Source organism: Pseudomonas sp. fls2-241-R2A-110, from assembly GCF_030209165.1.
In the GTDB taxonomy this organism is placed as follows: Bacteria; Pseudomonadota; Gammaproteobacteria; order Pseudomonadales; family Pseudomonadaceae; genus Aquipseudomonas.
On sequence record NZ_JARVSN010000032.1, the window covers coordinates 1 to 57,671 of the forward strand.

General features: G+C 58.6%; 51 protein-coding genes and 1 pseudogene (1 of these 52 running past the window's edge). 12 read left to right on the forward strand and 40 right to left on the reverse strand.

The window, feature by feature from the left end; all coding sequences use genetic code 11:
- Positions 1-235: 235 nt before the first annotated feature.
- The 17 genes and pseudogenes from QRN31_RS25535 to QRN31_RS25615 all read right to left on the reverse strand — a co-directional run.
- Positions 236-928 carry a GNAT family N-acetyltransferase gene (locus tag QRN31_RS25535; RefSeq protein ID WP_285435355.1) on the reverse strand — a complete coding sequence of 231 codons (693 nt, stop codon included), beginning with the start codon at positions 926-928 and terminating at the stop codon, positions 236-238.
- 115 nt (positions 929-1,043) lie between these two features.
- Complete coding sequence (locus QRN31_RS25540) at positions 1,044-1,835, reverse strand: ChbG/HpnK family deacetylase (RefSeq protein WP_285435356.1); 792 nt, start codon at positions 1,833-1,835, stop codon at positions 1,044-1,046.
- Complete coding sequence (locus QRN31_RS25545; protein WP_285435357.1) at positions 1,807-3,027, reverse strand: GNAT family N-acetyltransferase; 1,221 nt, start codon at positions 3,025-3,027, stop codon at positions 1,807-1,809. The genes QRN31_RS25540 and QRN31_RS25545 overlap by 29 nt, the downstream gene beginning before the upstream one ends.
- Before the next feature lie 4 nt (positions 3,028-3,031).
- On the reverse strand, positions 3,032-3,721 hold the full coding sequence (locus QRN31_RS25550) for a GNAT family N-acetyltransferase (RefSeq protein ID WP_285435359.1): 690 nt from the start codon (positions 3,719-3,721) through the stop codon (positions 3,032-3,034).
- 86 nt (positions 3,722-3,807) lie between these two features.
- On the reverse strand, positions 3,808-5,727 hold the full coding sequence (locus QRN31_RS25555) for a hypothetical protein (protein WP_285435361.1): 1,920 nt from the start codon (positions 5,725-5,727) through the stop codon (positions 3,808-3,810).
- Positions 5,724-7,028, reverse strand: coding sequence for a lipopolysaccharide biosynthesis protein (locus tag QRN31_RS25560; protein WP_285435362.1), 1,305 nt, complete (start codon positions 7,026-7,028; stop codon positions 5,724-5,726). Before QRN31_RS25560 ends, QRN31_RS25555 begins: the two co-directional genes overlap by 4 nt.
- A complete protein-coding gene (locus tag QRN31_RS25565) occupies positions 7,025-8,026 on the reverse strand; it encodes a polysaccharide deacetylase family protein (protein WP_285435364.1) in 1,002 nt (333 codons plus the stop codon). The genes QRN31_RS25560 and QRN31_RS25565 overlap by 4 nt, the downstream gene beginning before the upstream one ends.
- A 12-nt stretch (positions 8,027-8,038) precedes the next feature.
- Positions 8,039-9,175: a glycosyltransferase gene (locus QRN31_RS25570; protein ID WP_285435366.1), complete on the reverse strand. Its 1,137-nt coding sequence runs from the start codon at positions 9,173-9,175 to the stop codon at positions 8,039-8,041.
- Entirely contained in the window at positions 9,168-10,136 is a 969-nt protein-coding gene (locus QRN31_RS25575) for a glycosyltransferase (protein ID WP_285435368.1), read from the reverse strand. Before QRN31_RS25575 ends, QRN31_RS25570 begins: the two co-directional genes overlap by 8 nt.
- On the reverse strand, positions 10,133-11,500 hold the full coding sequence (locus QRN31_RS25580) for an O-antigen ligase family protein (RefSeq protein WP_285435369.1): 1,368 nt from the start codon (positions 11,498-11,500) through the stop codon (positions 10,133-10,135). Before QRN31_RS25580 ends, QRN31_RS25575 begins: the two co-directional genes overlap by 4 nt.
- Entirely contained in the window at positions 11,497-12,585 is a 1,089-nt protein-coding gene (locus QRN31_RS25585; RefSeq protein ID WP_285435371.1) for a glycosyltransferase family 4 protein, read from the reverse strand. Before QRN31_RS25585 ends, QRN31_RS25580 begins: the two co-directional genes overlap by 4 nt.
- A complete protein-coding gene (locus QRN31_RS25590; protein WP_285435373.1) occupies positions 12,582-14,174 on the reverse strand; it encodes a GumC family protein in 1,593 nt (530 codons plus the stop codon). Before QRN31_RS25590 ends, QRN31_RS25585 begins: the two co-directional genes overlap by 4 nt.
- Before the next feature lie 17 nt (positions 14,175-14,191).
- Positions 14,192-15,226 (reverse strand): polysaccharide biosynthesis/export family protein, encoded by a 1,035-nt coding sequence (locus tag QRN31_RS25595; protein WP_285435374.1) that lies wholly within the window; start codon positions 15,224-15,226, stop codon positions 14,192-14,194.
- A gap of 22 nt (positions 15,227-15,248) precedes the next feature.
- Complete coding sequence (locus QRN31_RS25600) at positions 15,249-15,896, reverse strand: CpsD/CapB family tyrosine-protein kinase (protein WP_090182736.1); 648 nt, start codon at positions 15,894-15,896, stop codon at positions 15,249-15,251.
- A complete protein-coding gene (locus QRN31_RS25605; RefSeq protein WP_285435376.1) occupies positions 15,897-16,643 on the reverse strand; it encodes a sugar transferase in 747 nt (248 codons plus the stop codon).
- Positions 16,640-17,698 (reverse strand): NAD-dependent epimerase, encoded by a 1,059-nt coding sequence (locus tag QRN31_RS25610; RefSeq protein ID WP_285435377.1) that lies wholly within the window; start codon positions 17,696-17,698, stop codon positions 16,640-16,642. Before QRN31_RS25610 ends, QRN31_RS25605 begins: the two co-directional genes overlap by 4 nt.
- Positions 17,699-17,793: 95 nt before the next feature.
- A pseudogene (locus QRN31_RS25615) lies at positions 17,794-17,976 on the reverse strand (UDP-glucose 6-dehydrogenase); the annotation flags it as partial.
- Positions 17,977-18,364: 388 nt separating this feature from the next.
- Here QRN31_RS25615 and QRN31_RS25620 point away from each other — a divergent pair.
- The 7 genes from QRN31_RS25620 (at position 18,365) to QRN31_RS25650 (ending at position 25,569) form a co-directional block, all read left to right on the forward strand.
- Entirely contained in the window at positions 18,365-20,062 is a 1,698-nt protein-coding gene (locus QRN31_RS25620; protein WP_285435378.1) for a sulfatase-like hydrolase/transferase, read from the forward strand.
- A 147-nt stretch (positions 20,063-20,209) separates the two neighbouring features.
- Positions 20,210-20,878 (forward strand): ABC transporter ATP-binding protein, encoded by a 669-nt coding sequence (locus QRN31_RS25625; RefSeq protein WP_285435379.1) that lies wholly within the window; start codon positions 20,210-20,212, stop codon positions 20,876-20,878.
- Position 20,879: 1 nt separating this feature from the next.
- Positions 20,880-23,351, forward strand: coding sequence for an FtsX-like permease family protein (locus QRN31_RS25630; RefSeq protein WP_285435451.1), 2,472 nt, complete (start codon positions 20,880-20,882; stop codon positions 23,349-23,351).
- On the forward strand, positions 23,341-24,420 hold the full coding sequence (locus QRN31_RS25635) for a lipocalin-like domain-containing protein (RefSeq protein ID WP_285435380.1): 1,080 nt from the start codon (positions 23,341-23,343) through the stop codon (positions 24,418-24,420). Before QRN31_RS25630 ends, QRN31_RS25635 begins: the two co-directional genes overlap by 11 nt.
- Before the next feature lie 62 nt (positions 24,421-24,482).
- Complete coding sequence (locus QRN31_RS25640) at positions 24,483-24,725, forward strand: hypothetical protein (RefSeq protein ID WP_285435381.1); 243 nt, start codon at positions 24,483-24,485, stop codon at positions 24,723-24,725.
- 11 nt (positions 24,726-24,736) lie between these two features.
- A complete protein-coding gene (locus QRN31_RS25645; RefSeq protein ID WP_285435382.1) occupies positions 24,737-24,904 on the forward strand; it encodes a hypothetical protein in 168 nt (55 codons plus the stop codon).
- An 86-nt stretch (positions 24,905-24,990) separates the two neighbouring features.
- Positions 24,991-25,569, forward strand: coding sequence for a hypothetical protein (locus tag QRN31_RS25650; RefSeq protein WP_285435383.1), 579 nt, complete (start codon positions 24,991-24,993; stop codon positions 25,567-25,569).
- A gap of 573 nt (positions 25,570-26,142) precedes the next feature.
- Here the strand turns inward: QRN31_RS25650 and QRN31_RS31710 are convergent.
- The 9 genes from QRN31_RS31710 to QRN31_RS25690 form a co-directional block, all read right to left on the reverse strand.
- The gene (locus QRN31_RS31710) at positions 26,143-26,532 is read right to left on the reverse strand and encodes an Imm50 family immunity protein (RefSeq protein WP_502942523.1); all 390 of its coding nucleotides are present in this window, start codon (positions 26,530-26,532) and stop codon (positions 26,143-26,145) included.
- A 589-nt stretch (positions 26,533-27,121) separates the two neighbouring features.
- A complete protein-coding gene (locus tag QRN31_RS25655; protein WP_285435385.1) occupies positions 27,122-27,466 on the reverse strand; it encodes a hypothetical protein in 345 nt (114 codons plus the stop codon).
- A gap of 875 nt (positions 27,467-28,341) precedes the next feature.
- Positions 28,342-28,731, reverse strand: a complete 390-nt coding sequence (locus tag QRN31_RS25660) for a hypothetical protein (protein ID WP_285435386.1) — start codon at positions 28,729-28,731, stop codon at positions 28,342-28,344.
- The gene (locus QRN31_RS25665) at positions 28,728-33,428 is read right to left on the reverse strand and encodes an RHS repeat-associated core domain-containing protein (protein WP_285435388.1); all 4,701 of its coding nucleotides are present in this window, start codon (positions 33,426-33,428) and stop codon (positions 28,728-28,730) included. Before QRN31_RS25665 ends, QRN31_RS25660 begins: the two co-directional genes overlap by 4 nt.
- Positions 33,428-34,165: a DUF4123 domain-containing protein gene (locus QRN31_RS25670; protein ID WP_285435389.1), complete on the reverse strand. Its 738-nt coding sequence runs from the start codon at positions 34,163-34,165 to the stop codon at positions 33,428-33,430. The genes QRN31_RS25665 and QRN31_RS25670 overlap by 1 nt, the downstream gene beginning before the upstream one ends.
- 24 nt (positions 34,166-34,189) lie before the next feature.
- Positions 34,190-34,516 (reverse strand): hypothetical protein, encoded by a 327-nt coding sequence (locus QRN31_RS25675; RefSeq protein WP_285435390.1) that lies wholly within the window; start codon positions 34,514-34,516, stop codon positions 34,190-34,192.
- Between the two features lies 1 nt (position 34,517).
- Positions 34,518-34,928 carry a hypothetical protein gene (locus QRN31_RS25680; RefSeq protein WP_285435391.1) on the reverse strand — a complete coding sequence of 137 codons (411 nt, stop codon included), beginning with the start codon at positions 34,926-34,928 and terminating at the stop codon, positions 34,518-34,520.
- Between the two features lie 181 nt (positions 34,929-35,109).
- On the reverse strand, positions 35,110-37,416 hold the full coding sequence (locus tag QRN31_RS25685) for a type VI secretion system Vgr family protein (RefSeq protein ID WP_285435392.1): 2,307 nt from the start codon (positions 37,414-37,416) through the stop codon (positions 35,110-35,112).
- A gap of 134 nt (positions 37,417-37,550) precedes the next feature.
- On the reverse strand, positions 37,551-38,066 hold the full coding sequence (locus QRN31_RS25690; protein ID WP_123434591.1) for an Hcp family type VI secretion system effector: 516 nt from the start codon (positions 38,064-38,066) through the stop codon (positions 37,551-37,553).
- A 416-nt stretch (positions 38,067-38,482) separates the two neighbouring features.
- On the opposite strand from QRN31_RS25690, the gene QRN31_RS25695 reads away from it, so the two are divergent.
- Positions 38,483-39,160 carry a type 1 glutamine amidotransferase domain-containing protein gene (locus tag QRN31_RS25695; protein ID WP_285435395.1) on the forward strand — a complete coding sequence of 226 codons (678 nt, stop codon included), beginning with the start codon at positions 38,483-38,485 and terminating at the stop codon, positions 39,158-39,160.
- A gap of 54 nt (positions 39,161-39,214) precedes the next feature.
- Here the strand turns inward: QRN31_RS25695 and hglS are convergent, their stop codons facing one another.
- The 3 genes from hglS to QRN31_RS25710 all read right to left on the reverse strand — a co-directional run bounded on the left by hglS (position 39,215) and on the right by QRN31_RS25710 (position 43,161).
- Positions 39,215-40,591, reverse strand: coding sequence for a 2-oxoadipate dioxygenase/decarboxylase HglS (hglS, locus tag QRN31_RS25700; RefSeq protein ID WP_285435397.1), 1,377 nt, complete (start codon positions 40,589-40,591; stop codon positions 39,215-39,217).
- A gap of 145 nt (positions 40,592-40,736) precedes the next feature.
- Positions 40,737-41,684 (reverse strand): alpha/beta fold hydrolase, encoded by a 948-nt coding sequence (locus tag QRN31_RS25705; protein ID WP_285435398.1) that lies wholly within the window; start codon positions 41,682-41,684, stop codon positions 40,737-40,739.
- Between the two features lie 22 nt (positions 41,685-41,706).
- Complete coding sequence (locus QRN31_RS25710; RefSeq protein ID WP_285435400.1) at positions 41,707-43,161, reverse strand: flavin-containing monooxygenase; 1,455 nt, start codon at positions 43,159-43,161, stop codon at positions 41,707-41,709.
- 180 nt (positions 43,162-43,341) lie between these two features.
- Here QRN31_RS25710 and QRN31_RS25715 point away from each other — a divergent pair, with 180 nt between their 5' ends.
- The 3 genes from QRN31_RS25715 (at position 43,342) to QRN31_RS25725 (ending at position 46,618) form a co-directional block, all read left to right on the forward strand.
- Positions 43,342-44,415, forward strand: coding sequence for a diguanylate cyclase (locus QRN31_RS25715; RefSeq protein WP_285435402.1), 1,074 nt, complete (start codon positions 43,342-43,344; stop codon positions 44,413-44,415).
- A 214-nt stretch (positions 44,416-44,629) separates the two neighbouring features.
- Entirely contained in the window at positions 44,630-45,874 is a 1,245-nt protein-coding gene (locus QRN31_RS25720; protein WP_285435404.1) for a M20/M25/M40 family metallo-hydrolase, read from the forward strand.
- Positions 45,875-46,315: 441 nt separating this feature from the next.
- Positions 46,316-46,618, forward strand: coding sequence for a hypothetical protein (locus tag QRN31_RS25725; protein ID WP_090182781.1), 303 nt, complete (start codon positions 46,316-46,318; stop codon positions 46,616-46,618).
- Between the two features lie 151 nt (positions 46,619-46,769).
- On the opposite strand, the gene QRN31_RS25730 is transcribed toward QRN31_RS25725, so the two are convergent.
- The 11 genes from QRN31_RS25730 to QRN31_RS25780 form a co-directional block, all read right to left on the reverse strand.
- Positions 46,770-47,639, reverse strand: a complete 870-nt coding sequence (locus tag QRN31_RS25730) for an oxaloacetate decarboxylase (protein ID WP_285435406.1) — start codon at positions 47,637-47,639, stop codon at positions 46,770-46,772.
- A 208-nt stretch (positions 47,640-47,847) separates the two neighbouring features.
- Positions 47,848-48,024 carry a hypothetical protein gene (locus QRN31_RS25735; RefSeq protein WP_285435407.1) on the reverse strand — a complete coding sequence of 59 codons (177 nt, stop codon included), beginning with the start codon at positions 48,022-48,024 and terminating at the stop codon, positions 47,848-47,850.
- Between the two features lie 38 nt (positions 48,025-48,062).
- Positions 48,063-48,704: a transposase gene (locus QRN31_RS25740; protein WP_285435409.1), complete on the reverse strand. Its 642-nt coding sequence runs from the start codon at positions 48,702-48,704 to the stop codon at positions 48,063-48,065.
- Positions 48,701-49,621, reverse strand: coding sequence for a hypothetical protein (locus tag QRN31_RS25745; protein WP_285435410.1), 921 nt, complete (start codon positions 49,619-49,621; stop codon positions 48,701-48,703). Before QRN31_RS25745 ends, QRN31_RS25740 begins: the two co-directional genes overlap by 4 nt.
- A gap of 307 nt (positions 49,622-49,928) precedes the next feature.
- Complete coding sequence (gene astA, locus QRN31_RS25750) at positions 49,929-50,963, reverse strand: arginine N-succinyltransferase (protein ID WP_285435411.1); 1,035 nt, start codon at positions 50,961-50,963, stop codon at positions 49,929-49,931.
- A gap of 61 nt (positions 50,964-51,024) precedes the next feature.
- Positions 51,025-52,041, reverse strand: coding sequence for an arginine N-succinyltransferase (locus QRN31_RS25755; protein ID WP_285435412.1), 1,017 nt, complete (start codon positions 52,039-52,041; stop codon positions 51,025-51,027).
- Between the two features lie 119 nt (positions 52,042-52,160).
- The gene (locus tag QRN31_RS25760; protein WP_285435413.1) at positions 52,161-53,510 is read right to left on the reverse strand and encodes an APC family permease; all 1,350 of its coding nucleotides are present in this window, start codon (positions 53,508-53,510) and stop codon (positions 52,161-52,163) included.
- A gap of 57 nt (positions 53,511-53,567) precedes the next feature.
- Entirely contained in the window at positions 53,568-54,320 is a 753-nt protein-coding gene (locus tag QRN31_RS25765) for an N-formylglutamate amidohydrolase (RefSeq protein WP_285435415.1), read from the reverse strand.
- Positions 54,304-55,635: a type I glutamate--ammonia ligase gene (locus QRN31_RS25770; protein ID WP_285435417.1), complete on the reverse strand. Its 1,332-nt coding sequence runs from the start codon at positions 55,633-55,635 to the stop codon at positions 54,304-54,306. Before QRN31_RS25770 ends, QRN31_RS25765 begins: the two co-directional genes overlap by 17 nt.
- On the reverse strand, positions 55,632-56,276 hold the full coding sequence (locus tag QRN31_RS25775; RefSeq protein WP_285435418.1) for a cysteine hydrolase family protein: 645 nt from the start codon (positions 56,274-56,276) through the stop codon (positions 55,632-55,634). Before QRN31_RS25775 ends, QRN31_RS25770 begins: the two co-directional genes overlap by 4 nt.
- A gap of 2 nt (positions 56,277-56,278) precedes the next feature.
- Positions 56,279-57,133, reverse strand: coding sequence for a MurR/RpiR family transcriptional regulator (locus QRN31_RS25780; protein WP_285435419.1), 855 nt, complete (start codon positions 57,131-57,133; stop codon positions 56,279-56,281).
- A 341-nt stretch (positions 57,134-57,474) separates the two neighbouring features.
- Here QRN31_RS25780 and QRN31_RS25785 point away from each other — a divergent pair, with 341 nt between their 5' ends.
- Positions 57,475-57,671, forward strand: partial view of a histidine phosphatase family protein gene (locus QRN31_RS25785; protein WP_285435420.1) — the start only. Its footprint extends 373 nt past the window's final position; only the first 197 of its 570 coding nucleotides appear in the window; it begins with the start codon at positions 57,475-57,477; the stop codon falls past the right edge of the window.

The window sequence follows — 57,671 nt, forward strand, 5'->3', positions numbered from 1 at the left end:
CGATAGCGATTTACCAGTCACCGCAATGCTGAATGTAAGACCGTCATCGCGAGCAGGCTCACTCCCACATTTGTTCGTCGTCGAACACAAATGCTGTGTTCGCTGAAGATCCCTTGTGGGAGCTAGCCTGCTGGCGATAGCGTTTTATCAGTCACTTCAAAGCTAGATGTTCGATCGCCTTCTTTGCTCCGGGCGGTGTTTCGACGAAAGCCGCGACCCGTCTCTCTACCAGCAGTCAGGCACTCGCCGCGCCGGTCACCACTGGCCGACCCGGTTTGCGCAGCGGGTCCAGGCGCGAGCCGTCGTAGCGGGTTTCGCGGTAGAAGCGCCAGCGACCGAACAGGGAGTAGATATGAGTGACACGGCCCTGCTCGTGGTAGCCCATGCGAATGTGCAGTTTCAGCGCCGGAATGTTGTGGGTTTCGCAGACGTCCACCACTTTGTTGCAACCCTGGGCGCGCATGGCGTCCCAGAGGGTGACCTGAACATCCACCGACAGGCTGGTGCCGAAGTAGGCCCGGGTCATTTCGCCGCCAAACTCGAAGAATTCACCGGGTTTGACCGGGAACCAGCAGCCGTAATAGTGACGGTCATGGTAATCACGCACGCTGCCCCAGATAAACCCGACAGCGTGGCCGCTTTCGTCCAGGTACATGTGCCCGGTGTAACCTTCGGCGGCGAGCTCGGCCATGGTGCCGACGCGGTCGCCAAAATGCTTGGCGAATGCCGTGGCGTTTTCCGGGGTGATGACCTCCATGCGCAGGCCCGAGTAGGGACGTAATTTGTGCGGCGGCACCGGGCTGACCAAGTCGCGCTCCATCCACAAAAGCTCCCTGTGGAAGAACACGTAGCGTTTCCACAGCGTGTTGAACGTGCGGCTCAAGCCTTTTTGTTTGATACGTTCGCGAAGCTTTTCGATGATGCTCATGAAGCTCTCCTTAGCCATAGCCAGGGTGTGTGTGGAAACGCCTTTTATGGATATAGATCAACGGTGCAAACTCATCTCAAAGCGACAGCCCTGAATGTGTTGCAACGTATGTAACTCATTCGAGTGCAACTTCCACGGTGGCCGACACGCTGTTCACCGCGCCATAAGACACCCGTGAAACACCCTGAAGTCGCTGTTCCAGCACCTGTGTCAGCGACTCTTCGGGACGCAAGTAGGCATCACCGAAATCCGCCCCGAGCTGGGTTGGATGGGCCACGATTTCCAGCACGCCGTCGCTCGGCATCGCCTCATTGCGCAGGTCAACCGGGGTGCACACATAATCGGCGGTCGCACCCGCCAGGTGTTGCAGTCGACCATTGAGCAAGGTCTTGAACACGCGTTTGGGCACGCTCAGGTTTTGCCCTAGGTTGCGCGCAAGGCGCACCGGCACGCCCTGGCTGGCCGCGAAGCGCGCGACGATTTCGCCGATGGGCCAGATGTTGTGCACGTGTTGATGAGAATCGATGTGGCTCGGGCGCACGCCGTTGTCCAGGCAACGCTGCCATTGGGCCTGCAACTCCTCCAGCACCGCATCGCGGTCCCGGCGACTGAGCCACAGACGGTGACGGGAGAGGTTGAGATCAAACACGCCGTTGCGATCGCAGAAGTTCGTACGACCCAGGATCGACTGGCTCAAGGGGCGTCCGTACGTCAGGTTGAAATGCAAGCCGATGCGGTTTTTCAGTAACGGATGCTGGGCCATGACGCAGGCCGCCTCAAAGGCCGGCATGTTGGCCATGGCCGTGGCGGAGCTGATCAGCCCGGCCTGGAAAGCCCCCAGGATCACTGCGTTTTCGCAGGCGCTGAGACCGAAATCGTCAGCGTTGACTATGACTTGGCGAGGCATGTCCGCCCTCCCTGTTCTGGTCGATGGGTGCCGCCTTGACGGGCGCGGCGACGGGAGCCGGTGCGGGTGCCACGGCTATGGCCGCTGCTGCACGTCGGGCTCGCCATTTTTGCAATGAGGGTTTTAACCAATGCCAAAGCCTCAGCGCCAGGCCTAGTGCGAGGCCGCTGGGGCGCCAGGAATAGAAGCTCCAGCGCCAGTGTTCCAGTTGCCCGGTCATGCGTTCGTGAAGTTGATGGCTGGAGTTTGCCAGGCTCACCCGCGACGCATCGATCCAGTGCCAGTGTTCATCCAATCCCCAGCGAATCCACTCTTCAAGCAGCACCCGACCGCTGCCCAGGTCGGCGTATTGCGGCAGGAAGGCCAGGTTGTAATCGTAGAGTCGGCCTTGCTCCAGCAACCCGAGCCGATAGCTGATGCAACGCCCATCCAGTTCCAGCACGACCACTCGGACCAACCCTTGTTCGGCCAGCGCGGTGAAGGCTCGGTCCATCCATTGTCGGTGGCGTTCGTCGGAAAAAATTCCGACGCCTTCATCGCCTTTCCAGCTCACAGCCTCGACTTCACTGATGGCCTGCAACAGCGGACCCATGGTTGTCGCGTCCGGGGTGATCCGCCGGACCTGGGCGCCACAGGCCGCGATGCGTTTGCGCGCACGGCGCAATTTGTAGCGTGGATCGCCGGACACTTCCTGGTGATCGGCGTCGCTGATCAGGTGCACCGGCACCCGACAACTGAGGCGTCGTTCACCGGTCGAGGAGTGCGCCATCCACTCGGTCAGGGCACTTTCTTCGCCGACAGGTTCGGATAACTCATTGAGTTGCAGCAGGGCATGGGGAAGCTGCCGGCGAATCTCGACCAATGCCTTGCGAATATTCTCCCGGTCCATTCTGGCGAGTAAGGCCAGGCGGTCGGTGAGGGGATAGCCAAGGTGATGCAGCACGCGAAAGGGCAGTCCGCCGAACCGCTCGACGGACGCCACCAAGGGCAGGCACAAGACCAGTTCATGACCTTGCCAGCCAAGCAGCACGTGCAGACGTTCCCCGGCCTTCAAGGCCTGTTCGGATGCGCACATCCAGGCCAGGGCATTGAACGGCGTGTGGTCCGTCACCCGCAGACGCAACGTCTCATAAGCCGTTGCCGGGAAGTCAGGGGCGCACAGCGAAGTGCGCCATTCAAATCGTGCTGCCATAGGATCAGGTCGCCGCTGCTGTGGCAGGTTCACGGGCCGGTTTGCGCAAGGCATCCAGACGTGAGCCGCTGTAATGGGATTCGCGGTAGAAGCGCCAGCGACCAAACAGCTCGTAGACGTTCATGATCCGCCCCTGTTCGATGTAGCCGGTGCGTATGTGCAGTTTGAGGGCGGGGATATTGTGGGACTCACAGACATCCACGACTTTGTTGCAGCCTTGCGCCAGCATGGCTTTCCACAGTTCCGTTTGCAGGTCCATCGACAGTGCAGTGCCCCAATACGCGCGAGTCAGCTCACCGCCGAACTCGAAGAACTCACCTTTTTTCACCGGGAACATGCAGCCGTAATAGTGCTTGTCGTAATAGTCGCGGGCGGCGCCCCAGATGAACGCTACCGCGTCACCCTGATCGTCGAGGTGCATGTGCCCGGTGTAGCCTTCGCGGGCCAGTTCGGCCATGGTGTCCACGCGATCACCGAAGTAACGGGTGAAGGCCACGGCGTTTTCCGGGGTGATGGTGACGACCTGTAGCGGCGGGTAGGACCTGAGTTTGTACGGCGGCACCGGACTGACCAGGTCACGCTCCATCCACAACAATTCCTCGTGGGAAAATACGTAGTGTTTCCAGGCTTTTTTGAGGGTGGTGCGCAAGCCTTTTTGCCGGATGTGTTCGCTGAGCTTGTTGAAAATACTCATGTTATCGACTCCTGACGGCATGGGCCGAAAGTGGAGTGGGGCGGGGCGCGGCCAAGAACCGGCGTCGCTTTTCAATTCGTGGGCATTCATGAGGCGCTCCAGCTGAGGCTGAACAGGGTCAGTCCAGGCAGTTCGAAACTGACGCGCCCGTTCTGGCAGTTGAACGGTGCGTCGCGGCTGCGATTGTCGGCGCCGAAATAGCGCAATGACCCCTTGGCCAGCGGACAGCTGACCCCAGACAAATCCACGCGCTGCAAACGCGTGCCTTTATTGACGCCCAGCAAGCTGCGGTTGAGGTCCTCGGCCATGGCCAGCACATCGACCTCAAAGGCGTCGTTCTCCAGGCGAATCACGTCGCGCAGCCAATGCTGCTGGATGAATTGCTGGGCCAGCCCCACCGGTTTGAGTTCGAAACGGTCGTCGCCGAGTACGCGCAGCATGCCTTTGGGGTAGTTCGGTTCGTCGGCGGCCTGGAACCAGCCCAACATCTGGAGCAAGCCATCCTGAGACGAGTTGATGACCACCGAGGCCCACCACAACGAGGCGAAGTGGGTTTCCTGATCGTAAGGGCTGAGGCTGGAACCGCTGGACATGTTGGTCTGGTCCAGCAGCAAGGCTTTGCGCGGCCGGCCCTTGGCATCGAGGCCGACCAGGTCGGCGGCACGGCGCACGCTGTCACGGTAGACCCGGGTCGCCAGCAAGTCGCGAATCATCCATTCGTGCCAGGCCAGTGCGTCGATGTTGTCGCCGGATTCGGCCAGCAAGCGTTTGGCCCAATCGATGCCGCGCTTGTCGGCGGCGTTGTCGGCAAACGGTCCGTTGATCAGCCGTGAACTGGCGGGCATGGCGATGCGCACGCCGGCCTTGGCGTTGGCCGGATCGCTGCGCACTTGCCGGGCCATGCTGTTGAAGATGCTTTGGTAGTGGGCGTAGTCGGGGTAGTTGAGGTTCGGCTCGTCGGCAAAACCGATGTAATGGGTGCCTTTGCCGCCAAGGGCGCGTGTCGCCGCGAGCCAGGCGTCGAGGCCGGAATTGCTCATGGTGTCCGCACGCAGATCAGCCTGGCGCTCGCTACCGGCCAACAGGGTGATGTCCTGGGTGATGCCGAAACGGTCTTGATACAGCCGACGGAAAGCGTCTTCGTAGTGCGGGTTCTTCGCCGTAATGTCGACGAAGCTGTAGTAAGTGCCCGCCTGTGGCTTGAGCGCGTCGAGCACTGCAAAACTCGATTCCGGTGGCGAGACGTAGGGCAGGGCAATGCCCAGGTTCGGGGTCGGGCCCAGCACTTGTTTGGTCAGGGTCAAACGGGTCTGGCCGTCGTCCTCGCGCAGCGGCTTGAGTTGCTGCGGATTCTGCGCAAACAGGTTGGCCGTGCCGTCCAGCCAGAACGCCACTTTGCCGCTGCCTTGCAGGCGCAGGCGCCAGACCTGTTCGTCGCGGGTGACCGGCAACTCGACCTTGTCGAACTGCCAGTAAGCCCGATACGGTTTCAACGCCAGCGCCACTTGCTTGCCGTCACCGACCCGCTGCGCTTGCAAGGCGCTGACGCCACCGTGGAACTTGCCGGCCAGCACCGCGTGTTCTCCCGGCGCGACCTTGAAAAACAATTCGTCGCCGTCACGGGTTTCGGCGCTGAAATGCACCTTGGCCGGGGCGAACAGCGCCACCGTGTGCTCGTCGTGCTCGACCTTGTAGCGACGGAAGCTGTAGCCCGGAATTTCCAGTTGGTAGCTGGCAGCGCCGGGCGCCAGCGGCCAGCTCTGAGTGCCGCGCGATTCGCTGGCGGCGATCAGCCGTTCGCCTTCAAGTTTGCCTTTTCCATCGAGCAGATACAGGCGTTCTTCGTTGGCATCCGCTTGCCAGGCCGGCGTCCAGCGCACCGTCAGGGTGTCCGGGCGATCCGTTTGCAGGTACAGGCTGCCATCGCGTATGTCGGCCCAACGCATGGACGCGCTCCAGGCGTCGAGCGACAGGCCCAGGCCCACCAGCAGCGCGAAATACTTCATGCCGACTTCCGTTGCAGCATGTGCAACATCGGCGCCACATCGCTGGGCAGGATGATCAGGGTTTGCCAGACCGGCACGCCGCTCAACCGGCAGTACATCACCAGCAGCGCCAGGGTCACTGCCACATAAGCGATGGACGAGGCCGCTGCCGCGCCAACGATGCCGTACGCCGGAATCATCACCAGGTTCAGCGCCAGGTTCAGCAAGGCCCCCAGGCCCATCAACAGCGAAATCGCGCCGGGACGGTTTTTGCCCAGCAGGTCCAGGCGCAGGATGCTCGCGTAACACAAGCCCAACAGGCCCGGCAGCAGCGCCAACAAGGCAGGATAAGCAGGCTGATAGGCGACGCCGAACAACGTGACGATCAACCATTCACCGATCACCGCCATGGTCAGGCACGCGCCGAGCATCACCGTGGCAGTCAGGCGCAGGGCCAGCGGTGTGACTTTGTCGATGCCTTCTTCCTGTTGCAGCAGGCGTTTCATCAGCGGCGTGGTCACGGCTTCCGGGACGATCAGCAGCAACTCGGCGGCGGCGCTGGCCATGGCGTAATGACCGAGCGCGGTGCTGCCTAGCAGGGCGCCGATGAACAGGTAATCGGAGCGCAGGATCACTTGCTGGAACAGCAGGTCGGGATGGCTGCGGGCACTGTAGCGCAGCAGTTCGTTCTGGCTGGCGCGGTCCCATTGCAACTTCAAGGGCTGATCGCGTTTGAGCCAGAACCAGCCGGCCAACACCACCAGGCTGATCCCCGATAGCCAACTGATCAGCGCAGCTTCGAGAGCAGAGTCTTTCCACATCCAGAACAAGGCCAGGAACAGCAGCAGCGGCGCCAGTGATTCCACCAGGCGCAAGGCGTTGAACGCCACCACGCCACCCGAGGCGTTGTGCAGCGTCAGCAAACCGCTCTTGAGCACGGTCAACGGCACCGCCAACAGTAACAGCCAGGCCAGCAGACCCAGTTGCGTGGTGATGTCGAGTTCACTGCCGAACTCGCGCACCAGGGCGACCACCAACAAGGTCAAAAGACCTGCGAGCAGGCAACCGAACACCAGCACCTGACTTAATAGCAAGCCCATGGGCCGTTGCTTGGCCGCCTGGTAACCCACGGCCGAATTCAAGCCGCCGCTGGTGGCGGCGCTGATCAGGTCGGGCAGGGTGCTGAGCAAGGCAAACAGACCGCGTTCGCTGGGCCCGAGAATCCGCGCCAGCAACACGTTGCGCATCAGCCGCAAGCCGATCATGGCCAGCTTGGTGCCCATGCTCAGGGCCAAGTGTTTCAAGTAGTGGCTGCGGCTCATGCGCGTGCCCCGCGATACAAGCGCCAGGACAGCAGCTGAGGGTTGCGCGCCGCCCGCTGGCTGACGCCAAACCGTGGCAGGTTCAAGGGGTCGCAGTTGCGCCGATAAATCCCGGTGCCGGTGCCCAGGGCGAACGGGAAATCATGCTCGGCAACCTGTTCGCGCACCCGGGCATCGTTGTCGCCGTTGGGGTAGCAATAGACCGGCAGCGGCCGGTTGCAGCCATTGAGCAAGGCATCGCGGCTGCGGCTCAACTCTTCATGCAAGTGCTGATCATCAAGGCCGGTGAGAATCGCATGACTGGCGCCGTGAGGGCCGAACCGCACCAGCCCGGAGGCTTCCAGCGAACGCACTTGATGCCAGTCAAGCGCCTGGGGCAATGACTCGTCGGGGCACTCATCGGTCAGTCGATTGAGGTCTTGCGGGCTCAAGGTTTTCAGGCTTTGCAGAAAGTGCAGCAAGACCAGGCTGCGACGTTCGACCTCCAGCTCGTCGAAGGGCACGGGCAGCGGCCGACCGATCTGTTGCAGGCAATCGATCAATTGTTTGCGCGCCCGTTCGCCGTGGCTGCCCCACAGGGTTTCGCCGATGCTTTCCCACCAGAACCGCTGGCGACTGCCGATGAAATCGGTGGAGAGAAAAATGCTCGCCGGCACCTGATATTTCTGCAACAGCGGGAACGCGTTCACGGCGTTGTCGCGCCAGCCGTCATCAAAGGTCAGGGTGATTTTCGGCCGATCCGATCTCACCTTGCCAGGCTGCAGGATCTCCATCAACGACACGCAATCGAAATGCTTTTTCAGCCACCCCAGCAAATGCTCAAAGGCCTTGGGTCCTACGCACAGCTCATTGCGGTGGGGCAGGTCGGCGGCGTCATCGCTGGCCAGCACCCGGTGCAGCATCAGAATCACCCCGGCGCCCTGGAGTTGATTGCGCCCTACCGAAGAGTTGAGATACAGCCAGCCACTGGTGCTTTTTAAGAGTTGTTTGATTGCCATGGCTCAGTCCTTTCAACGATTTTGCTCGGGATTCCACTGGGCATACCGCTGGCCACGCAGGAACTGCCACAAGCCGATACTCATGCCGACAAGGGTCACCAACAGGAACGCGGCGAGGCGAAAGGGTTTGGGTAAACGGTGTTGCGAATCGAGCAGGCCGGCGATGGCCACGGTGTAACCGAACAGTTGCGCGATCAGGCTCAGGCGATAGAAACCGTGGTCCTCCCACAGCCAGAAATTGCTCAGTAGCAGCGGCAACAACAGGATCGGCGCCAGTCGGCGAATCAACTTGTGGCTGATCAGTGCAATCGAATACAGGCCATGCTTCAGCGGATTGAGCAGCTCGCTGCGTTGGGCCAGGCTTTGCAGTCCCCCGACGGTGACACGCTGGCGACGGCGAAATTGCTTGTCCGCTTCGTCGACGCCGTGGTCGATCACTTGCGCTTCGGGCACATAGACAATGCGTTTGAACGCCACCGGTGCGCAGGTGCTGATGAAGAAGTCATCGTTGACCTCGGCTGGCACGTTCTGGAACAACTCGCGGCGCAAGGCGAGCAGGGCGCCGTCGGCGGAGACCATGCAGCCGGTGCGGTTTTCCACACGGCGCAGCCAGCCTTCGTAGTGTCGATAAAGGCTGTCGCCGATGCTCAGGCCGCCGCCGGTGACCGGGATCACCATGTGCCCGGCGCAGGCGCCGACCTGCGGGTCGCTCAGCGGCGCCAGCAAGTGACCGAGGGTGTCGCGCGACCATTGGTTGTCGGCATCGGTGAACACCAGGATATCCCCGGTGCTCAACGCCACGCCGGCATTGAGGGTCGCGGCCTTGCCCTGGCGGGGCAGGTCAAGCACGGTGATGCGCGGGTCAACGACCTTGTGGGCGCAGGCCACGGTGTCATCGGTCGAGCCGTCGCTGGCCAGAATGATCTGCAGTGACGTGGGCTCATAGTCCTGGGCGAGCAGGGTGCGCAGCTTGTGCTCGATGTGCCGCGCCTCGTTGTGGGCGGCAATGACGATGCTCACGTTCATCGGCAGCGGCACCGTGTGACGCCGCGCCTCAAACAACGGCGCAAGGAGCGTCAGTAGCAGTGGGTAACCCAGGTAGGCATACACCGGAAGCAACAGGCACAACCAGAAAATGAATTCAGCCACGGGCAGGTCTCCTGGCATTCCACTGACAAAGGCTGAGAATGAACGCTGCGCCGGCGATGTGCAGGCGTACCCAGTGCAAGCCCCAGAGTTGCAGGGACAAGAACGGGTTTCGGTGCTCGTGGCTCTGGCGCAGGCTGATGACCAGCGCCGGTATCGAGGTCAGCGCCAGCATGACGGCAGCATGGTGAGGGAAACCGTCGAGCAAGGCCGAGAGCGCCAGCAGATCCAACCCCCAGGCACTGAGCGACAGCAGCGGGAAGCGCAGTAATCGCAGGCTCACACCGTGGGTGCGCAGCAGTTGCAGGTGGCTGCCCTGGCGCCACATTTCCTTGCCCATCCATTCATTCCAATTGGCTTCGTAGCCCCAATGCAGGGCAACGCTTTGATTGGTGGCCAGCAACCGCGCGCCGGCCTGATGCAGGCGCAAGGTGAAATCCTTGTCCTCGCCGGTGCGCAGCTTTTCGTCAAACCCCTGGACCTTGTCGAACCAGGCCCGACGCATCAGCAAGTTGGAGCTGGGCAACCAGTCCACCACGCGAATTGCGTGGTTAGAAGGGCGCAAGGTGCGGCGTTGCCAGGCGGTGGCGTACCAGGGCGCCTGGGCTGGCGTGTGCAGGTCCAGGCCGAACACATCGGCCTGGCCGCTGGCTTCGAGTTCGATCAGACGGATCAGCCAGTCCTCGGGCATTTCGATATCGGCGTCGATGAAGGCCAGCCATTCGCCGGTCGCAATGGCGGTCCCGCGATTACGCAGGGCGCCGATCAGCACACCCGGCTGCACCAGCACCTGAGCGCCAAACTGGCGGGCAATGTGCGGGCCCTGATCCTGCGAGCCGTTGTCGACCACGATCAGTTCGCACTCGAGACTGGCGGCATGCGCGGCTTTTTGCGCCGCCAGCAAGGTCCGCCCGATGTGCCGGGCTTCGTTGTACATCGGAATGACAATACTGATGCGGCTCATGCCTTGGCCTCCGGAAATGGGCGCTCTTCAGCTTTCAAACGCAGCACGCTGGTCAGGGCAAGCATGATCCACACGTACTTTTGGTTGGGCGCGCTGAGGAACATCAAGAACAGCGTCAACGACAGAAAACTCATGGCCAGGTGCGTCATCATGTCCGCCTCTTCGCGATTGTTTCGCTGCATCCAGAGGCGACGGGCGCGGATCAGGTTGTACAAGCCGAGCGCAAGCATGCCAACGAACAACAGGCCGGCGGGAATCCCCAGTTCACTGAAGATTTCCAGGTAGGTGTTGTGGGCGCGGCGGTACAAGTCGCCGACTTTGCGGTTGGCGGAGAAGGCCTTGGCGTAACCGGTGGTGGCGTAATGCAGCGGGAAGGTCCCGGGCCCGGTGCCAAGCAACGGGTTCTCGCGGATCATCTGGCTGCCGACCACGATGTACGAAGCGCGGCGGCCCAGGGATTCGTCCTGACTTTTGGCCCCGGCGCTCAAGATGCTCAATGACTGAATGCGCGCGACATAACCGGCCGGCATCACGGCAATGGCCAGCGGAATCACCAGCACCACGCCAAGCATGGCGAAGCCCAGATGCCGCGGACGAATACGCGCCAGCTCGGTGCGGTAGTGCCAGGCGCCGATCACCAGGCTGAGAAACAGCACCACCAGGCCCGAACGGGATTCGGTCTTGGTCATGCCGCCCAACAGCAAAATGCAGCAAGCGCCCCAGAACAACCGGTGCAAAAATTTCGGACTGCGGACCACCAGCAACAGGCCCAGCGGCACCGCGAAAGCGATCAGCATGGCAAAGGCGTTCGGGTCTTCGAGCAGGCCGGCGGCCCGGCCCTGGTCCTGATACTTGCTGGAGAACATCGCCAGCATGCAGGTCATCGTGACACTGAGGGTGACGAATTTGGCGAACAGGTCCAGGTTCAATTCGCGGCCGATCAGCAGGGTGATCACAAACAACACCAGGCCCACGCTCAGCTCACGCAAATGCCCCAACGACATGCCCAGGTCATCGGTATTGAGCAGGCTCAGGAAGTACAAGACCATGAACCAGACCAGGTAGCGCCAGAGGTTGCTGCGCAGACGCTCGGACGGAATCTGGTGAATGGCCAGTTGCAGCATCAGGATCACGGCCAGTGACGCACCGAGGAACTTGGTGCCCGACAGCGAACTGTCCTTGAAGAACCCTTCGAACGGCACCAGCGCGGCGATCCCGAGCAAACCCCAGGTGGGTTTGCGGTAAAACAGTGTGACACCCACCAGGCCCAGCACCGCCCCCGGTGCCAGATACGGATAAGGGCTGGCCAACAAAGCGAGGCAGACCAGGCCGAGCAAACTGACGATCGAGAGCGGAAATATCACGCGCGTGCCTCCCGTGCTGTACGGATATAAAGCTGCGACCAGCGTTCGGCCAAGGCCTTGAGGTCATAGCGATCCAGTTGCGTACGTCTTGCGTTGACAATCAGCGTGCGTGCCAGTGCCGGTTCCGTCAGCAAGGTGCCGACCTGATGGGCGAGGGCGGCGCTGTCGGCAGGTGGCGCCAGCAGGCCGTTGTGGCGATCCTGCAACACGTCGGGAATCCCGCCGACGGCAAACGCCACCACCGGCACGCCGACCTGCATCGCTTCGAGCAGAATCATTGGCGTGCCTTCGGTGCGCGAGCTGATCACCAGCGCATCGAGTCGCCGCCACCACACCGCCATGTCCGTCTGGTAACCCGGCAGCGTAATGCGGTCCTGCAAACCGGCGGCGTTGATTCGCGCCAGCAGACTGTCCCGTTCCGGGCCGTCGCCGAGCATCACGGCGTCCAGTTGCGGGTATTGCTGACACAGTGGAATCAGCGCATCGAGAAACTGGTCCGGGCCCTTTTCGCTGCTCAGCCGTCCGACGTAACCGGCCAGCGAACGCTGGCGATTTACGCTATGGGCCAGAGGTGCGGTGGGCGCCGGTAAACCATTGGGAATCACTTGCAGTTTTTCGTCGCGGACACTGGCCTCGCGGCACAGCACGGCAATGCTTTCGGCGACGCAGACCACGCGATTCACCGACGCCGTGCGGCACAGTTGCAGGCTCAGCCAGGTGTAGAACTTCTGCTTGCGACTGCGCGGGGTAAAACCGTGCTGAGTGATGACCAGCGGCAGGCGCAACAAGGTTGCGCCGACCCAGCCAAACAGCAGGCCCTTGAAGTTGTGGGTATTGATCAATGGCCGTTCGGCCCGGCGCTGGCGCAAATGCGCCAGCAACTCCCCAAGCCCCGCGCAACCCTGGCAATCGACCCCAGCCTGGCGAAACCGCGCGATCAGTTCCGGTGGCGCGTCGAGAAACAGCACTTGGTGCTGCCCCGGCGTCGCCAGGCAGTGGTCCAGCAGCATCCGCTCAGCCCCATAGAAGCCGCCGCTGCTGAGCAAATGAATGATCGGCAGGGAAGGGATGAGCGGCGCGTTCAATTGCGCACCCAATGCACGAGGCTAGGCACGGACCAGTTGCCATGTGGATTGATCGGTTCCACGTTCTGATCGTTGATCACCAACAGCACTGGCAAGCCCAGTTCGTGGGTGATTTGCGCAGGGTGTTTGAAGCGATGATCGAAGAACTCACGCACGTAGACCAGGGCAATGGCCAGCAGCAGACCGGTGAACAGGCCGAACGGAATGATCAGGAACGGTTTGGGAAACGCCGGGTCAGTCGGTTCATACGGTGGGCTGAGCACCCGTGCGTTGGACAGGTCGTTGTCCAGCGAGCGAGCGGTGCTGCTTTCGGCGAAGCGCTGGGCGTAGGTGGAGAACGCCGCGTGCAGGGCGTCGATCTCGGTGTCCATCTGGCGCAGCTTGCTCTGGGTTTCCTGCAACTGGTGAATGCGGTTCTTGAACTCGGCGATGCGCGCGGTTTTCTGATCGATCACCGAGCTGACAATCGCCAGGTCGTTGGTGCGTTCCTGAATCCGGTTGCTCACCACTTTCAAAAACTGCTGGCGGGTACGGGAAATCTGTTCGCGGGTCAGCAGCATCGGTTCACTGCCGGGCTGGAAGATTGCCAGGTCGTTCATATAGCGGCTGACCTGGGTGGTCAGCGCTTCACCCATCTGTTTGATCTCGCGGTCTTCGAATGCCACGTTGTCCACAGTAGTGGTGAAGGTGTAGGGGAAGGTGTAGTCGTTAAGTTTGGAATTGCTCGCCGCAGCCAGGCTGCTTTTCAGGTAGTCGAGCCAGCGCTGGCTCTGCAACCGGCGGTCCTGGTACAGGTTGAGCGCTTGCTCTTCGGTGTTGATGGCGTTGAGGCGGAAGGTGATTTCTTCCTTCGGATCCGCCGAGCCGACGCCTTCGAGCAATGCCAGCCGAGTGCCTTCCAGGCCATCAAGACGCACCTGATACTGGTGCTTTTTGGTTTCATAGAAGGCTTGCGGCAGGTCGATCGATTGCAGTTCCTGACGGCTGGCCAGGTAGTTTTGCAGCAAGGCGGCGACAAACTGCGTGCCCTGATGCGGATCGCCAAAGCTGTAGATGATCGAGATCACGTTGGAGCCCGGCAGGGTTTCGATCTTGAGCTTGTCGACGGCTTCCTGGGTCAGCGCATCCAGCGTCGTGTCACGCACCGGATCGGTTTCCATGCCCAACGCGGATTTCACCGGATTGATCACGTATTCGCGAATCGGGGTGGTGACGAAGCGCTTGAACGGCTGGCTCACCAGTTTGTTGAGCAGGCTGGGGGCCGGTGTGTACTCGCCCTTGTCGCGCAGCTCGCTGATGGTCTGCCGAATCAACGCGGGCGAGCGCAGGATATTGCTCTCGGTTTCCATGTCCGCCAGCGAAGGCGGAATGAAGGTGGCGTTGTCTTGAGTGAGGGATGTGGTGGCGTCCCCCTGCGAAAGTTTCTTGGACTGCACGATCACCTGGGCGGTGATATCGAAGCTCTGCTTGAGCATCAGCGGCAAGACCAGGGCGATCACTGCAAAGACCAGGAATACTCGCTTCACCAACTGCTTGTTGGCGAAGAAGATCCTGAAGAACTCATGCAGGTAGTTTTCCTTTGGATTCATGTCGGGTCACCTGAGAGTTAGTTGCTGTTACTGCTGCCTTTGTTGTCGACGCGGTAGCCGAAGCTAAAGCCCACGCCCTGGAACAACACCACATCCGCCAATTGCCGCGCGAGGTCACCGGCGCTGGCCAGTTTGGTCTTGGGCACGTACAGCATGTCGTCCGGTTGCAGGTAGGCGATCTGCGACGCATCGCCCGCCAGGGCTTTTTCGACGTCGTAGCGCACGGCCTGCACCTGGTTGCCATTGCGGCGCATGATCATCACCGAATCGAGCCGCGCCTTGGTGTTGCTGCCACGGGCCAGGGTCAGCGCCTCAAGCACCGAGACCGGCCGGCGGATCGGATAGGAACCCGGTTGGCCGACTTCGCCCAGCACATAGATTTCGTTGCCGGCGGTGGACTTGAGCATCACGTCGACGGTCATCCGTCCTGGCAGATTCGCGTAGCGTTGATTGAGGAAGGTTTCCAGTTGATTGACGGTCATGCCTTGCAGCGGCACGGCGCCGATTTCCGGGAAGCTGGCGTAACCGTCGGTGCCCACGGTGATCTCCCGGCTCATGCCGGTAGCGGGGTGGTTGAGGGCGCTTTTGAGGTTGGACTCGTTGCTCAGCGGGCTGATGACCTGCACGGACAGCTGATTGCGATTGGGCTGGAACAGCTGCTTGCGCTGATAGGCGCGCTGGATTTCCTCACGCGCCTGTTCGGAGGTCAGCCCGGCGATTTTCACCGAGGTGTTGGCGCCTGGCAGTTCGATGCTGCCGTCGGGCAGCACCAGTTGATTGCCGTTGAGCTGGCTGGCGGCGGTGAAATTCAGGCCGATCTGGTCACCGGACTGGATGCGGTAGGCATCCGAGCCGCTGGTGCTGATGTGGAAGATCACGTCCAGCACATCCTGGGGCCTCAAGGTCTGTTCGACCTTGGGCATGTCGGTGGCCTGGGCGTTGGCCGGTGAGGCCGTGAGGATATTCACCGGCATGTGCTGGGTTTCGGTAGTGCTGGAGCAACCCGCAAGCGCAAGCGGCAGCAACAGCAGGACAAGCATTTTGGCGTTCATGTCGTCATCCTTTTCTGATTGCTTACAGGTTTTTGTACAGCCACTTGGGCATGTAGTACTTGCGTCGGTTGAACACGCTGCCGACCAGTTTCGCCCCGGCCTGGGTCAAGCGCTGGACGGCCGCCTGAGCCACTTCCCAGCGCGTGTCTTCAGCGCGAACGACCATGATCACGCCGTCCACCTGAGTGCTGATGACCAGGGTGTCGGCGGCGGAATACACCGCGTCGCCGTCGATCACCACAAAGCGGTACTGGCTGCCGAGCTGATCGAGCAGAGGGCCCAGGCGTTCGGCGGTCAGGTGTTCGTTGCCGCGCACATATTTGCCGTTAGGCAGCAGGTGGAACGGCAGGCTGGCGACCTGCAGCACGCAATCTTGCAGCAGTGGCGGACTCTGGGTGTTGAACACCAGGTCGCGGAAACCACGCTCCTTGCTTAACCCAAGCTGCTGGGTGAGGTTGGTTGCCGATTGGCTGGCGTCGATCAACAGCACTTGGCCGCTGCTCATTTGTGCCAGTTGGGTGGCCAGTGCCAGGGCGCTGGTCGTTGTGCCTGCTCCGGGATTGGCGGAGGTCAGGAATAGGATCCGCAGATCTTGATCGAGCACGGTCGAAGTCAGATTGGACTCGCTCGGGTTGGCGATGCTTAGGCTTTTGGCTGATGAACCGTCCATTTAACTCGCTCCGTGGCCGCTAAATACTTTGAAGGGGGTTTTCAACAGGATCTTCAGATCAAGCAAGAGGCTCTGCTCGGCGATATAGCTGAGGTCCAACTCAACGCGCTGGTCGAAGTCGATATTGCTGCGCCCGGAGATCTGCCACAGGCCGGTCATGCCGGGATAGATGCTCAGGCGTGCAAGGTGATTGTCCTTGTAGCGATAGGCGTTGAACGAGGTTGGCCGAGGGCCCACCAGGCGCATGTCGCCCATGACCACATTGATCAGGTTGGGCAGCTCATCCAGGCTGCTGCGCCGCAGGAAGCCGCCGATACCGGTGATGCGCGGGTCCTTGTCGATTTTGAAGTCGATGGCGTCGGCACCGTGTTTGTTCAGGTGACGCAGGGACTCCTTGAGCTCCTCGGCGTTGGCCACCATGGTGCGAAACTTGTACATGCCGAACTTACGGCCGCGGTAACCGGTGCGTTTCTGTACGAACATCACCGGCCCCGGGCTGCTGAACTTGATCGCCAGTGCCAGGCCCAGCAGCAAAGGGGAGAGCAGCAGCAGAATCATCAACGCGCCGATGCAGGCGACGACCCGGTTGGTGCGCGACAGCGTCCAGGGCCGACCACCATCGCGACCGGTCATCCAGCCGCGACCCTGCATGTGGATCGCTGTGTCGAGGCGCATTCGGTGCTCGGGGTCCAGGCGCTTGTCTCGGCGCATCTGGTTGATCGGCACACCTTTTTCTAGTCCAGTCATAGAGTCCTCCGCTGAAGATCAGCCGCAAGCGGCGCATGGGCGACAGGCAGTGAGTAGTAATCGCAGAACCAGGCGACGAAGCGCCTGAGTCCTTCATCCAGCTCGATACAAGGCTGAAATCCGGTTGCCTCGGCCAGGTCGCTGGCATCGGCAGAGGTGTTGAGCACATCGCCCGGTTGCAGGGGCAGCAACTCGACGATGGCGCTTTGTCCAAGGTGTTTCTCCAGCAGCGCCAGGTAATGCTTGAGCTCAACCGGGTGTTGGCCGCCGATATTGAAAATCCGCCACGGCGCCATGCTGCTGGCCGGGTCCGGTTGTTCACGGTCCCATTGCGCATTGGCCCGCGGTGGGCGATCGATCAGGCGAGCGATGCTTTCGATGATGTCGTCGATGTAGGTGAAGTCGCGCTGATGCTCGCCGTAGTTGAACAACTTCAGTGGCTTGCCTTCGGCAATGGCCCGGGCGAACTGGATGGGCGACATGTCCGGCCGGCCCCAGGGCCCATACACGGTGAAAAAACGCAGGCCTGTGCAAGGAACGCCAAACAGGTGGCTGTAACTGTGGGCCATCAGTTCATTGGCTTTCTTGGTGGCGGCGTACAACGACAACGGGTGGTTGACGCCGTCCTTCACCGAATAAGGGGTGTGCTGGTTGGCGCCGTACACCGAGCTGGAAGAGGCGTAGATCAGGTGCTTGACCGGGTGGTTGCGGCAGCTTTCGAGAATATTGAGGAAACCGTTCAGGTTGCTGTCGAGGTAAGCCCGAGGGTTTTCCAGGGAGTAACGCACCCCGGCCTGGGCCGCGAGGTGAATCACTACTTCGGGTTTTTCACGGACAAACAGGGCTTCGATGGCCGGACCGTCGGCCAGGTCAACCGTTGCGAGCTGGAAATGGCCGGCCTGCTCCCGCACCCAACGCACACGGTCGTGTTTGAGTTGCGGGTCGTAGTAGTCGTTGTAGTTGTCGAGGCCGCACACGTCGTGGCCGTCGCGCATCAGTCGCAATACGCAATGGGCACCAATGAAGCCGGCGGCTCCGGTGACAAGTATCTTCATGGTCGCAGCGCCTCGGGAGCGAGGTGCCGAAGACCAATGTCGCTGTAGTGCAAGCCGGCCGCCGCAACCTGTTCCGGGTTGTACGGGTTGTGATCAGCCTTTATGTTCTCTGCCAGCGTACCGGACAGCCCTGGTTCGCTGATCGTTGGCACGGTTTGTTGCAGTTGCCTGATCGTGTCGGGATCGATATCGACACACAGGACACGGTGCCCGACATCGGCCAGTGCCTCTGCTTTTATCGGGCCAACGTAGCCCGTACCAAATACGCTCACGTCCATATTGGCGTGCCTCGTAAGACGGTGGAAAGATCGGAAATAAGACTGTCAAAAGGGGTATAGCCCAGCATTGGGAAAACGTGTCAGCAAAATGACATGTTGCGCTGCTATAACAGACCCATTTTTGGGGCGTTTTGCCATCAAGTGCTTGCCGCAGCTGGATTTGCCGCGGTTTTGACGGGTTTTTTACATTTACAAGAAAACGATAAACGGTCGTAGGGCATGAAACACGTGGGTTGTAGCCAATAGAGTGTGTCAGATTTGAGTCAACGTTTTTTTGACGCTTTTTAGAAAAGTCCGACATTTCTTGCGCTTTGATGGCCCGGTGCTAGTGTCAAAAAATGGCTGACAATCTATTGGCCAACGACCTGGCGCGAGCACCGGAAAAACTATGATTCGATACTTAAAAGAACTGCTGTTAGTTCTTTATTTGCTCAAGAATTACGACTATTACCTGGAACGCCTTAGTGCAATGGGGGTTGGCTTCGCGGTCGTGCTGTTTGGTGCGATGTTTGTCGTGCTGACAGTGGCGCTGTTCATGACCGCTTACATCCGCCAGACGCTGGTTCGCCACCTGTTTGCCTTGGTGATGTTCGTCTCGGCAGTTTTTTTCGACGTCTATACGCGGGTCACGGCCGATTACCTGACCTACAGCAGTTTCGTGTCGCTGGTGTATTCCGCCGGGTTCATCCAGGACGCGGCGTATCAGTATCGTGACGCACTCATCAGCGGGGTGGTCGGCGGCTTGCTGCTGCTGTTCGGCATCGGGCTCAAGCCGCGTCGGCGGATGCCACTGCCGGGCGCATTGCTGGTTGCAGCGCCGGTGCTTGGGGTGTTGCTGCTCAGTGCGGTGTTATTTGTGCGAGCGGGCGAGGGCGCCCGTGGCCTGCCGATCATGTACACGCCGTTGGCGTATCTGAATCTGTTTACCTATGAAGCCCTGCACAACACCGTTGGCCCGCGTGAGCCGGTGAGCCTGGCGCGCAATGGGCAGGCGGTGGATCACGATATTGTGCTGGTCATCGACGAGAGCATTTCCGGCAACTACCTGGACATCAATGCACCGTTCGGTGTGCACAGCAATCTCAAGGAGCCGCGCCCTGGCGTCGAGATCTTCAATTACGGTTATGCCGCCTCCATCGCCAATTGCAGCGCCGACACCAACGTCACATTGCGCTATGGCGGCACCCGCGCCGACTACATGCGCATCAACACCACACAGCCGTCGATCTGGCAGTACGCCAAGAAGGCTGGCCTTCGCACCGTATACATCGACGCCCAGCGCACTGGTGGCAACCTGCAGAACCTGATGAGCGAGACCGAGAAAAAGGACATCGACGAGTTTGTGCAATTCGACCAGACCAGCGTGCGCGATCGCGACATGGCGGCGGCGGCAAAGCTGATCGACTTGCTCAATGACGGCAAACCGGAGCTGGTGGTGATCAACAAGGTCGGCGCGCATTTCCCGGTGCACGATAAATATCCGGACGCGTTCATGGCTTACCGTCCGACGTTGCCGCGAGGGCAGTTTGTCGAGGTTGCGGACACCGGCAAACGCGATGGTTTCAATGGCCAGCCGGATGATTGGATGCTGTATCGCAACGCCTACAAAAACACCGTGCTGTGGAACGTCGGGGAGTTTTTCTCACGGGTGTTCGCCCAGGCGGACATGCGCAATGCGTTGCTGATCTACACCTCCGACCATGGGCAGGACCTGCATGAACGAGGCAATCCCGGATTGAACACTCATTGCGGTGGTGACCCGGTAGAGGAGGAAGGACTGGTGCCGTTGGTGGTGATTCAAGGGGATCAGTTGCGCACCCTCGACTGGCAGAAGTCGCTGGCCGCGAACAAGGATCGCTCCAGTCACTACAACATCTTCCCGACGCTGTTGCAGTTGATGGGGTATGACCTGGCGGGTGTCGAGGCCGTTTATGGCAAGCCATTGAGCGTGCCGACCGCAGACGAATTCACCTTCAACTATCGGTTCAATGCGCGGCTGGGGGCCAAGCCTGAGTGGAAGCATATTGATCTGAACAGCATTGTGACGCCTTCGCAGGCGCCGACGAGTGTGGCGGCGGGACAGTGAGGTTCTGATCGACCTCATCGTCTGAGCGCCACGCGCAGGCTCGCGTCCACAAAACCCTGTGGGAGCGAGCCTGCTCGCGAAGAACGATAACGCGGTGCCAGTGCTGTCCGCTATCCTAGGCGCACTGACTTCAGCGAGCCTCCCCCCATGCTTTCGGTCCAAGGCGTCTTCAAAAGCTACGCCACTGCGCAAGGTCCATTGCCAGTGCTGCAAGGCATCGACCTCACGCTGAAACCCGGCAGCAGCCTGGCACTGATGGGCGAATCGGGCAGCGGCAAAAGTACGCTGCTGCACTTGATCGCCGGGCTGGACAAGGTCGATCAGGGCAGCATCCGCAGCGGTGAACATCGGTTGGACCAGATGAACGAAGGGCAACTGGCGAACTGGCGGCGAACCGAAATTGGCCTGGTGTTTCAGCAGTTCAACCTGATCGGCAGCCTGCGCGTCGAGGACAACCTGGCGTTTCAGGCGCGTCTGGCAGGACGGCATGATCCGCGCTGGCAGGCTCACCTGGTGCAGCGACTGGGATTGGGCGAGTTGCTGCGGCGCTATCCCGAGCAATTGTCCGGCGGCCAACAACAGCGCGTCGCACTGGGCCGCGCCCTGGCATCACAACCGAAACTGCTGCTGGCCGATGAACCCACCGGCAGTCTCGATGAAGCCACCAGCGATGAAGTCTTGAAGTTGTTGCTGGAACTGCTCGACGACAGCCCGACCACCTTGTTGATGGTCACACACAGCCCCCGCGTGGCTGCACGGCTGGCGGAAAAAGTGGTGTTGCACCATGGCCGCCTGGCTGGCGCGGACGAGCGCTGAAGTGCGCGTTTTTGGTGAGACGCTGCGGGCGCTGCTGAGCCATTGGCGACAGCATCCGGTGCAATTTTTCAGTGTGCTGACCGGGCTCTGGCTCGCTACCAGTCTGCTGACCGGTGTGCAGGCGCTGAACAGCCAGGCGCGGGAAAGTTACGCGCGGGCCAGTCAATTGATCGGTGGCGAGCCGCAAGCCAGCCTCGGTGCGCCGGGCGGCGGGACTTTTCCTCAGGCGCTGTTTGTGGATTTGCGACGGGCCGGTTGGCCGGTGTCGCCGGTGCTGCAAGGCCGATTGATCCTGAAGGGCCACGAAGATCAGCGATTGCAACTGATGGGCATCGAACCGGTTTCGCTGCCGGCCGGGTCTGCCGTGGCGGGGCGGGCGTTGGCCATTGAGCAGATCGTGGCGTTTTTCAGTCCGCCGGGCAGCACCTGGGTTTCCCCGCAAACCTTGCAGGCGCTGGGCTTGCACGAAGGCGATCAGCCCGTGAGCGTGAGTGGTGCGGCAATGCCGCCGCTGCATGTGCAAACCGACATGGCGCCCGGCGTGCTGTTGGTGGACATCGGCTTCGCCCAGCAGATTCTGGGCCTGCCGGATCAACTCTCGCGCCTGCTGTTGCCGAAGGATTTCAACGCGGCATTGCCTGACAAATTCAAGGGGCAGCTGCAGCTCAAAACCAGCGGTGAAGAGAACAACCTTTCGCGCCTGACCGAGAGCTTTCACCTGAACCTCGATGCCTTGGGGTTTCTGTCCTTCGTAGTCGGCTTGTTCATCGTTCACGCCGCCATCGGTCTGGCGCTGGAGCAACGCCGAGGGCTGCTCAGAACGCTGCGCGCCTGCGGTGTCAGCGCACGCCTGTTGATCGCGGGCCTCGCCGTCGAATTGGGCGCGCTGGCATTGATCGGCGGCCTCGCCGGCGTCGTCAGCGGTTACTTGCTGGCCAGCGTGCTGTTGCCGGACGTCGCCGCCAGCCTGCGCGGTTTGTATGGCGCCGAAGTGGCGGGGCAGTTGAGCCTCAGTCCCTGGTGGTGGTTCAGCGGTGTCGGCCTGAGTGTGCTCGGTGCATTGCTGGCCGGGGCCAATAGTTTGTTGCGGGCGGCGCGACTGCCATTGCTGGCGCTGGCCGATCCGCAAGCCTGGCATCAGGCTCACGCGCGCTGGTTGCGGCGCCAGGGATGGGTTGCATCGCTTGCCGCAGTCATCGCGCTCAGCGCCTTGATCTGGGGTGACAGTCTGGCCAGCGGATTTGTGCTGATGGCGGGGTTATTGATCGGTGCCGCTCTGGCCCTGCCGGTGGTGCTCAATGCCTTTTTAAACCTGGCGTTGAGCCGCAGCCACTCGGTGCTCGGTCAATGGTTTGTCGCCGATTGCCGCCAGCAATTGCCCGCGCTGAGCCTGGCCCTGATGGCGTTGCTGTTGGCGCTGGCGGCGAACATTGGTGCCGGCAGCATGACCGCCGGATTTCGTCAGACCTTCAGCGACTGGCTCGAACAACGACTGACCGCCGAGCTCTACATCAACCCGCTGAACCCGTCCCAGTCCCGAGAGCTGAACACCTGGCTCAAACAGCAGCCTTCACTGACCGCCGTACTGCCCAACTGGCAGGTGTCGCTCCAGTTGCAGGGTTGGCCGGCGGATATCTTCGGTGTGATCGATCACCCGACCTATCGCCAGCATTGGCCGTTGCTGGAGTCCTTGGGCGACAATCCGTGGGATCACTTGGCCAAGGACGATGCGGTGATGTTCAGCGAGCAACTGGCGCGGCGCTTGAAAGTGCGTCTGGGCGATCACCTGACCATTCCCACATCGGGCGGGCCGTGGTCGCCACGGATCGTCGGGATCTACGCCGACTACGGCAATCCCAAAGGCCACATCCTGGTGAACGTCGATCACCTGCTGCGCGGCTGGCCGCAGCTCACGCCCAATCGTTTCAATCTGCGCATCGAACCGGCGCTGATCCCCGGGTTCCTGAAAACGCTGCAGTCACGCTTCGCCCTGGACGACAGTCGGATTGTCGATCAGGCGCGGCTCAAGGGTTGGTCCACGCAAGTGTTCGAACGCACCTTCGCCGCCACCGCCGCGCTCAACAGCCTGACCCTGGCGGTTGCCGGCGTGGCGCTGTTCATCAGCCTGCTGACCCAGAGCCAGAGCCGCCTCGGACAACTCGCGCCGTTGTGGGCACTGGGCGTGACCCAGCGGCAATTGATGCTGCTCAACCTCGGGCAAACCTGGCTGCTGGCGGTGCTGACGCTGGTGCTGGCGTTGCCATTGGGCATCGCGTTGGCGTGGTGCCTGGATGCGGTGATCAACGTGCAGGCGTTTGGCTGGCGACTGCCACTGCGGGTGTTTCCGCTGCAGTTGTTGCAATTGATGGGGCTGGCATTGCTCGCGACATTGCTGGCGTCGGCGTGGCCGCTGTATTCGCTGTATCGCACGCAACCGGCGGACCTGCTGAGGACCTTTGCGCATGAGGATTAAGGTCGGCTTGCCGTTATTGGGATTGTTATTGGCGTTGTTATCGGCATTGTTGAGCGGCTGCGATAACCCGGTGCCCGCCGAGAAAGGTTTTGCCGGCCTCGGTGGCGAGGCTTCGGTATTCACCCCCGTGGTGCCCGGTCGGGTCTTCAGCTTCCCGATGGATCACGGGCCGCATGACGGCTTTCGCATTGAATGGTGGTACGTCACGGCCAACCTCAAGGATGAGCAGGGCCGCGAGTTCGGCGTGCAATGGACGTTGTTCCGCAGCGCACTGAAGTCTGTTGCGGAGCAGCCGGGGTGGGGCAACCAGACCATTTGGCTGGGGCATGCGGCGGTGACTTCGGCGACGGTCCATCACGCGGCCGAACGCTACGCCCGTGGCGGCGTTGGCCAAGCGGGCGTGAGTGTCGCGCCCTTCAATGCGTGGATCGACGATTGGCAGTTCAGCAGCCAGGGTTCCGATGCTTTGGCGGATCTGCAACTCAGTGCCCGGGACAAGGATTTCAGCTATCAACTGCGGCTCACGTCGACACGTCCGCAGGTGCTTCAAGGGGACAAGGGTTTCAGTCAAAAATCCGAACAAGGGCAGGCGTCGTACTACTACAGCCAGCCGTTTTTACAGGCCAGTGGCGCGTTGGTCATTGACGGCAAGACCTATCAAGTCAGCGGCCCGGCCTGGCTCGACCGCGAGTGGAGCAGCCAGCCGCTGACCGCCAATCAAACCGGTTGGGACTGGTTCTCCCTGCACCTGGACAGCGGCGAACAGGTGATGCTCTACCGCATGCGGCAAAAGGACGGCGCGCCTTACCTGACCGGCACCTGGATCGACGCCCAGGGCCAAACACAATTGCTGCACGCCGACGACATCCTCCTCACCCCGCAAGACACCGCCAACGTCGCCGGACGTTCGATGCCGGTACGCTGGTCGATCAAAATCCCCGGCAAACACCTCGATATCACCATCAATGCCCTCAACCCAAAGGCGTGGATGGATTTGCGCATTCCGTATTGGGAAGGCCCGGTGCAGTTCAGCGGTGGCACGGGCTACCTTGAAATGACCGGGTATTGAGGCGGAACTCTCGCTCGGGCGACAGCCTCCTACGTTTAGAAGCCTGTTCACTGGAGCCCGTTATGAGCGACGACCTCAAACCACCTGACCTTGATGCCTGGCAGCGCCTGTTCGAAGACAAGGCCTACTGGCAGCAATCCCCCGACGCCCATTTCAGCGAACTGTTGCGGGTGGCCGATGACTTGCTGGGGCAGGGCGCCATCGACCTCGAACAGTGGCAGGCCTTGAAAGCCAAGGCCGAGCAATCCCACAAAGACACGCCCGCCGTGAATGTCGCCCAAGAGGTTGACGATCCCGACGCCTGAGGAGATCCGCCATGAACCCCACACCGGAGACAGAACACCCCGACGAGCCACGCCCACCGGGCGAAGTCGAACGCGACAACGACGCCCTGCGCCCCACCGACCCGACACGACGCAAGGACAGCGGCAAAGGCACAGAAAGCGGCGAATCCACCGCGCAAGAAACTGCGAACACGCCCTGATCAGCGTCTATGCTGATTTGCACAGACAGCACTGACCCAAGGGCCAGAGCCGTCTGCTGCCATCCATCACAGGGAATGTATCGCCTATGAAACTCCACGCACTGACCAAAGCCATCACCCTGGCAACCCTGCTGTCCACCGCCAGCCTCAGCGCCATGGCGGCGGAGATCCCGCTATCTGCCGTTGTGGAGGCAGATCAAGTCACCACCAAAGTGGTCTCGGTCGACGCTGCCGCCCACCAAGTCGTCCTGGAAGGACCTGAAGGCAATCAGGTTCATGTGCAACTGACGGACAAGGCAAAAAATCTCGGCAAGCTGAAAGTCGGCGATCAAGTTAACGTCAAAGTCACCCGCTCCATCGCGGCCTCCCTCGACACCGATATCGACAAAGGCCTGCCAGGCACCGTCGAACGCGCCGGCGAAGCCCGCGCCGCCCCAGGCAGCGACAACCCGGGCGGCGAAGCCTACCGCCAAGTACGAGTCCAGCTGAAAATCACCAAAATAGATGTGAAGAAACACAAGGTCACCTTCCAAAACCCCGCCGGCCAGTCCAAAACCGTTGATGTCGTAAGACCCGAAATACAAGCGAAATTGAAAGACCTGAAAGTTGGCCAGAGTGTCATCGTGACCTACACCGACACACTGAAAGTGACCAGCAAACACTGAAGTTGAGTATTAGCTCTAGAGATTGATTGTTCTTGTACAGATTTTTTGTATAAGAACAATCAGTTTTAATGGTCGAACTGGTGGGTTTGGAAAGTTTGCAAATAATATTTGGAACGACATTTAATAAAAGTTGTATCGATAAAATTCATGATTATGTGTGCGGACAACTTCAATAACTTCAATTAAAATACTTCCCGTTCGCCCAGTGGCAGGGCTCTTTACCGGTGCATGGATTGCCAAGGCCATTACACTGGGCGAACACCTTCTTGGGGCGCGGTATGTACCTGTCGTTTGATCTTGTTTTTCTGCACAACAAAGCCATCAATCAAAAAGCTGACCGGTTAGTCGATAATCGGGGTGGTTATTGTGTTGGGGTGATAATTTGTTTTTTTGTATTTGGGGGGACTGATTCGGGCGCGTGGATGTGTGGTAGGGGAAGGGCTGTCATTTGTGTGAGGCACGTAGCGGTGTTGGCGGTGGTGTATCTGTCCTGAGCTATCCCGTTCGCTCGTTGGTGAAGCACTCGCCGTTTTCTGTTGCGAAAATAAATTCGTCCAATTTTTGGCTATATAATTAGGCTGAGTTGTCATTGTAGTAAGCTTTTATATTTGTCATAAAAATTCTTTTCGCCACGCAGTCAAGTGTGCAATAACTATTGATTTCTATATGTATGTCATTGTAGGTTTCATTGTTATTGACTTCTATATGTATGGGGCCATAAAAGCTAAAATTTGAAATTTTGACATCGCTTATTTCGTTCAATAATATCTCAAATTCATACTCGTTGTGCCCGTTGCGTAGCCATTTTTCTGGACATGTATTTTCTTCTATGGGAGCGTACACCTTAAGTGTTATAGAGTTGTCCTTGAAGATCGCGTAAGAGATGTTAAGACTTTTAGGTGTGTATTTATCCCCGAAAACAGAAATCCATTGTTTTTTGTCGGATATTAAAGAAGTCCACATCTTTTATTTACTCATTTAAGACACGCAAAAAAGAAAGAAACAAGGGACGCCCGTTTGCCGGTTTCAGTCTAGCGGATATTCACAAGTCCAAGGTGGTGTGAACAGTTCTGGGTTTATGTTGTTCTGCTGAAGAAAGACATTTATGTCCTCTTCAGACTCTAGTGTTTGACACTTTATGATTGTGGTGTCGCTGCTATCAATACTATCTCTTGTTTCAAGTATGTGCTTGGGAATGGTAAATTCTATTGCGACAAATTTTGAGTTTTTTGAATTTTCCAAAAATTTGTAATAGCGTTCTCCGGGGTATCTGTCTGCGAAATTCAAGTGGTATACCGCGTATATGGCCACCCAGCTGCGCAAGGACTCGTCATTTGTAGGTAGTTCTTGCGCGATCTCCGAATAAGATTTCGCTTCCAGTCCCCACCAAACTTTTCGCGGGATGGTTTTCTTATTGCTCATATTTGTCCATTAAGCTGGTTCGGGCAATATTTTCGAGATTTTCATATTCCACGGGAGTGTAGTTGTAGTGTAAGTGATCAATAGCAGGAAAGTTTGGTAAAAAATAAGCAGGTGTTGCTCCATCGTGGTGTCAAGTCTTAAGCATATAGGATTCAATTTTCTCAATAAACTCCTCTTTGTTCTTTGTTTTGAAGTCTCCTAAAAAAACCTCAGAGTTTTTTACTGGTAAACCTTTGTGGTCATATTTAATTGTTAGAAATTCAATAATAAATTCCCCGTCCGGATCCCCCTCGGGCTCAACTCTGGCGTCAAAGCAATGACCAGTGCTTCTTCTAACTCCTCCTAGAAGAACTGAACTGCTGAACCATTCTGCAGTTTCTTTAGTAAGCTCTACTTCAAATAAATTATTTATTGTAATTGTCCAGCCGCTTGGTACCCGAATTGGCTGTAGTTTATATTTTAATGTGGAATTCATGTTATTTGGTCTTTTCCATGTATTTTTGAACTTGCTTCGGGGCGGCTGGGATTCGAATGCTGGAGCAGCGGACGCAGCTCGAACTTTCGAAAAGCCTTGGAGAGACTTGATCACGCATTGCGAACCGAGGTGCATCAACAAGCTCAGACGTTGCGGTAGATTTGTGGGGATTCCTCTGGACGAGTTTATTTTCTGTAGTGAAAAATAAATCCATCCTTTGGGTATTCTTAGTCTAGCGGGTATTCGCATGTCCAAGGCGGAATGAATAACTCTGGATCAATACTGTTTTGTTGAAGAAATCTATTAATGTCTTCTTCGGTTTTAAGAGTCACACATTTGGATATTGTAATGTCACTATCGTCAATGCTGTCTCTGGTTTCAAGTACGTGCCGTGGAATGCTGAATTCGACGGCGACATAATTGGAGTCTTTTGCGCTTTCTAAGAAATCGTAGAACAATCGAGTTGGGCATCGATTTATAAAGTCGATTTGATACGCCGCATATATGGCAATCCACTTGCGCAATAGATTGTTTGTATCCGGCAATTCCTGTGCAATCTCAAGATAAGATTTGCTTTCAAGACCATGCCAGACTTTCCTTGGTATGATTTTTGGCTTGTTCATTATTGTCCCGCGAAAGGTTAGGCCAATAGATACAAAAAAGAGGGGGGTTTATTTCTGTTGTGAGAATAAATCCGTACCATTTTATCTACATTTCCTTTTTTTAGTTTTTCTTCGTTTTTTTTTTTTTTTTTTTTTTTTTTTTTTTTTTTTTTTTTTTTTTTTTTTTTTTGACAAAAAAAAGGGGCAGATTTATTTTTTGTTATGGAAATAAGTCCACTCCAGTATCCACTTTTGCACATTTATTCCAAATAATTACAATGGGTATTCACAACGCCAAGGAGGAGTGAAAAGCGCTGGATCTATCCGGTATGTTTCTAAAAGGCTATTGATTTCTTCTTCTGAATTCATTTTTTCATAATTTAATATTTTGATGTCGCGGTCATCTATGCCATCGCTAGTATTGATAGTTTCAACTGGAATAGAGAATATGATCATTGCATACCGGGAGCTTTTTGCGTTGTTTATAAAGTCATAGTAGCGAAAAGGGTCGATCGAGGAAAAATCATATTTATAAATTGCGTATATCGCAGCCCATTTACGTAACAGTGGGTCTTCAGATGCTAATTCTTGTGCAATCGAATCGTAACCCTTGCCGTCAAGGCCATACCAAACACTTCGTGGGATAAGCTTTTGGTTGTTCATTTTTGCCCCTCGAATGAATTCGGCCAGTAAATGCGGATTACTTTGCCGTCTTTAGGATGAAGTTGCAAATGAGGTAGTGCTGCGTGCGGATCTGTAGGGCTATGGTTTGCCATGTAGACTTTTCTGGTTTCAATGTTGGATACTAGGGTGTCATCCCAGTGGTAGTACGACTCTTTCCCTTGCGGAGTGGAAAAATAGTCTTTAGCAGTTACTGAGTTAAATTCTTCGGCATTTCTATAACCCTCTCCGACGTACCTACCTCTGAAGAGCTCTTCAGCCTCGGCTCTATTATTGACAGTAACATCTTTTGCACCTCGATCGAGTTGATCGGAAGCTCTCTTGAACGTCGGGCTAGACCAACTAACCTCGGGCGCTGGTGGCTCCTTAGTATCAACCTTAGCTTTACCTGCAGGATTTACCGTAGGATCTTGGCTGCCCCCGGCGCCAGGACACCCATTCAACCCCAACGGATCCACCCACCCCGTAGGGTTAGGCACGTACTGGTAGTTATTCAACCCACCCGCAAGCTTGATCGGATCCGGCGTCAAAAACCGCCCGGTCCCCGGATTGTAGTAGCGATGCCGGTTGTAATGTAAGCCCGTCTCCGCGTCGAAGTACTGCCCCTGAAAGCGCAACGGGTTGTCGATTTCAGCCACGTCGAGGGCGGCGAGGTTGCCGTAGGCGCGATACTTGGCGGACCACATGATCTCACCGCTGTAATCGGTCAGTTCCTGCGGCGTACCAAGGTGGTCGAGTTGGTAGTAAAACGGCGTGGCTTTCAGTGGGCCTTCACCGTCGAGCATCGCCAGCGGACGGAAACTGCCCGGTTCATAGATGTAGGTGCGATAGCGGTTGTCTGCGCTTTCGGCGATCAGGCGCTCACCTTGCCACAGGAATTCAGTAGTGCTGCCGTCGACGGTTTTTTCGATGCGGCGGCCGAAGGCGTCGTATTTGTAGGTCGCAACGCTGCCACCCGGCAGGCTGGCGCCGATCAGGCGGTGCTGGCAGTCGTAACGGTATTCGGTGACGAGTTTCTGCCCGGTGCCGCGACGTTCTCGGGTCAGGTTGCCGTAGGCGTCGTAGTCGTAGTGGCGGTCGCCCTGCATCAGCAGACGGTTGCCTTTGACGTTGGCCAGGTGCGCGGCGGGTTGATCGCCTTGGCCCAGCAAGTTGCCGGCCGGGTCGTGGGCGAAGCTTTCCGGGGTGCTGCCGCGAACATTGATCAGGCGATCAAGTGGATCGTAGTGGAAGCTGCGGTTGCCTTTGCGGCTGTCATCGATGCCGGCGAGGTTGCCATTGGCGTCGTAGGCGTAACGACGGCGGAATAAGTTGCGATCTTTCTGGCTGACGCTGTGTGCTTGCAGGCGGCCTTGTTCGTCGTATTGGTATTGGCTCAGCAACAGGCCTTGTTGGCGCTGTAGTTCCTGACCGGCGCTGAACTGGTGGGTGGTCAGGCGCGAACCGTTGAGGTCGATGCTGCTTAGTTGACCACCGCGCTGATGGTGATAATCGAGTTTGCTGCCGTCCGGCAGGCGGCAGTGGCTGAGTTGACCGACCGTGTCGTACTCGTAGCGCAGCGTACCCCAGCCTTGGTGTTCGGTGATGAGGCGGTCCTGCAAGTCGTATTCGTAGGCGAGCGGCCAGTTGCCGTCATCGACGTTTACGAGGCGGCCAAAGGCGTCGTAGCTGTAGTGAATTTCCTCACCATCGGCCAGGGTTTTCACCAGCAAGCGGCCAGCTGCGTCGCGTTGGTACGCGGTAATCAGTTCGCTGCCGTCATCACCGAATTCGGTTTTCTTCAGCAACTGACCGTTGAGGTCGTATTCATAAGCAGTGCGACGACCGTCGAATCCGGTTTCCTGCTGGATCAGGCCGTTGGCGTAGTAATCAAGGTGATACTGCTCGCCACGTTCGTTTTCGATCTCGGTCAGCAACAAGCGCGAATTGTCGTAGCCGTAGCGCAACTGGCTGCCGTCTGGATTGATCCGGCGGCTGACGAGGTGTAGGCCATCGGCATATTCGTAGCGGGTGATGCGACCCAATTCATCGCGCTCGGCGGTGACCTTGCCGTAGGCGTTGTAGGTAAACGCTCGGGTGGCGCCGCCTGGCAGGGTGACCAGTGCGAGGCGATTGGCGGCGTCCCATTGATAGTGGGTGATCGCGCCGGTTTCTTCCTGGCGGGTGATCTGCCTGCCCAAGGCGTCGTAACGATATTTGCGCTGGCCGCCGTCGGGCAGGCTTTCTTCCAGCAGTTGACCGAGGTTGTTCCAGCCTAATTGATGGCGGCTGCCATCGGGGTGGCGGATTTCCAGCAGACGGCCCTGACGGTCGTAGCTGTAGAGGGTGGCGTTGCCGTCGGGGTCGACCTGTTGAGTGATGTCGCCCTGATTGTTGCGTTGATACTTCCACGTGGCTTTGCCGCGATGAACATCACTGACGAATCCATTGCTGTATTCATAAGTGACAGGTTCATCTTCCGGAGGAATGACGGCCGTCATCAAGCCGTCTTCGTCGTACCGGTATTCGGTCACAGCGCCCAACGGATCTTTTTCCGCGATCAGTTGGCCTTTTTCGTCATAGGCTTTGAGGTGTTCAGCGCCATCGGGGTCGATTTTGCTGACCAACCGCGCCTTATCGTCGTGGGTGTAAACCTCTTCGCTGCCATCGGCGTTGGTAACGGTCACGCTGCCTTTATCGTCCCAGACGTAGTGCGCTTCCATCTGCGAGAAACTCGCCCAGTGATGAACGCAACGCGCAAGTTTGCCTTCGTTCTCCCACTCCCAGAAGAAACTGGCGCCACCCGCCAGTTGCCGTTCAAGAATCACGTGTTGATCGTTGTAGCGATAGCGTTCGGCTTCACCGGCCGCGTTCTTCGCTTCGATCAGGCGATGCTGCTCGTCATAGCTATAGGTAACCAACGTCTGGACGGTGTTCCAGGCGTCTTCCAGATTGTCTGCCGGAAGGAACTGTTGATAGTCGACGGCGACGATGTGCTTGCGGTCATAACGCAGGAGGAGGGCGCGACCGGCACCGTTGTCGAGGCGCTTTATCCGCCCATGGATATCACGAGTGATGTGCAACCGGTTGCCATAGCTATCGCTGATGGCAATCAAGGTTGCGCCTTTGCTGTTGAAGCGGAAGTGGTAGAACGAGGGGCGGTTTCCGGCCTGCGCCAGAACAAGCTCCGACGGATCGTCACCGATGAAAATCGCAGCCCGAGACAGGCTGTTGGTAATAGCGGGGCGTTGTTGGCTCGGCAGCGGGAACGGCGTGGCACGGTTTTCGTGGTCGGTCCAGATGACTTCGTCACCGTTGATTTCGATCCGGTGTGCCAGCGCATGGCTCCAGCCGTAACCCAAACCGCAATCGATCTCCACGGCGCTGGTTCGGTACAGGCGTGTCCACTCAAACGGCAGCAGACCGTCGAGTTGGCCATCGCTCAACGTCAACAACTCTTCGCCAGTGACCATCGAAACGGGACATTTGTCGGTACAGGTTTTCGCGGCAGGCTCGGCGCTCTGGTTGGCAGGCGTCTTTGCTTGTCTGGAAACGTCATCACCGACTTTGCTCTTGCCCAGTTTCGCGTTTTTCTTCCCGTCAAACCGCAACTGCGCCAAACCACTCTTCACCTGAGCCGTCACACCACGCGCCGCAACCGCCGTGTATTTCGTGACGTATTCCATGAAGCCTTTGATGATCTTGAACACCGACTCCACAAAGCCTGTCACTGCCTTGATGATGATTTCGCCGTACTTCTTCAACCGTGCCGCGAGGTAAATGACGCCAGTGCCTTCCGCTGCGATGGTCAGCACGATCGAGATGACGATGTCGATGGCGATTCCGACGACCGCCGCCGTGGTCATTTTTGCGACGTCGCCAGCCATCTTCATCGGCGGCAGGCCCGCCAGCCAGATAACGGCGCTGCGCACCATCAGGAACAGGGCGGCCTCGTCGCTGGCCAGCAACATGGCCTTTTTCATGACGTCGGGCGTTTGTTTGGCGAGATCGATCAGTTTCTGAGTGCCGGCACCAAGGTCTTTCGCAAACTTGCCAGGGTCTTGCAGGATATCCAGCACCAGACTGATGCCGTCCCAGACGCCTTTTATCGCTTCCCAGCCGCCTTCAAGGATGCCGTTGCCGACAGCCATCGCGGTACCGGAAGCCGACACATTTGACCATTGCGGTTTGAAACCGGCCCACTCCTTACGCAGGAAACCTTCCAGGTCCGAGGTGAGACCGCCATAGGAACTGAACAGCGTATCGATCTGCGCCGGTGTCACTTCGTTGTGAACGCGGATCTTGTAGAACTTGCCCGGAACACCACCTGTCCATGCCGCTTTGCCTTGAGCATCCAGCTTGACCTTACTGATCGCGCCGCCTTCAACCGCAACGATTTCGACTTCGATATCGCCTAACGGGATGTCGTAAACCGATTCGAATTTGCTCTCGATCAGCAACGGCCCCTTGAGCGGACACTGGGCGACGTTTGAGGTGAAGTCACCGTCAGTCGTGCTCACTGATTTGCTGGTGTTGCCAACCTTAATTACTCGTTCCATTCCAAGCAGGGAGGGCAGGTCGGCGGCGCGGCTGCCTTTATCGGCGACTTTCGCGTACCAGGTTTTGGTTTGTTCCTGATACAGCTTCAAGCTGTCCTTGAACGTACTCAGTTGGTTATCAACGTAGGCAACGCGATCCATCAGCCTTGCTCCAGAATCAGGTGATTTAACAGTGCTTCATTAAGGTTTTTCGGAGCATCCGGGCGGCGCACGAAACGTGCGATTTTTAGCTTCAGGTTGCTCTCGGGGTAAGCGGCGTAGAGGTCTGGACGTTCAACTTCCAGCCACTGCATCAGGTTGCCGACCAGGGTTGACGGGTTCTTCTTCGCCAAGCCATCAAGCAACTCCTTCGGCACCTCCCACCAAGGCCAATCCTTCGCCTTCGGCACCACTCGCGGCCCAACGTCCAACCGCTTCCCATTAATCAGATACCGATCAAACACCGGCAGCACTTCACCCGCCGCATCACCCAATCCTTCCAGAATCGGATAAATATGCCGCCCATCCCAGAAGCGGAAAAACACCTCGCTGCCGTCGGGCATGCGCACTTGGGTCAGGCTGCGAAGGTGTTCGAACACCACGTCGGGCGAGCTGGTTGAAACCGCCAGCCAACCCCAGTCCTGCGCATCCGTCTCGGCAATCCATTGCAGAAAACCGGAGTTGGGATTCAACTCGACGAGGTAGGGCATGACCTGTTGCCAGCCCGCGTAGGGGGTGCCCCCCCAGATTGGCGTCGCCTGAGTCGTGGGATCGTTCTGATAAAGCGTCTTGAGCGCTTCGGCATCGCTGGCGGCGCTGACGATCAGGTACAGACGGTCCCCCGAACTCAGGGGGGATTCGGATAGCCATATCTGTGGGGTGATGTTTTCAGATGTCACAACTGTCGTCCTTGATGAGTGAATCTAAAAACTCATGTCAGCTTCAATATTTTCTTCGTAAGTGGAGAGCAACTTCTCAACGCTTTCGTTTCCAGAGTATTTTTCTTTCAGCTGCTTCAGCTTCTGGTCCGTACCCTTGCAGTATTTATTGATATCGCTGATGACTCGATCGAGATTCCCTGGATCGGCAGGATCCGGTTCAGGAATATCGCCGCGTAGAGAGTCACAGTTGTCTCTGCTTTGGATGTAGCTGGAGACGTCTGTCGGTACTGAGCCATCGCTTTCCGCTGCGCAAGAAATCAACGGCAAGGTCAGTGCAGCAAGTAACAAATAAGGCGTTATTTTGTGCATTTTAATGCCCGTCATTTGACCAGTGAGGTTTGTCACTACTTCCCCCAACGAATTTGATTACGCCATAAGAGGCACCGACGGTATGAAGCTCATTGTTCATTCCGGTTTTGGGGGCCGAGCTTATACTGACGGTCGTTCCAGAGGCGTTATTAATCGCTAAGGTCCCGGTCCAACTGATGTTCATGTCAATCGCCAGTTTCTGCGTATGCCTGGAATTGAGCGCCGGGGCGACGTTAAGTCCACTGATTCCGTAGCCATTCACCATGGCCCTGGCACCTTGTACAGAGGCCTGTTGGTCATAAGCGCCGGACGCGGAAACGTGTGCCCATTTGATTTTTATAACGTCACCCGGATAACTGGGAACTTGCTGTGGATCGAAGCCCGTCTTAAAGATTTTCCACGCCCAGTGCATTAAATAAGCTCTTTCCGGGGGACGGTACGTTGCGGAAATATGCACAGTCCCCCCGGCAGCTCTTACTGCATCGAGAAACTTGGTCGCGGATTCCCGAAATGGAGACGCAAGCGTAGTGAGGCTGGCGCTGCCCAGGAACCTCCCCACCCACTGAGCACCGCTTGGCTCGTCCGCTGAAACACTAACAGCTACAGGCGTCTGATCCGCAGTCGGAGTGAGTGTCGCTTGTAGTGTCGCCATAGTAAGGGGCCTCGATGGTGGCTTTTTCGGGTTTGTTGGATGAAACTTTTTGGGTCATTCCTTGACTGTCGGTAACACCCTTAACAGTAAGTCCAGATTCAAGCTTGATTCGGTAAGGAGTATCCGGCTTAGGCTTACCTGTTATTTCGTCGTTCAGGACGAACACTAAGTCGTGGGTGCTTTTTTCAGATTCCTGGATGGGGCTTGCGATATCACAAACCCCCGCCTTGCATTTCTCACACTCTTCACAAAACGGCGCATTACGCTTCAACGTATTAACCTGAGCCGGCGTCAACACCGCCCCAGCCCTGTCCGCATCCGCCTGCTTCAACACCCCAGGCAACAACGGCGCCGCCCCGGTCCCACTTCCCGGTCCGCCGCCGGAGTTCATGTTGATCACCGGCCCACTCAGGGTCACGCCGCTGGCGTCGATCTTGATGAAGCTGCCGCCGCCCTTGAGGGTCAGTTCGCTGCCGGCTTCGAGCACGACTTTCATGCCGCTGCTCAAGTGAATCTCTTGGCCGGCGTCGATGAATTGCCCGGTGCCGATCTTGATGTGTTGGTTGACCCCCACGGTCAGGTGGTCGTTGGCGCGGGCTTCGACTTTGCGGTCGGCGTAGACGGTGTGGTGTTCTTCGGCCTTGAATTCGCTGTAGCTGTTTTGCTCGACGATGTCGTGGCGTTCGTTGCCGACGCGGATTTTCTGGTCGTGCTCGACGTTTTCGTCCCAGTCGCGCTGGGCGTGGAGGAAGATCTGTTCCTGGCCCTTTTTGTCTTCGATGCGCAGTTCGTTGAAGCCGCCGCCACCCTTGGAACTGAGGGTTTTGAAGGTGCTGCGGGTCTTGTTCGTCGGCAGTGGGTACGGGACGACGTTTTCCTTGTGGTACAGGCAGCCGCTGATCAGCGGTTGGTCGGGGTCGCCTTCGAGGAAGGTGACGAGCACTTCCATGCCGATCCGCGGGATGGCGATGCCGCCGTAGTGGGCGCCGGCCCAGGCGGAGGAGACGCGCAGCCAGCAACTGGTCTTGTCGTCGGCCTGGCCTTCGCGGTCCCAGTGGAATTGCACTTTGACGCGGCCGTATGGGTCGCAGTGGATCTCTTCACCTTTGGGGCCGGTGACCACGGCGCTTTGGCTGCCGAGGATGCGCGGTTTCTTTTGCGTCAGGGGCGGGCGGTTCGGCACGTCCCACGGGGTCGCCTGAAAGCGGTTGCGGTAGCCCTGGTGGAAATCGCCCTTGAGGCGGGTGGTGTCGCTGGTGACCGATTCTTCCAGCACTTGCGGCTGTTTGCCTTCGTGCAGGACTTCGGTGAGCAGCCACAGGTCGTTCCATTTGGCTTTCGGGTGTTGGGTCAGGGCCAGGAAGTGGCCGCTGACCAGCAACGGCTGATCGCTTTTGCCTTCGGCGAGCTGGAAGTCGCTGCGGTGACGTTCCAGGTTGCGTTTGGCCAGGTGCTTGCCGCGTTCGCGGTCGATGAAGCGACCGGGATAGTCGTAGTCTTCGAGGTCGGGCAGGGCGTCGCCACGGTTTTCGCTTTCCAGCGTCAGGCGCGGCTTTTCGAAGTCGTAGTCGCGGCGGGTGGTGCGGCTGGTGCGGGTTTCCAGGCGCAGGTCGAAGCGCTTGATCACCGGGTCGGTGGCGACCATGCCGGAGTCTTGTTGATAGGCCACGGGCGCGAGTTTCGGGAACACCGTCTGGTCATCGCCGAACACCAGCTTGTGGGCCGTGGTGCTGTGCTGGAAGTGGTAGTGGATACCTTCTTCCTCGCACAGGCGCTGGACAAATTGCAGGTCCGATTCATCATACTGAACGCAGTAAATGCGCTCGGGATAAATCGCCCCGACTTTGAATTCGTAGGCATTGCTCTGGATGCCGTGCTCTTCGAGGACCATGCCGATGATTTTCGGCACCGTCAGGTTCTGGAAGATGCGTTGGTTGATGCGGTGCGCGAGGTAGGACAGTTGCGGGCGCAGGGTCACCGCGTAGCGGGTCAGGCGTTTGCCGGAATCACCCTGGGCGGCGCGATAGATCTGGCCATGGATGCCGCTGCCATCAGGCGAGAGCTGCAGGAAGGCCGGTTTGTGCAATAGCGTTTCGAGGTCCAGGGACGGCTGTTCACTGACCAGTTCCACCTCAAACACAAAAGGCTGGCTGATGGCTTCCCGACCTTGCAGGGAAAGGACCTGAAAGTCGCTGGAAAGACCTTCAATGGTCAGGGCAAAGTGAGTCTGATTGGCCGGCGCGAACATCCCTTGTTCCTCGTGCAGTGCAGCGGCGTTCGCCAAAAGCCCCAGGAAAAGGGGTCAGCAGACGCAAAATTCTGGAAAGGCGTAAACAACATCGACCAGCAGAGCTGGCCGATGCGTGAAGCGGTCAGCCGCGATTAAGCGACTGGCTGACGCCAGTCATCGGAACCCGAAGTACCGGATACTTCGTGGGTCCAGGTGATTTTGCGGTAGGTGAACTGCACTTCTTCCAGGTGCGTGAAGTGCGAGTTCGACGGATCCTGGCAGTTGTGCATTTTGTTGTTGATGGCGACGATGATCGCGTCTTCCAGTTTGGTGGTGTAGTAGTGCTCTTGGGTACCTTGAGCCGAAGTGCGGTACCACTGGATAACGATCTCGCTCATGCGCTCGCCGGAAGTCAGGGCGGCTTGCAGCAGTGGCGAAGACTTGTCGTAGACTTTGGTGATCACGACTGGCTTGTGTACGCGCTGGCCGGTTGGTTGGCCGGACTGTGGGTCACGCGGGATGATCACGTCGTGGCTGAAAGCCTGAACCATGACCTGGTCTTCGTGACCTTCCTGGTAGGTGTTGCCAACCGAGTCGGCGGTGAAGGCGCCGGCAGTGATCAGACCTTGTTTTTCGCCAGTGACGGACATGTACGCTGGTGTAGCCATGGATGTGCTCCTTGCTGAATAAAGTGAGGGTGCCCGGGAGGCGGTATCGCCCGGTGGGTGCCTGACTGTTATCAAGGTCCGTGCCATAAATTGATAAAGCCATGTAAATCAAGGTCTTGAGCTTGTTTTCAGGTTGTTGAAACGAGGTTGGGCCAGGAACACAAAAGAATGTGCGCAAGAACTTGCGCACCACTGCGCAACTTCTTGCGCACTCGGCTGAAAGGCTTGGCAGGCTGGGTGTTGAGCGCCAAGGTAGGACCGTTCTGAAGGAAGAGTGCGCAAGAACTTGCGCATCAAGGCTTTGCGCTATCACTCGATGACTCTACACATCCGGTGCAACGAATCGGTTGGCGCAGTGGTCCATAAACACAGCGCCGTCGAGCGTCCGAACAACCCTGAAACGGAGTGAGAACGACATGAAAATCCTGATGGTTTTAACGTCCCACGATCAATTGGGTGACACGGGTAAGAAAACCGGCTTCTGGCTGGAAGAATTCGCCGCACCGTACTTCGCTTTCAAGGATGCCGGCGCTCAGTTGACCCTGGTCTCGCCCAAGGGTGGTCAACCGCCGCTGGACCCGAAAAGTGACGAGCCGGACGCGCAAACCGCAGCCACCGATCGCTTTCGCAAAGATTCCGCCGCCCAGTCTGCATTGGCGTCTACCGCTCTGCTGAGCAGCGCGCGAGCTGAAGATTACGACGCGGTTTTCTACCCTGGTGGTCATGGCCCGCTGTGGGACCTGGCCAATGACAAGAATTCAATTGCGCTGATCGAGGCGTTTATCAAGGCGGGCAAGCCGGTTGCAGCCGTTTGTCATGCGCCCGGTGTGTTGCGTGACGTCAAAAGCGCCGACGGCCAGCCGCTGGTTAAAGGCAAGCGGGTGACGGGGTTTACCAACTCTGAAGAAGAGGCGGTGCAACTGACCAACGTCGTGCCGTTCTTGGTGGAGGACATGCTCAAGGAGAAAGGCGGCGTGTATTCCAAGGGCGCGGATTGGGCGAGTTACGTGCTCACGGATGGTTTGCTGATCACCGGGCAGAATCCGGCATCGTCCGAGGCGGCCGCAGAGGCCCTGTTGGCGAAGTTGAAATAACATCAAGAGATCGCAGCCTTCCTCAGGCTGCGATCTTTTTTAGGCGACCGAGGTTTACCTCAACGCTGCAAAACACGCTTCAATCGAACGCCGCTGCGTCTCGGCATACAACCCCAGTTCATCAATCGTCGGCCGCCCCAGGGCTTGTTCAAAAGCCTGGCGGTTCGAATGCACGCCGTAATTTACCTGCGCGGCATCTCCCAGATTGGACTGAAATATCCCCGCCGCACTGACCGGCAGAAAATCTTCGTACACCAACGGTTCCACCCGCAAATAGCCGCCGCTGAGCAGATCGTCCAGGGTCAAGGACTTCAGCTCATCCGCCGCCAGGCCTTTTTCCGTGACGAAATAGCGGAAGTACGCCAGTTCCTGTTGGCGCATGCCGTCATAGGTGTCAGGGAATTCGCCGAAATGCTGCGTCATCAACGCGTTGTAACGTGCGGCATTGGCTTCGTTGGGGAAGTCATTCAACTCATCGCGGGCGGCGTTTAGCAGACGGTCGTACAGCGCCCGGCCTTTGGGGGTGAGCGCCGCGCCCCGTTGTTCGATTTCACCAAAACGTGCGCTGTGGCTGCCGCGAGTCTCGGCTTGATCGGTGAAGGCAATTGGTTCGTCCAGTGCCTTGAAGCTGGTCTGGCGCAGCAGAATCGGGCACTGACGGCGGGGCGGGCCTTCGATCACGGCTTTGGGCGTGATGCCATGGGCGGGCATTTGTGCCTGGACGATGTCGATGTCCAGGGTGCGCGGCGTCAGGTGATTGATGTGCGGGCCTTTGAACGCCACCACGTCGGCGATCAGGCGGTGCTGTGCGCTGAGTTTCTGGTACTGCTCGGCGGTGACGGTGGCGCTGTGGTGCCAGCGAAAGGTTTCCAGCGCCTGTTCGACGAAATCCCGGGCCTCTTGTTCGGTAAGGCCGCCTTCGGTTTCAGCGCGCTCGATCAGTGCCAGCGCGGTTGGGGTGAAGATCTGGCGTTTATCCAGTACCGACTGGGCGAAGGCCCGCAGTGCCGGGTCTTCGATCAGTTCCAGGCGCAGCAGCGAGGTGAACACCCGAAACGGGCTGACTTGAAGCGAGGCTTCGTGCACAGCGCGGAATGCGGTGGAATGCACCGGTACGCCGGCCGGGGTCAGGTCGTAGTAACCGACCGGTTGCATGCCCATCACCGCGAACAGGCGGGCGAGGGTGGCCAGTTCGCCAGCGGTGCCGACGCGGATGGCGCCGTGTCGCTCAAGGTCCAGTCGCTCGATTTCGCCGGTGCTGTTCAATTGCCGGGCGATCTGCGGGTCGCTGTCCAGCACGTGACGGTTGGTCTGCTCCACCAGTTCCATCAGCGCGCCGTACAGCGGCACTTCTTCGCGGTACATGTCGGACATCGCTTTGGAGAAGCGTTGGCGGATCAGGTCAGGGCTGACGAAGTTTGGGTGGCTCATGAAAAAAATTCCTGGCGCGGTGACGTGAAGGATGGGGGAAAAGATCGCAGCCTTCTGCGGCGCCGACAAACGAAGAATCTTACGGACTTCATTCTGCCAAGGACTGCATGCACCTGTCCGGTGTAGCCGCTACCGAGCCCGGTGGTTACAGGTGAGAACGGCTTTCCGAGCGCAGCGATCCGAGGAACTCCCGGTACAGTCGCGCTGCATTGGTCGGCTGTTCGACCATTGGCATATGGCCGCTGTGGTCCCAGATGACCACTCGCAAATCAGCAATGCCTTTACTCCACACGGCCACGCTGCTGACATCGATCAAGCGATCCTTGTGGCCCCATAGCAACAGGGCCGGGCATTTGATGTCGGGCAGTTTGGGCTCCATCGGCGGGCTGGCACGGAAATCGTTGAAGATTTCCTCCAGCTCCTCGCGACTCTGTTCATAGCGCAGCGCAATCGCATCCAGCACCACCCCCGGCACCCACGGCGGCTCGGCCATGGTCATGGCGTAGAAACGCCGGAATTCCTCCCGCGAATGAATCAAAAACGGGTTGTGTCCCTTGGCCAGGTGTCGCTCCAGGTCGCTGGCTTCGGGGGCGGTCACGCCGGCCGGATCGATCAGCGCGACCGAGGCAATCCGCTCCGGATACGTCGCCGCCAGCCACGCCGCCATGTAGCCGCCCATCGAGTTGCCGATCACATGGACCTTGTCGACCCCGCAGACGTCCAGCAGCTGGATCATTCGTTTGGCCTGCAGGGGGATGTCGTAGCCGCCCCCGGCCTTGAAGCCGGTTTCGCCATGACCGGCGATGTCGGGGATGATCACGCGATAGTTGCCGACAAAATGCCGGGCGAAACGCAGCCAGATGTTCTTGTCGGCGCTGTAGCCATGCAGCATCAGCACGCTGCTGGACGCTTCGTATGGCCCGCCTTGCCACGTCGACACGGTCATTTCGGCGATCGGCACAACGATCTTGTGCAGCCGATACAGCTTGGCCTCCAGGGCCGTGTCCAAGTCATACAGCCAGTAACCGATGGCCGGGTAGCTCAACCAGCTCCAGGCTACGAAAACGGCGATAGCGACAACTAAAACAAGCATCAGGCGTTTTCCTTGGCAGTGATCAGGACAAAATGTGGTCGGCGGGTTTCAGTGCCCGGGTCAACCGGTGATAGCTGAAACTGAACCCCGGAAACATGGCAACGACGTGACCGCTCCTGCTTTGATACCAACTGTGGCAGCCGCCGGACTTCCAGACGGTGCGTTCCATTTCCCGGTGGATCATCTCAGTGTAGGTACGTTCTGCCTCGGGGCGAACTTCGATGCTGCGCAAACCGCGTTCTTTGAGCGTGCGAATGCAGTCGAGGATGTAGTTCATCTGCGATTCGATGATGAACAGCGCCGAGGTGTGGCCGATGCCGGTGTTGGGGCCGGTGACGATAAACAGGTTGGGAAAGTCCGGCAGGCTGGTGCCCAGGTACGCCCGGGGATACTGCGCCCAGACGTCTTTGAGCCGGGTGCCGTTCTTGCCGGTGACCGGGTAGGAAATCACCCCGTCGGTGGCGTCGTACCCGGTGGACCAGACGATCAGGTCCAGATCGATGTGCTGGCCATCCTGGGTGACGATGCCGGTTTCGTCGATGGATGCGATGCCTTGCTCGCGGCTGTGCAACGTCACGTTGCTGCGCCCCAGCGCCGGGTACAGGGTGCTTGAGATAATCACGCGCTTGCAGCCGATGGTGAAGTCCGGGGTCAGTTTTCGACGTAATTCGGGGTCGGGCACCTGGCGCTTGAGGAAGCGCAGGGCGTGTTGCTGGACCATGCGAATCGCCGGTTTTGAGTACTTGAAGGCAATCACCCGGGTTTCGAACTGCCAGTAGAGCATCCAGCGCAGCAGCTTATACGCTGGCTTCAGACCCAGCAGCCAACGCTGGAAGGGGCCGAACGTGCGGTCGGCGCGTGGCAGCACCCAGTGTGGCGTGCGCTGGAACACATGCAGGTGCTCGACGTCGGGAGCAATCGTCGGGATGACCTGCGCGGCACTGGCGCCGCTGCCGACGATGGCGACGCGTTTGTGTCGGTAGTCGAAGGCGTGATCCCAATTGTTCGTGTGAAAAGTCTTGCCTTGAAAGCGTTCCTGGCCTGCGAAACGCGGGATGACCGGTTGGCTCAACGGCCCCGTGGCATTGATCAGGAACTGCGCATAAAAAGTGCCTTTGGTGCCGGTGTGGACGGCCCAGCGCTGATGGTCGGCGTCCCATTCGATGGATTCGACATTGGCTTGCAACTCGACTCTGTCGCGCAGGCCGAAGTGGTCCACCACGTACTCGGTGTAGTGGTGCAGCTCGGCCTGTTCGGCGAACATTTGCGTCCAGCGGTAAGGAGCGAAGGACAGTGAATAAAGCGGCGAGGGCACGTCGACGGCGGCTCCGGGGTAAGTGTTCTGGCACCAGGTGCCGCCGAAAAAATCCCGTCGTTCCAGCAGGCGAAAATCGTCGATGCCTGCCTTGAGCAAATTGATCGCCGCGCACTGACCGCCAAAACCGCTGCCGATGATCAACACTTGAAAGGTCTGCATGGGCCTCCTTGGTAAGGGTTGCTGATCGAACCCTCTCTTCATGTATAGCCAAACATTCGCCGCTCGACCTGCACAAACCCGGCTGCCCGCCGGTGATGGCTATTTAACGTTGCCCTGATAGACTCCCAGCACACCTGCTAACCCGGTGCTATCAGGTTCCGCTCAGGCGCAGAGGCCCTTATGGGAAAAACGGGAGGAAAAGGGCTTTCTCTGGCCAGGAGGCTCTACACATCGCGAACCCTGGGCTTGTTGCTTGGGATGTTGTGCGTGGGCGCGGCGATGTATCCACTCGATCCGGCGCCATGGGTATGGGGGCTGATGGTCTTCAATGGCGTGCTTTGGCCACATGTTGCCTATCAATGGGCGCGTCGGGCGAAGGTTCCCTTTCACGCCGAACATCGCAACATATTGATCGACGCCTGCCTGGGCGGATTCTGGGTCGCGGCGATGCACTTCAATCCGCTGCCGAGCGCGGCGACGCTTTCGATGATGGCCATGAATAACGTGGCGATTGGCGGATTGCGTTTCCTGCTGGTGGGAACGGTCGCGCAGGTTCTCGGCATTGGTGTCGGCATGCTGGTGTTCACACCGGCCTTCATCGCGCCAACCAGTCCGTTGCAGCTCTATGCCTGTTTGCCGCTGCTGACCCTGTACCCACTGGCGCTGGGCTGGATCTGTTTTCGGCAGGCCACCACCCTGGGCCGGCACAAACGTGAACTGCTGGCCCTGAGCCGCACCGACAGCCTCACCGGCCTGCTGAACCACGGGGCCTGGAAAGATCAGATGGAAGTTGAATTCCAGCGTTGCCAGCGCCAGCAACAGGGCGGCGCGATTGCGCTGATCGACATCGATCATTTCAAAGCCATCAATGACACTTACGGCCACGTCGCCGGGGACATTGTGTTGCGTCAGCTGAGCAAAATGCTCAAGCAGAATCTGCGGGCAACTGACGTGGCGGGGCGCTATGGCGGTGATGAGTTCTGCGTTTTGTTGCCGGACTTGCCCCTCGACAGCGCCGCGGCTGCCATGGATGCCTTGAGGGATCGCTTCGCCACGTTAGGTTACGAGCAGAACCCGGCGCTCAACGTCAGCCTGAGCATTGGTCTGGCAGCGTTCAGCCCGGCACACACCGACGCCACCCTGTGGCTCAACGACGCCGATCAAGCGCTCTACGAAGCTAAGACCACCGGCCGCAACCGCGTGATCTGCCGCATTGGCGGCCAGCCCCAGCACGAACTGCTCGACCCGGTCTGAAAGACGCATTTATCCCTCTGTGGGAGTGAGCCTGCTCGCGATGGCGGTAGTTCATTCAATATCAATGCAAGCTGACCCACCGTCATCGCGAGCAAGCTCGCTCCCACAGGGGATTGCGGTGTGTCAGGTCTATGGGTGTCGCATCCGGTCTAGAGCCTTGCGCCGTAGTCAGGTAGGGTGTTTTTGCCCCCCGACACGAAACAAGGACCGATTCATGACGCTCAAGCTCCCTCGCTCACTGCTGGCCACTAGCCTTGGCCTGACCCTCGCCCTCGGTGCTTTGGCCCCTGCGGCTTACGCCGAACCGCACAAACAAGTCTTCGCCGATTCCGAGCAATACAAAGGTGAAGCCCTGAAACTCCTGGAACGCCTGGTGAACATCGACTCCGGTTCCGGCTATGAGCCCGGCCTGACGCAAGTGCGCGACATCGCCATCGATGAGCTGAAAAAGCTCGGTGCCACCATCGAACTCGTGCCGAATACGCCGGACAAGAGCAGTCATGTGATCGCCACGCTCAAAGGCACCGGCAAGGCGAAAATCCTGCTGATGGCGCACATGGACACGGTGTTCAAGGAAGGCTCGGCCGCTGAGCGCCCGTTCCACATCAAGGATGGGCGCGCCTACGGGCCGGGCGTGATGGATGACAAGGGCGGCATCGTCGCCGGGATCTACGCGTTGAAAGTCCTGAAAAATATCGACTTCAAGGACTATGCGCAGATCACGTTCCTGCTCGACGCCAGTGAAGAAACCGGCTCGGACATCGCCACCGACCTGATCAAAAAGACCGCCAAGGCCCACGACGTAACCCTCAACCTCGAACCGGGCCGCCCGGCGGATGGCCTGGTGGCGTGGCGCAAAGGCAGCGCCACCGCCGTGGTCGAAGTCAAAGGCAAAGCCGCTCACGCCGGTGTCGCGCCGGAGCTGGGACGCAACGCGGCGATGGAGGCCGCGCACCAGATTCTGCAGCTCGGCAAGCTGGGCGACGAAACGAAGAAAACCACCATCAACTTCACCGTGCTCAAGGCCGGCGACCGAACCAACGTGATTCCAGACCAGGCAACGGCCAAGGCGGATGTGCGGGCAGCGGTGCCTGAAGAGTTTGACCGCATCGAGAAAGACCTGGCTCGGGTGTCCCAGGACAAGTTGATTGCGGATACTCAAGTCACGACCACCCTCCAGCGCGGCCTGCCGCCGATGCCGCAGACGGCGGAATCGGATCGACTGATGGCGATGGCGCAAGGGATTTACGGTGAACTCGGTCGCAAGTTGACCGAAGAAGGCAGCGGCGGGGCGGCGGACGCCAGTCTCTCGGCCGGTGTGGGTACGCCGACGCTGGATGGGTTCGGGATTGTTGGCGGCAATATCCATACGCCCGAGGAGTACGCGGAGGTCGAGAGCGTGGCGCCGCGGATTTATCTGCTGTCGCGGATGATTATGGAGTTGGCCAAAGCTCACTGAATGATCGTTCCCACGTCGAACCGTCTGCGTGGGAATGCCTCAACGGACGCTCCGCGTTCGGCTCCGGAAGGGACGCAGAGCGTCCCGGGCTGCATTCCCACGCAGACGGTTCGACGCCTCGACGTGGGAACGATCGACTTGTGGCGCACAACTTTCCAAGACGTTTCCTACAACGTACCCTGTTGCCGCGTTTCGGTATCGACCCCTATAGTTCGGGCTCGCGGAAAACTCTGCGAACGACCTTGGCCGGTCGACCACACCAAACGCATCAGTGTCATTGTTCAGGCATTTTCATGTCTGGATATCGTGTTATGGCAGCTGTGCGCGGGACACCTTAGGGTGTGCCGGTTGTGGGTGTGCCGGTCGGCCAACCCGCACACAGCTGCCACCTTAATTCGCTTGGCCGCGAACGGTGGTAGCTCAAATATGGAGTTACACCCCATGTTCGACCAAGTCATGCCGCGCTACCTCCCCATCGACACCTACGACGCCGAAAACCCGGTGCTCTTCATCAATACCCACAAAGAACTCAGCGACCTCGCCGCCTGCGCGGCGCATCGCTTTACCGTGGTTCGCGATCTGGCGGACACCTTGTCCACGCTGGGCCTCAAAGGCATTTCCGATTGTGATTTAACGCGTGTGACGAGCGCCGTGCATCTGTTGATGCGCGAGGGCTGTGCGATTCTGGATGTCATTCAGGCGCGGGCGTTGCAGCGGGAGGAGGGGTTCAAGACTGCAGTTTAACGGTGATTGAACTGACGCCATCGCGAGCAGGCTCACTCCCACATTGGATTGCAGGCGTACACAAATCATGTGTCCACCAAAAAATCACTGTGGGAGTGAGCCTGCTCGCGATGGCGTCGGCTCGGTTCACACACTCAAACGTGCTAAACCGTTATTCCTTCACACTCATAAACTCTTCCGCCCAACGAATATATTCCTCGGGCTGCGTATAAGTATGAGTCAGTTCGGTGGCGCTCAAATCCGCCGCTTGGGTAAATATCTGCCGCTGCTCGCGCAGGCTGTCGTAAGTTGCCTTGATCGCCGCAAAGTACGCGCCGTGACCGTCGATGGTCACCCGCACGCCCAGTTCAGCCAGGCGTTTGTCATCGCGCAGCGCCGGGTTGCCGTAGGTGACCAGCATCAGCGGTACGCTCAGGTGTTCGGCAATCTTTTCGAGGTGTTCGAAGTCGCGCACGCCGACCATGCAAATGCCGTCAGCACCGGCTTTCTGGTACTGCTGGGTGCGGCTGATGACTTCCTGCACCGGCAGTATCCCGGCATTGGTGCGAGCAATGATTGCCATCTCTGTATCGACCCGCGCTTCCAGAGCTGCGCGAATCTTGCCGACGCCTTCCGCGACCCCGATCAGGTCGGTGGATTTGCGGCCGAATTGTGCCGGCAGCAGGGTGTCTTCGATGGTCAGCGCAGCGATGCCGGCGCGTTCCAGTTCGACGATGGTGCGCATTACGTTGAGTGCGTTGCCGTAGCCGTGGTCGGCGTCGGCGATCACGGGTAATTGCGCCACACGGCCAATGCGCGTGGCCTGCTCAGCGAATTCGCTGAGGGAAATCAAGGCGAAGTCAGGGGCGCCCAGCACCTGCAATGAAGCAACCGATCCCCCCAGGATGCCCACTTCAAAACCCAGGTCAGCGGCAATACGGGCCGACATCGGGTCGAAGACCGACGCCGTGTGATAGCAAGCGTTGGACGCAAGCAGCTCGCGAAAGCTACGGCGCAAATCTTGATGAGAGAGCCTGGACATATGAGTTCCACCAATACAAAGGAATGGAAAGGCTTGAGCAAAGGTGTCAACGCCGAAGGAACAAAAGGCTATCACGCGGGGGAGGTGAAGATGATGACGAATTCAGCACGGACATAAGTCTGTTAATCAGCCCCCCAACTTGGATGCCAAAAAAGGCTGCAGACCTTTTCAGTCTGCAGCCCCGATGTAGCGTTTAACGAAAGCGATTTCAGCCGTGTGCTGGCACGCTCCAGATTTTCTTGATTTCGTGGATATTGCCTACGTTATAGCGAGGCATGAAACTGGCACACGGGGACAGAGCCGTGGTTTTGACCGGTGTATTGATCACGTTGGTGCCAGCGTGCATCAGAGGGGTTTGGGTCCATTGGGTCATAGGCGTTTTCATACGGTTTTTCCTTTTATATTTATGGGTGCAGGTTTTAACTACCCGCGTTGGAGCATGGACAGCGTTTCTTCATAGAAAGCTGTTTCGTGCATGGCAATGCCGGGATAGGTCGGCACATAGTTCTCGTCGAAGCTCCAGGCTTCTTCTGTTTTAACGGACCGTTGAGGATGAATAAGCAAACTCAACGATGCGGACATTGTTGTGGGTGGAAGCTGCTTGTGCACTTCATGCAATGGGCGCATGTGCAGGATTTCTCCAGGCGCCAGTTTAAGTACTCTTTCTTCGCCAAGAAGTGGTCTTTTTCCGGCTCTAATAGGTGCGTCGCCAAGGATTTCTCGTGTAACAGTTGTATACCCGTCTCCGCTATAACCCACGGCATAGATTTCAAAGTCGTGGGTGTGGTTCAGGTCATAGATGAATGTTTCACTTTCATCTTTCGAAGAGACCGGAGACCAAAACCCCAAGCGGACAGTAAATAGATCGTTGTAATGCAATACAAATGCATAAGCGTTGTAGAGGCTGTTTCGCGTGCTGAAACCTTCTTGTTGAATAACGGTATAAAGATGTTCACTCAACAATGTACGGTGAGTCGCCAGTTGGCGCAGGTCCTCCATGATCTTTAGCTTGTCTTGCTCTAGATCGTAATTCGTCATGCGCTCAACAAACGTATTGAGCTTCATGCCGCTTCACTCTGTTGGTCGAGCAAGACGTTCAGGTGGTTGTTTTCGAGGTTTCTCAACAGAGGCACGTAATTCAGTGCGGCCTGCTGGTCCGTTTGTTGAATCATCTGAAAGGCCTTCCAGGCAACAGCGGGGTGGTAGTGATAAATCAATTCTTCGGCCACATGACGCGCCTCTGGATCCTGAACGGTCTCCAGCAACTCAAGGCTCACCAGGTAGCGTGCCGCGCTATCGTCATGGGGGAACCAGGCGATTTTGCTCAGTGAGGCGCGGTCAAACACGCCAATGTCTGCGCTTCGGTCTGGCAGGTTGATGCTGCCGATAAAGGCCTTATGCCCAGTGCCTGTCGGATTGCTGTCGAACAGGACCTTCGTGCCGTCGATGAATAGCGGATTGTCGGCGTCGACGATGATCCATTGCCCCAGCGTCAACTTGTCATCCTGTATTTCATATAGCTGGACCGGGAATGACTGATCGTTGATAGCGAACAAAATACTGTTCCCTGGAACGGTATAGAGCAGTTGTGAGGCGCCAGCGTTGTCAGGTGCCTTGAGGCCGATGTTGCCATCGCCGTTACAGTGCAGTATCAGTGTTCTGGTGTGAATGTTTGTTGACTTCATGATCTCTGCACTTCTAGAAGTTTCATGAGTAAGTGCAGTATTTTCGCTCAACTGATTGGCGAGTCTTTCGATGTGTCTGGTGATGTCCAGGGTTTCAAGGCTTTTTATAAGATGGCCTGGCGATAGGCCTTTATCTAAAAGTGTCTCGATCATGAAATGGCCTGCTTTGCTGGAGTTTAAGATGGAGCGTGTCAGGAAGTAGAGGGTTTCGACCTTGGCGGAGCTTGCAACAGTTGCCAATGGTTTTTGATGTCGTGAATGTTGCCGATGTTCAGGCGCGGTGTCGTTCCCCAGCAATTAATCGCACTGTTGTTTTGTGTGGGGGTGCTGATTACATTAGTTGCTGCACGAAATATCGGCGTGTTGTGCCAGTTGTTTGTGGGCTGTCGCATGGTTAACTCAGTGGGTGTAATTTCTGTGTGTTCTAAGTATGGTGATGGCGGTGATTGAAGGCAAATCGTTAGTTGTTAGTTGATGTTGTGAGTTGTTGTTGGATGTTTTCGGAGGGGGTAACAAGTCACACAGAGCACGTCGACGGTTAATAGGAGTGTCTAGTGATCAGGTAAACGAGTGCCTCTGGGCAACGCCTTAAAACCAAGTTGAATCACGCCGCCACTGCCTGCTGCTGTTGCTTGCGCAGCAGCACGGCACGTACCGAGTCGCCGGGCTGCAGTTGCAGGCGTTTGGCCGTGAGGCGGTCGACGATCAGGCTGTTGCCCACCCGTCTGGCCTGGGCGGCGGTGATGCGGCAGTTTTCCAGGCGACGATTGTGGATCAGCCACACCGGTGCCTGTTCGTCTGGCGTACCAATGGCCAATAACAGTGGCTGGCTGTCACGTACAGTGCGGATTTTCGCGATAGGGGCCTCGATCACCGGGCCGGCATCAAAGATGTCGATGTAGCCCTGATGGGCAAACCCTTCGGCGCAGAGGATCTTCAGCGCCGGTTCGGTATTGGGGTGCGCCTTGCCGATAACGGCCTGGGCCTGTTCGGTGAGCAGGCAGGTGTAGAGCGGTTGGCGGGGCATCAGTTCGGCGATGAACGATTTGCTGCCCAGCCCCGACAGGTGATCGGCGTGACTGAAATCCATCTTGAAGAAGTGCCGGCCCAGGCTGTCCCAGAACGGGGAACAGCCATGTTCATCAGCGCTGCCACGCAGCTCGGCGATGAGCTTGTCACCGAACAGGTGCGGGAACTCGGCAACGAACAGTAAACGCGCCAGCGACAGCAACCGGCCGTTACTGCCATGGCGTTGATCGTGCCGCAGGAAGAGCGAGCAGATTTCCGATTGGCCGGTCATTTCGTTGTTCAGGAACAGCGTTGGAATCTGCCGCTGGATGCCCAGGTCCGGCGACGAACTGACTGTCAGCCCGACCCGATAGTTGTACCAGGGCTCACGCAGGCCGACGGCGCCAGCCAAGGCACTGATACCGACCACTTGCTGATCGTCGTCTTCAAGGACGAACAAATAATCGGCATCCGCACGCTCGACCTGTTCGGCGAAGGTGCGCTGCGCCCAGCGGACCCGGTGCGCCAGGCGTTCTTCATTGGCCGGCAGGGTGGTAAAACCGGGGCCGGCCTGTTGCACCAGATCCATCAAGGCGGGCAGGTCGGTGACGCGAACCGGGCGGACGATCATGATGCAGCTCCTTCTTCGCGCCTGCTCGAGCGCTGTCGTTGGGCACGGGGCCGAGTGAGGCTCACAGGGCGATCAGCCGAATCGGGCTGCCCTCGGTCACGTTCAGGGCGGCGCACATCGGCGCGCTCAATTGCACCGGTTGTCCGACCTGGACATCCAGTTCGGCGACGATGGCCCGATAGTCCTTCAGCGAATCGTTGCTCACTAGGTAACTGCCGCGCGCATCAACATGCGAACCGGTTTGCACCGTGCCGGTCTGGCTCTGGGCGATGGAAAGGATGTTCGAGGTGCGCGCATACAAGGTCGGGCCACCGTCGAAAAGGTCGATGTAGCTGTTGGTTTCAAAGCCTTCGCGTTCGAGGATATCGAAGGCTTCCTGGCCATCGGGGTGGATGCGGCCAATGCACGCCTGCGCCGCTTGCGGCAGCATCGGCACGTAGATCGGGTATTGCGGCATCAGCTCGGCGAGAAAGGTCCGGCTCTCCAGACCGCAAAGCCGTTCGGCCTCGGCATAAGGCAGGTCAAAGAAATGCTTGCCCACCGCATCCCAGAACGGCGACTGCCCTTCATCGGTGCTGAAGCCGACGATCTCGGTGATCACCGTGTCGGCAAAGCGCCGCGCATGGGCGGCGATGAACAGCAACCGGGCCCGCGACAGCAACTGCGAAAAGTCTGTTCGCACCAGCGCGGCGTCGATATGAAAGCCGCGCAGCAAGGTGTGGCCGTTGAGGTCGTGACACAACGACAGCGCCGGCACGCCATGCTCGATGTTCAATTCCCGGGACGCGCTGGTGAAATGGCGATTGCGCAGGCTGTAGAACGGCTCGCTGAAACCGGCGGTGGCCAGGATTTCCGAGCAGCCCACCAGCCGTTGGGCCTGCAGATCCTCAAGCACGAAGAAATAGTTCTCCGGGCCATGCGCCGCAACGTCTTTGTCGAATGAGGCGCAGGAATCGAGAATCCTCATGCGCAGGCGTTCGGTGTCGTCCGGCAAGGACGTGACGCCGACCAGGCTGTCGCGCGCCAGTTGCTGCAACTGGGGCAGGTCGGTTAGTTCGACTGGGCGTAAGACCAGCATGGACGCACTCCTGTATCAAAGGGTTCGACGGTTGGCACCGAACCTGACTATCACTGTCAATTTCCACGCGTTAAAGCGGCGGTCGCCTGAATTGTTGTCAGACGCCGCCCTTTTTCTTGTCAGCCGTTGCTCGGATCAGGCAACGCTGTGTTGACGCCGAGCTTGTTCAGGAAAAACAGGTACACCAGACCCAAGGCAATCCAGATCAAACCGAGCTTTTGCGCATCGACGCCCATGTTGTACATGATGGCCGCGACGATGATGAATCCAACGACCGGGCAGATCAGGTGGCGAATCACCTGACCGGACTTTTGCCGACGCCAGTAATAATTGATGACGGTCAGGTGCAGCAACATGAACCCGCTCAGCGCGCCAAAGTTCACCAGCGAGGTGAGGGTGTCCACGGCGTTGATGAACAGGTAGCAGATCACCAGCGACAGCAGCGCCACCAGATAGATGCTCAAGTAAGGGGTGTTGTGTTCAGGATGGACCCTGGCCAGTATTTTCGGCAGTTTGCCGTCCCGGGCCATACCGAACAGCAGGCGCGAAACCGCCGCTTGCGAAGTGATTGCCACTGCCACACCCCAGGCCAGGGCCGTGGCCATGCCGGTCAGGGTCGCCAGCCAACTGCCGGCAGCCAGTTCGGCGATTTCATAGAACGCGGTGTCCGCCGAGGTGAAGCCCATGCCGGCGGCCAGGTCCGTGGCGATCCAGGTCTGCGCGATAAAGATCACACCCATCACGAACAGAGTGATCAATGCAGCCTTGCCGACGCTGCGGCCCGGGTCAGTCTTGATTTCTTCGGCGAGGGTGGAGATCGCATCGAATCCGAGGAACGACAGCACCGCAATCGACACGGCTTGCATCAGCAGGGCGAAGTTGAATGTTTCCGGGTTGTACACCGGCGCCAGGGTCAACTGGCCGTGGCCGCCGCCGTTGTGCAGGGCGTTCCAGGCGTAGAACAGGAAAATCCCCAGCACCACGAGTTGCGCGAGCAGAAAGAGGATGTTCAGGCGGGCGGTGAAGGTGATGCCACGCAGGTTGACGAACGTCGCACTGACCAGAAAGGCCAGGATGAAGCCGACTTTGGGAATGTCCGGGTAAAGATGATTCAGCGCCATGGCCGCGTAAACGTAGAGCAGCGGCGGAATCAGCAGGTAATCGAGCAGCATCAGCCAGCCAGCGATAAACCCGACATGCGGGTTGAGGCCGCGTTGCGCGTAGGAATACACCGAGCCGGCAATCGGAAAGGCCCGCGCCATGCTGCCGTAACTCAACGCCGTGAACAGCATCGCCAACATGCCGATGAGGTAGGCCAGCGGCACCATCCCCGGCGCTTCGGCGTTAACGTAGCCATATACGCCAAAGGGCGCGATGGGGATCATGAAGATCATCCCGTACACCACCAGGTCGGTCAGCGTCAGGCTACGTTTCAACTCTTGCTTGTAGCCGAATTCTTCTATTTCCATAAGACCCTTCTCCTTGGGATGGACGCAGCTACACGCTGCGGGTTTGACGCGATTCCTTTACAACAACGGCCGCAGGAAATCGGTCCAGCGATCGATGGCTTCAGGTGTGCGTAGCAGGTCGTTGCGCACCTCGATCAACACCGCCTCCAGTCCTCTTGCGTCGCCGTGGACCGGCACGGTCATGTCGCCCAGTGGGTTGATTTTGTACGGCTCATTACCCGCCACCTTCAAGGGATGTTGGCTCAGTCCGTCAAGCAATCGTTGGGCATAGCCCTTGGCTTCGCCAAACAGCACGCCAGCTTCCAGTGTGCGCGGCTGGCCGTGGTAAACCGGGGTAAAGCTGTGAATACCCACCACCCGAACCGGCCGGCCTTGGGCCAGACGCTGGTCGATCAGCGTTTGCAGCTGGTCATGAAAGGGTTTGAACAGGCATTCGCGGCGATATTTGCGGGTGGCTTCATCGAGATCTTGATTGCCCGGTATGTGATAAATCTCGCTTTTGGCAGGGATGCTGTCCGGGGCACCGAGTGGGCGGTTCAGGTCGATCAGCAGTCGCGAGTAATTGGCGGCCAGCAAAGTGGCGCCCAGCGCTTCGGACAAACGCTCGGCCAGTGCCAGGGCGCCAATGTCCCAAGCGATATGTTCGCGCGCCGCTTCATGACTCAGGCCAAGGTCCGTTAACCCGGCCGGGATGAAACGGCTGGCGTGTTCGCACACCAGCAACAGCGGGTGCTCGGAAGCTTCCCGATGCAGGGTGTAGGCGGGCTCGGTAAAAAGACCGAGTTCAGCGGATTCAGTAGAGGCGCGCATAGTGCTCACAGCATTCGGCGGGCGACAGCTGTTCCGTCAGCGTCAGCTCCTGGGTTTTAAGGGCAAACCAAGTGTCCAGTAAAACGCTCGGCAGGTTTTCGATCAGTGCCTCGCTGTTGCGCAGGCAGTCCAGTGCCTGGGCAAGCGAAGCGGGCAGGGCGACGATGCCGCGAGCGTGGCGTTGTTCTTCGTTCAGGGAATCGGGCACTTCGTCGGTGATCGCGTTCAGGGCCAGGCGCTGCTCGATGCCCAGGCGGCCCGCGATCAGTAGCGCGGCCATCGCCAGGTGCGGCGAAGCCGTGGCGTCCATTGCACGAAATTCCAGGTTGAATTGCGCCGCCAGCGATTTGCCACCGAGGCTGACGGTCGGGCAAATCCGCAGCGCCGCTTCACGGTTCTGCTGGCCGAGGCACGCGTACGACGCGCTCCAGTGATGCGGCTGCAAACGCTGGTAAGACACCGGCGTCGGCGCGGTGAAGGCGCAAAGTGCCGGCAAATAATGCACGACGCCGGCGGCCCAGTGCTGGCCGAGGGTCGACAGGCCGTTGGTGGTGCCGGCGTCGTACATCAGCGGTTGGCCGTCCAGGTCCAGCAGGCTGACATGCAGGTGTACGCCGTTGCACACCGCCTGCTCGGATGTCTTGGGGGCGAAGCTCACCTCCAGGCCCATCTGCCGGGCGATGTCGCGGGTGATTTCACGCACGTTCACCGCGCGGTCGGCGGCGGCCACGCCAAGGGTCGGACGGCAGGTGATTTCGTATTGATGCTTGCCGTATTCGGGCAAGAACATTTCCGGTTCGACGCCGCCTGCACGCAAGGCACTGAGCAGCCAGCCACCGAATTCGGCGCCCTGACGCTGGGCCTCAAGGGAAAATGCCAAGTGTTCAGCCGCGCCAGTGTCCAGGTTGAATTCATGTTCGAACGCAGCGTTGACCTGCACGCCCAGCTCGGCGCGATAACGCTCCACTTCATTGCGCAATAAGGTCCGTGGGCAGGCACCCCACGGACGCCCATCGGTTTCGCGAATGTCGCCGTGGATGAAATCCAGCGCCGGGGCCCTGGCATCCGGGCCATTGTTGACCGTCACGCGGCTGCTCAAATCGGGAATCAGCCGCAAATCGCCATAAGCGCCCCATGGGTTGGTGGCGGCAATGATGTCTTGCGGGGTCAGGGCACTGTTGGCCGGCACCCAGCCGCAGCCCGCCACCCGGTAGTGTTCAAGCTCGTCGGTGGGAAACGAGCGACCGCGTGTCACGCCGATCAGGTCGGTGGTGACAATGGTGGTCATGGGCAGCGGCGACAGGCGTTCGCTCATGGTCGCAGCTCCTGCAACCGGCCGAGCACGGTCTGGGTGTCGGTGATCCAGCAGTAACCCTTGATGGCGTTCAGGCAGGCTTGATGACGTTGTGGTGTGTAGGTCGCGCAGGCGTCTTCCACCAGCGTTACCAGGTAGCCACGGTCCGCGGCGTCACGCACGGCCATGTCCACGCATTGGTCGGTGACGATGCCGGCGATGATCAGGTGCCGGGTTTCGAGATTGCGCAGCACGTAGTCGATGTTGGTGGAGTTGAAGACCCCGGAAGAGGTCTTGGGCAGGACGATTTCGTTCTCGGTCGGTGTCAGGTCGTCAATGATGCGGGCTTGCTCACTGCCCTTGGGCAAGTGCATGTCGGAGAGTTTGTGGTCGAGCGAGCGATCGCGGCCATCGGCGGTCAGGCTCTCGATGATCGTGTGCAGCACGTTTTGCCGTGCGCAACGAAAGGCGCTGAGCAGCCGGCGTTGATTGGGCACCACCTGCATGTGCGTGCGCGTCAGGAAATATTCGGCGTCCGGCCCGTTGAGGTGCGGGTCGAACTGCGGCTCGAGCCAGGCCCGCTGCATGTCCACCAGCAACAGTGCGGTGTGGTCGGCAGTGAACGGCAAGTCCCTGGGTGAATGGTGGGGGAGCGTAAACATCCTTATTTTTCCTCCAGCAAGTGGGTGTCGAATTCGGTGCGCAGCGTGTCGATGCCTTCCAGGCGATCGGCCAGGTCCAGACTGCGCAAGGTCAGGCAGGCGATCAGCGCCTCGACCTGAGCCAGCGCCGGGACGAAGGTGTCAAACGCTGACACCGACTCCACTGGCGCACTGATGATCAGGTCCGCCATCTCGCGCAGGGGTGAAGCATAGATGTCGGTGAACAGCACCACTCGCGCATAGCGATTCTTGGCGGCACTCGCCACCCGCAGCGCTTGAGACTGGTAGCGGCGATAGTCGAATATCAGGACCACGTCCTGGCGCTGCACGTCGAACAGTCGGTCCGGCAATTGCGCGTTGTCCTCCAGGGCGAAACAGCCGGGTCGCAGCAGGCGCAAATGGTTAAGCAGGTATTGGGCGAGGAAACTGCTGAAGCGCCCGCCGAAGCAGTGCACCTGATGGCGGGTGTCGAGCAGCCACTCCAGCAGAATCCGCACATCTTCGGGCTGGGTCAGCGCATGGGTTTCTACCAGCGCCCGATGGCTGTCCGCCAGATACTGGCTCCAGACGTCGCCTTTTTGCAGATGAGAGCGAGGCTGTAACTGCGCACTGGGAGACCGCAAGCGATGGTCCATGTCGCTGAGCAATGCCTCTTGGAAATCGGCATAACCGCTGAACCCGAGTTTTTTGACCAGCCGCACGATGGTCGGATCGCTGACACCGGCATGTTCGGCCAGGCGCGACATCGGCCCCAGCCCATTGCGCGGGTACTGGTCCAGCAAGGCACGGATGACTTTGCGTTCCGATGGCGTCAGTTCCAGGCCAGGATCGGTGATCAGGTCTCTAAGGGAGGGCATCCGGGCTCCTTGCTGGATGAGGTGTCGGTTTCGTTTCATAAATTGCTAAAACAGTATTTATGTAGCACTCGCTACATGTCTAGTGAATTTTCCCGTGGTTTTTTAACGCCCCGAAATGGGGCGAAAACCGCGTCCGCCGTGGGCTACACGGATGACGACTGGGTGTGTAGTCCATCGCCCATTAAGTTGTCAGAGATTGCCGAATTCCATCTTTTAGCTCGGGCGGCGAGTGCGTGGTACCGGATGAAACGAAACGCCCTGGATCGCACGTCTTGCGGCACAATTGAACAAATATCCACGGCGTCGAGCCGTACTTCGTTACACCGACAGGGTGATTATCCGTGCAGGCGACCCGTTTGACCCTGATGTGCCACGCTCGAACCGTCGCACAAAAATTAGCGATCTTTCCTACGAACGAACCCCTGGAAATGGAGTGGGTATTGGCGAGGGGAACGCGCTGTCGCTCCTTCAAGGGAACGCCGCGATTGCTCTGTGCACCAGAGTTGCGGACGCAGCAGACGGCCGAGCTGTTTGGCGA

Bases quoted from the DNA above. Each gene is read 5' to 3' on its own strand.
- QRN31_RS25590 (WP_285435373.1), bottom strand. From the start codon at position 14,174: ATGAATCCAAAGGAAAACTACCTGCATGAGTTCTTCAGGATCTTCTTC.
- QRN31_RS25680 (WP_285435391.1), bottom strand. From the start codon at position 34,928: ATGCACTGGGCGTGGAAAATCTTTAAGACGGGCTTCGATCCACAGCAA.
- QRN31_RS25775 (WP_285435418.1), bottom strand. From the start codon at position 56,276: ATGTTTACGCTCCCCCACCATTCACCCAGGGACTTGCCGTTCACTGCC.
- QRN31_RS25720 (WP_285435404.1), top strand. From the start codon at position 44,630: ATGACGCTCAAGCTCCCTCGCTCACTGCTGGCCACTAGCCTTGGCCTG.
- QRN31_RS25605 (WP_285435376.1), bottom strand. From the start codon at position 16,643: ATGACTGGACTAGAAAAAGGTGTGCCGATCAACCAGATGCGCCGAGAC.
- QRN31_RS25600 (WP_090182736.1), bottom strand. From the start codon at position 15,896: ATGGACGGTTCATCAGCCAAAAGCCTAAGCATCGCCAACCCGAGCGAG.
- QRN31_RS25535 (WP_285435355.1), bottom strand. From the start codon at position 928: ATGAGCATCATCGAAAAGCTTCGCGAACGTATCAAACAAAAAGGCTTG.
- QRN31_RS25730 (WP_285435406.1), bottom strand. From the start codon at position 47,639: ATGTCCAGGCTCTCTCATCAAGATTTGCGCCGTAGCTTTCGCGAGCTG.
- QRN31_RS25625 (WP_285435379.1), top strand. From the start codon at position 20,210: ATGCTTTCGGTCCAAGGCGTCTTCAAAAGCTACGCCACTGCGCAAGGT.
- QRN31_RS25780 (WP_285435419.1), bottom strand. From the start codon at position 57,133: ATGCCCTCCCTTAGAGACCTGATCACCGATCCTGGCCTGGAACTGACG.
- QRN31_RS25705 (WP_285435398.1), bottom strand. From the start codon at position 41,684: ATGCTTGTTTTAGTTGTCGCTATCGCCGTTTTCGTAGCCTGGAGCTGG.
- QRN31_RS25715 (WP_285435402.1), top strand. From the start codon at position 43,342: ATGGGAAAAACGGGAGGAAAAGGGCTTTCTCTGGCCAGGAGGCTCTAC.
- QRN31_RS25725 (WP_090182781.1), top strand. From the start codon at position 46,316: ATGTTCGACCAAGTCATGCCGCGCTACCTCCCCATCGACACCTACGAC.
- QRN31_RS25575 (WP_285435368.1), bottom strand. From the start codon at position 10,136: ATGAGCCGCATCAGTATTGTCATTCCGATGTACAACGAAGCCCGGCAC.
- QRN31_RS25545 (WP_285435357.1), bottom strand. From the start codon at position 3,027: ATGGCAGCACGATTTGAATGGCGCACTTCGCTGTGCGCCCCTGACTTC.
- QRN31_RS31710 (WP_502942523.1), bottom strand. From the start codon at position 26,532: ATGTGGACTTCTTTAATATCCGACAAAAAACAATGGATTTCTGTTTTC.
- QRN31_RS25595 (WP_285435374.1), bottom strand. From the start codon at position 15,226: ATGAACGCCAAAATGCTTGTCCTGCTGTTGCTGCCGCTTGCGCTTGCG.
- QRN31_RS25740 (WP_285435409.1), bottom strand. From the start codon at position 48,704: ATGAAGCTCAATACGTTTGTTGAGCGCATGACGAATTACGATCTAGAG.
- QRN31_RS25765 (WP_285435415.1), bottom strand. From the start codon at position 54,320: ATGCGCGCCTCTACTGAATCCGCTGAACTCGGTCTTTTTACCGAGCCC.
- QRN31_RS25555 (WP_285435361.1), bottom strand. From the start codon at position 5,727: ATGAAGTATTTCGCGCTGCTGGTGGGCCTGGGCCTGTCGCTCGACGCC.
- QRN31_RS25760 (WP_285435413.1), bottom strand. From the start codon at position 53,510: ATGGAAATAGAAGAATTCGGCTACAAGCAAGAGTTGAAACGTAGCCTG.
- QRN31_RS25655 (WP_285435385.1), bottom strand. From the start codon at position 27,466: ATGAATTCCACATTAAAATATAAACTACAGCCAATTCGGGTACCAAGC.
- QRN31_RS25685 (WP_285435392.1), bottom strand. From the start codon at position 37,416: ATGTTCGCGCCGGCCAATCAGACTCACTTTGCCCTGACCATTGAAGGT.
- QRN31_RS25735 (WP_285435407.1), bottom strand. From the start codon at position 48,024: ATGAAAACGCCTATGACCCAATGGACCCAAACCCCTCTGATGCACGCT.
- QRN31_RS25640 (WP_285435381.1), top strand. From the start codon at position 24,483: ATGAGCGACGACCTCAAACCACCTGACCTTGATGCCTGGCAGCGCCTG.
- QRN31_RS25665 (WP_285435388.1), bottom strand. From the start codon at position 33,428: ATGGATCGCGTTGCCTACGTTGATAACCAACTGAGTACGTTCAAGGAC.
- QRN31_RS25610 (WP_285435377.1), bottom strand. From the start codon at position 17,698: ATGAAGATACTTGTCACCGGAGCCGCCGGCTTCATTGGTGCCCATTGC.
- QRN31_RS25635 (WP_285435380.1), top strand. From the start codon at position 23,341: ATGAGGATTAAGGTCGGCTTGCCGTTATTGGGATTGTTATTGGCGTTG.
- QRN31_RS25660 (WP_285435386.1), bottom strand. From the start codon at position 28,731: ATGAACAACCAAAAGCTTATCCCACGAAGTGTTTGGTATGGCCTTGAC.
- QRN31_RS25620 (WP_285435378.1), top strand. From the start codon at position 18,365: ATGATTCGATACTTAAAAGAACTGCTGTTAGTTCTTTATTTGCTCAAG.
- QRN31_RS25770 (WP_285435417.1), bottom strand. From the start codon at position 55,635: ATGAGCGAACGCCTGTCGCCGCTGCCCATGACCACCATTGTCACCACC.
- astA (WP_285435411.1), bottom strand. From the start codon at position 50,963: ATGATCGTCCGCCCGGTTCGCGTCACCGACCTGCCCGCCTTGATGGAT.
- QRN31_RS25560 (WP_285435362.1), bottom strand. From the start codon at position 7,028: ATGAGCCGCAGCCACTACTTGAAACACTTGGCCCTGAGCATGGGCACC.
- QRN31_RS25675 (WP_285435390.1), bottom strand. From the start codon at position 34,516: ATGCACAAAATAACGCCTTATTTGTTACTTGCTGCACTGACCTTGCCG.
- QRN31_RS25695 (WP_285435395.1), top strand. From the start codon at position 38,483: ATGAAAATCCTGATGGTTTTAACGTCCCACGATCAATTGGGTGACACG.
- QRN31_RS25540 (WP_285435356.1), bottom strand. From the start codon at position 1,835: ATGCCTCGCCAAGTCATAGTCAACGCTGACGATTTCGGTCTCAGCGCC.
- QRN31_RS25690 (WP_123434591.1), bottom strand. From the start codon at position 38,066: ATGGCTACACCAGCGTACATGTCCGTCACTGGCGAAAAACAAGGTCTG.
- QRN31_RS25565 (WP_285435364.1), bottom strand. From the start codon at position 8,026: ATGGCAATCAAACAACTCTTAAAAAGCACCAGTGGCTGGCTGTATCTC.
- QRN31_RS25550 (WP_285435359.1), bottom strand. From the start codon at position 3,721: ATGAGTATTTTCAACAAGCTCAGCGAACACATCCGGCAAAAAGGCTTG.
- QRN31_RS25650 (WP_285435383.1), top strand. From the start codon at position 24,991: ATGAAACTCCACGCACTGACCAAAGCCATCACCCTGGCAACCCTGCTG.
- QRN31_RS25710 (WP_285435400.1), bottom strand. From the start codon at position 43,161: ATGCAGACCTTTCAAGTGTTGATCATCGGCAGCGGTTTTGGCGGTCAG.
- QRN31_RS25755 (WP_285435412.1), bottom strand. From the start codon at position 52,041: ATGCTGGTCTTACGCCCAGTCGAACTAACCGACCTGCCCCAGTTGCAG.
- QRN31_RS25645 (WP_285435382.1), top strand. From the start codon at position 24,737: ATGAACCCCACACCGGAGACAGAACACCCCGACGAGCCACGCCCACCG.
- hglS (WP_285435397.1), bottom strand. From the start codon at position 40,591: ATGAGCCACCCAAACTTCGTCAGCCCTGACCTGATCCGCCAACGCTTC.